At 71.8% G+C, this 56,621-nt stretch carries 49 protein-coding genes and 4 pseudogenes (1 of these 53 running past the window's edge); 31 read left to right on the forward strand and 22 right to left on the reverse strand.

Going from position 1 to position 56,621, the window contains the following annotated elements; genetic code table 11:
• From JMJ55_RS23645 to JMJ55_RS23675, 7 genes and pseudogenes are all read right to left on the reverse strand, one after another.
• A partial coding sequence (locus JMJ55_RS23645; protein WP_236033989.1) for a hypothetical protein occupies positions 1 to 877 on the reverse strand: 877 nt, incomplete at its 3' end.
• A gap of 36 nt (positions 878 to 913) precedes the next feature.
• Positions 914 to 1,327 (reverse strand): DUF350 domain-containing protein, encoded by a 414-nt coding sequence (locus JMJ55_RS23650; protein ID WP_202828084.1) that lies wholly within the window; start codon positions 1,325 to 1,327, stop codon positions 914 to 916.
• An 18-nt stretch (positions 1,328 to 1,345) separates the two neighbouring features.
• Positions 1,346 to 2,986 (reverse strand): DUF2491 family protein, encoded by a 1,641-nt coding sequence (locus JMJ55_RS23655; protein ID WP_236033990.1) that lies wholly within the window; start codon positions 2,984 to 2,986, stop codon positions 1,346 to 1,348.
• A gap of 240 nt (positions 2,987 to 3,226) precedes the next feature.
• Positions 3,227 to 3,751 carry a peptidoglycan-associated lipoprotein Pal gene (gene pal, locus JMJ55_RS23660; protein WP_202828085.1) on the reverse strand — a complete coding sequence of 175 codons (525 nt, stop codon included), beginning with the start codon at positions 3,749 to 3,751 and terminating at the stop codon, positions 3,227 to 3,229.
• 63 nt (positions 3,752 to 3,814) lie between these two features.
• Positions 3,815 to 4,222: pseudogene (locus JMJ55_RS32115) on the reverse strand (transposase); the annotation flags it as partial.
• A complete protein-coding gene (locus JMJ55_RS23670) occupies positions 4,177 to 5,559 on the reverse strand; it encodes an amidohydrolase family protein (RefSeq protein WP_202828086.1) in 1,383 nt (460 codons plus the stop codon). The gene JMJ55_RS23670 and the pseudogene JMJ55_RS32115, both read right to left, overlap by 46 nt.
• Before the next feature lie 4 nt (positions 5,560 to 5,563).
• Complete coding sequence (locus JMJ55_RS23675; RefSeq protein WP_202828087.1) at positions 5,564 to 6,505, reverse strand: N-carbamoyl-D-amino-acid hydrolase; 942 nt, start codon at positions 6,503 to 6,505, stop codon at positions 5,564 to 5,566.
• Positions 6,506 to 6,791: 286 nt separating this feature from the next.
• On the opposite strand from JMJ55_RS23675, the gene JMJ55_RS23680 reads away from it, so the two are divergent.
• The 5 genes from JMJ55_RS23680 to JMJ55_RS23700 are packed head-to-tail and all read left to right on the forward strand — an operon-like array spanning position 6,792 to position 11,891.
• Positions 6,792 to 7,751 carry a glycosyltransferase gene (locus JMJ55_RS23680; RefSeq protein WP_202828088.1) on the forward strand — a complete coding sequence of 320 codons (960 nt, stop codon included), beginning with the start codon at positions 6,792 to 6,794 and terminating at the stop codon, positions 7,749 to 7,751.
• The gene (locus JMJ55_RS23685; protein WP_202828089.1) at positions 7,748 to 9,631 is read left to right on the forward strand and encodes a glycosyltransferase; all 1,884 of its coding nucleotides are present in this window, start codon (positions 7,748 to 7,750) and stop codon (positions 9,629 to 9,631) included. Before JMJ55_RS23680 ends, JMJ55_RS23685 begins: the two co-directional genes overlap by 4 nt.
• 58 nt (positions 9,632 to 9,689) lie before the next feature.
• A complete protein-coding gene (locus JMJ55_RS23690) occupies positions 9,690 to 10,355 on the forward strand; it encodes an alpha/beta hydrolase (RefSeq protein ID WP_202828090.1) in 666 nt (221 codons plus the stop codon).
• Between the two features lie 13 nt (positions 10,356 to 10,368).
• Positions 10,369 to 11,049, forward strand: a complete 681-nt coding sequence (locus JMJ55_RS23695) for an NnrU family protein (protein ID WP_202828091.1) — start codon at positions 10,369 to 10,371, stop codon at positions 11,047 to 11,049.
• 32 nt (positions 11,050 to 11,081) lie between these two features.
• Positions 11,082 to 11,891, forward strand: coding sequence for an SDR family NAD(P)-dependent oxidoreductase (locus JMJ55_RS23700; RefSeq protein ID WP_236033991.1), 810 nt, complete (start codon positions 11,082 to 11,084; stop codon positions 11,889 to 11,891).
• A gap of 3 nt (positions 11,892 to 11,894) precedes the next feature.
• On the opposite strand, the gene JMJ55_RS23705 is transcribed toward JMJ55_RS23700, so the two are convergent.
• Both JMJ55_RS23705 and JMJ55_RS23710 read right to left on the reverse strand, forming a co-directional pair.
• Positions 11,895 to 12,185, reverse strand: coding sequence for a hypothetical protein (locus JMJ55_RS23705; protein WP_202828092.1), 291 nt, complete (start codon positions 12,183 to 12,185; stop codon positions 11,895 to 11,897).
• 104 nt (positions 12,186 to 12,289) lie between these two features.
• Positions 12,290 to 12,991: a 2OG-Fe(II) oxygenase gene (locus JMJ55_RS23710; protein WP_202828093.1), complete on the reverse strand. Its 702-nt coding sequence runs from the start codon at positions 12,989 to 12,991 to the stop codon at positions 12,290 to 12,292.
• A 112-nt stretch (positions 12,992 to 13,103) separates the two neighbouring features.
• Between JMJ55_RS23710 and gpmI the strand changes: the two genes are divergently transcribed.
• The 9 genes from gpmI to JMJ55_RS31720 all read left to right on the forward strand — a co-directional run bounded on the left by gpmI (position 13,104) and on the right by JMJ55_RS31720 (position 24,846).
• Complete coding sequence (gpmI, locus tag JMJ55_RS23715; protein ID WP_236033992.1) at positions 13,104 to 14,633, forward strand: 2,3-bisphosphoglycerate-independent phosphoglycerate mutase; 1,530 nt, start codon at positions 13,104 to 13,106, stop codon at positions 14,631 to 14,633.
• Positions 14,633 to 15,892: a murein hydrolase activator EnvC family protein gene (locus JMJ55_RS23720; RefSeq protein ID WP_202828094.1), complete on the forward strand. Its 1,260-nt coding sequence runs from the start codon at positions 14,633 to 14,635 to the stop codon at positions 15,890 to 15,892. The genes gpmI and JMJ55_RS23720 overlap by 1 nt, the downstream gene beginning before the upstream one ends.
• 89 nt (positions 15,893 to 15,981) lie before the next feature.
• Complete coding sequence (locus tag JMJ55_RS23725) at positions 15,982 to 17,373, forward strand: S41 family peptidase (RefSeq protein ID WP_202828095.1); 1,392 nt, start codon at positions 15,982 to 15,984, stop codon at positions 17,371 to 17,373.
• Positions 17,374 to 17,383: 10 nt separating this feature from the next.
• On the forward strand, positions 17,384 to 18,442 hold the full coding sequence (locus tag JMJ55_RS23730; protein WP_202828096.1) for a divergent polysaccharide deacetylase family protein: 1,059 nt from the start codon (positions 17,384 to 17,386) through the stop codon (positions 18,440 to 18,442).
• An 11-nt stretch (positions 18,443 to 18,453) separates the two neighbouring features.
• Positions 18,454 to 18,933, forward strand: coding sequence for an RNA pyrophosphohydrolase (locus JMJ55_RS23735; protein ID WP_202828097.1), 480 nt, complete (start codon positions 18,454 to 18,456; stop codon positions 18,931 to 18,933).
• A gap of 18 nt (positions 18,934 to 18,951) precedes the next feature.
• Entirely contained in the window at positions 18,952 to 19,512 is a 561-nt protein-coding gene (locus JMJ55_RS23740) for a LemA family protein (RefSeq protein WP_202828098.1), read from the forward strand.
• 7 nt (positions 19,513 to 19,519) lie between these two features.
• Positions 19,520 to 20,614, forward strand: a complete 1,095-nt coding sequence (locus JMJ55_RS23745) for a M48 family metalloprotease (protein ID WP_202828099.1) — start codon at positions 19,520 to 19,522, stop codon at positions 20,612 to 20,614.
• 47 nt (positions 20,615 to 20,661) lie between these two features.
• Entirely contained in the window at positions 20,662 to 21,810 is a 1,149-nt protein-coding gene (locus JMJ55_RS23750) for an exonuclease SbcCD subunit D (RefSeq protein ID WP_202828100.1), read from the forward strand.
• Positions 21,811 to 21,813: 3 nt separating this feature from the next.
• Entirely contained in the window at positions 21,814 to 24,846 is a 3,033-nt protein-coding gene (locus tag JMJ55_RS31720; protein ID WP_202828101.1) for an AAA family ATPase, read from the forward strand.
• Between the two features lie 73 nt (positions 24,847 to 24,919).
• On the opposite strand, the gene JMJ55_RS23760 is transcribed toward JMJ55_RS31720, so the two are convergent.
• Together JMJ55_RS23760 and JMJ55_RS23765 are read right to left on the reverse strand one after the other, a co-directional pair.
• The gene (locus JMJ55_RS23760; RefSeq protein ID WP_202828102.1) at positions 24,920 to 26,503 is read right to left on the reverse strand and encodes an ABC transporter substrate-binding protein; all 1,584 of its coding nucleotides are present in this window, start codon (positions 26,501 to 26,503) and stop codon (positions 24,920 to 24,922) included.
• Between the two features lie 52 nt (positions 26,504 to 26,555).
• The gene (locus tag JMJ55_RS23765; RefSeq protein ID WP_202828103.1) at positions 26,556 to 28,961 is read right to left on the reverse strand and encodes a xanthine dehydrogenase family protein molybdopterin-binding subunit; all 2,406 of its coding nucleotides are present in this window, start codon (positions 28,959 to 28,961) and stop codon (positions 26,556 to 26,558) included.
• 381 nt (positions 28,962 to 29,342) lie between these two features.
• On the opposite strand from JMJ55_RS23765, the gene JMJ55_RS23770 reads away from it, so the two are divergent.
• Positions 29,343 to 30,299: a hypothetical protein gene (locus tag JMJ55_RS23770; protein WP_202828104.1), complete on the forward strand. Its 957-nt coding sequence runs from the start codon at positions 29,343 to 29,345 to the stop codon at positions 30,297 to 30,299.
• Between the two features lie 35 nt (positions 30,300 to 30,334).
• Positions 30,335 to 31,726: a hypothetical protein gene (locus tag JMJ55_RS23775; RefSeq protein ID WP_202828105.1), complete on the forward strand. Its 1,392-nt coding sequence runs from the start codon at positions 30,335 to 30,337 to the stop codon at positions 31,724 to 31,726.
• A 27-nt stretch (positions 31,727 to 31,753) separates the two neighbouring features.
• Here JMJ55_RS23775 and JMJ55_RS23780 read toward each other — a convergent pair whose 3' ends face one another.
• From JMJ55_RS23780 to JMJ55_RS23795, 4 genes are read right to left on the reverse strand one after another with little or no spacing between them, the layout of a single operon-like run.
• Entirely contained in the window at positions 31,754 to 33,031 is a 1,278-nt protein-coding gene (locus JMJ55_RS23780; RefSeq protein ID WP_202828106.1) for an MFS transporter, read from the reverse strand.
• Between the two features lie 55 nt (positions 33,032 to 33,086).
• Entirely contained in the window at positions 33,087 to 35,408 is a 2,322-nt protein-coding gene (locus JMJ55_RS23785; protein WP_202828107.1) for a xanthine dehydrogenase family protein molybdopterin-binding subunit, read from the reverse strand.
• A gap of 38 nt (positions 35,409 to 35,446) precedes the next feature.
• On the reverse strand, positions 35,447 to 36,316 hold the full coding sequence (locus JMJ55_RS23790; protein ID WP_202828108.1) for a polysaccharide deacetylase family protein: 870 nt from the start codon (positions 36,314 to 36,316) through the stop codon (positions 35,447 to 35,449).
• 16 nt (positions 36,317 to 36,332) lie between these two features.
• The gene (locus tag JMJ55_RS23795; protein WP_202828109.1) at positions 36,333 to 37,169 is read right to left on the reverse strand and encodes a fumarylacetoacetate hydrolase family protein; all 837 of its coding nucleotides are present in this window, start codon (positions 37,167 to 37,169) and stop codon (positions 36,333 to 36,335) included.
• Positions 37,170 to 37,238: 69 nt separating this feature from the next.
• On the opposite strand from JMJ55_RS23795, the gene JMJ55_RS23800 reads away from it, so the two are divergent.
• Positions 37,239 to 37,973 carry a GntR family transcriptional regulator gene (locus tag JMJ55_RS23800; RefSeq protein WP_202828110.1) on the forward strand — a complete coding sequence of 245 codons (735 nt, stop codon included), beginning with the start codon at positions 37,239 to 37,241 and terminating at the stop codon, positions 37,971 to 37,973.
• A 28-nt stretch (positions 37,974 to 38,001) separates the two neighbouring features.
• On the opposite strand, the gene JMJ55_RS23805 is transcribed toward JMJ55_RS23800, so the two are convergent.
• Positions 38,002 to 38,691, reverse strand: a complete 690-nt coding sequence (locus JMJ55_RS23805) for a DapH/DapD/GlmU-related protein (protein WP_236033994.1) — start codon at positions 38,689 to 38,691, stop codon at positions 38,002 to 38,004.
• 193 nt (positions 38,692 to 38,884) lie between these two features.
• Positions 38,885 to 39,652: a DUF3891 family protein gene (locus JMJ55_RS23810; protein ID WP_202828112.1), complete on the reverse strand. Its 768-nt coding sequence runs from the start codon at positions 39,650 to 39,652 to the stop codon at positions 38,885 to 38,887.
• A gap of 272 nt (positions 39,653 to 39,924) precedes the next feature.
• On the opposite strand from JMJ55_RS23810, the gene kdpF reads away from it, so the two are divergent.
• From kdpF to JMJ55_RS23865, 11 genes are all read left to right on the forward strand, one after another.
• Positions 39,925 to 40,020, forward strand: coding sequence for a K(+)-transporting ATPase subunit F (kdpF, locus tag JMJ55_RS23815; RefSeq protein WP_202828113.1), 96 nt, complete (start codon positions 39,925 to 39,927; stop codon positions 40,018 to 40,020).
• A gap of 4 nt (positions 40,021 to 40,024) precedes the next feature.
• A complete protein-coding gene (kdpA, locus tag JMJ55_RS23820; protein ID WP_202828114.1) occupies positions 40,025 to 41,722 on the forward strand; it encodes a potassium-transporting ATPase subunit KdpA in 1,698 nt (565 codons plus the stop codon).
• An 11-nt stretch (positions 41,723 to 41,733) separates the two neighbouring features.
• Entirely contained in the window at positions 41,734 to 43,803 is a 2,070-nt protein-coding gene (kdpB, locus tag JMJ55_RS23825) for a potassium-transporting ATPase subunit KdpB (RefSeq protein WP_202828115.1), read from the forward strand.
• Positions 43,804 to 43,805: 2 nt separating this feature from the next.
• Entirely contained in the window at positions 43,806 to 44,393 is a 588-nt protein-coding gene (gene kdpC / locus JMJ55_RS23830; protein WP_202828116.1) for a potassium-transporting ATPase subunit KdpC, read from the forward strand.
• 105 nt (positions 44,394 to 44,498) lie between these two features.
• Entirely contained in the window at positions 44,499 to 47,159 is a 2,661-nt protein-coding gene (locus tag JMJ55_RS23835) for a sensor histidine kinase (protein ID WP_202828117.1), read from the forward strand.
• Between the two features lie 5 nt (positions 47,160 to 47,164).
• The gene (locus JMJ55_RS23840) at positions 47,165 to 47,857 is read left to right on the forward strand and encodes a response regulator (protein ID WP_407927556.1); all 693 of its coding nucleotides are present in this window, start codon (positions 47,165 to 47,167) and stop codon (positions 47,855 to 47,857) included.
• Between the two features lie 248 nt (positions 47,858 to 48,105).
• Complete coding sequence (locus JMJ55_RS23845) at positions 48,106 to 50,274, forward strand: TonB-dependent siderophore receptor (protein ID WP_202828119.1); 2,169 nt, start codon at positions 48,106 to 48,108, stop codon at positions 50,272 to 50,274.
• Positions 50,271 to 50,567 (forward strand): DUF3649 domain-containing protein, encoded by a 297-nt coding sequence (locus JMJ55_RS23850; protein WP_328702768.1) that lies wholly within the window; start codon positions 50,271 to 50,273, stop codon positions 50,565 to 50,567. The genes JMJ55_RS23845 and JMJ55_RS23850 overlap by 4 nt, the downstream gene beginning before the upstream one ends.
• Complete coding sequence (locus JMJ55_RS23855; protein ID WP_202828120.1) at positions 50,564 to 52,111, forward strand: PepSY-associated TM helix domain-containing protein; 1,548 nt, start codon at positions 50,564 to 50,566, stop codon at positions 52,109 to 52,111. Before JMJ55_RS23850 ends, JMJ55_RS23855 begins: the two co-directional genes overlap by 4 nt.
• On the forward strand, positions 52,111 to 52,440 hold the full coding sequence (locus JMJ55_RS23860) for a DUF3325 domain-containing protein (RefSeq protein WP_202828121.1): 330 nt from the start codon (positions 52,111 to 52,113) through the stop codon (positions 52,438 to 52,440). Before JMJ55_RS23855 ends, JMJ55_RS23860 begins: the two co-directional genes overlap by 1 nt.
• 13 nt (positions 52,441 to 52,453) lie before the next feature.
• Positions 52,454 to 53,113, forward strand: coding sequence for a DUF4198 domain-containing protein (locus JMJ55_RS23865; protein ID WP_202828122.1), 660 nt, complete (start codon positions 52,454 to 52,456; stop codon positions 53,111 to 53,113).
• 20 nt (positions 53,114 to 53,133) lie between these two features.
• On the opposite strand, the gene JMJ55_RS23870 is transcribed toward JMJ55_RS23865, so the two are convergent.
• On the reverse strand, positions 53,134 to 54,072 hold the full coding sequence (locus tag JMJ55_RS23870) for a 2-hydroxyacid dehydrogenase (protein WP_202828123.1): 939 nt from the start codon (positions 54,070 to 54,072) through the stop codon (positions 53,134 to 53,136).
• 40 nt (positions 54,073 to 54,112) lie between these two features.
• Here JMJ55_RS23870 and JMJ55_RS31175 point away from each other — a divergent pair, with 40 nt between their 5' ends.
• Positions 54,113 to 54,397: a hypothetical protein gene (locus JMJ55_RS31175; RefSeq protein ID WP_236033995.1), complete on the forward strand. Its 285-nt coding sequence runs from the start codon at positions 54,113 to 54,115 to the stop codon at positions 54,395 to 54,397.
• A 62-nt stretch (positions 54,398 to 54,459) separates the two neighbouring features.
• Here the strand turns inward: JMJ55_RS31175 and JMJ55_RS31180 are convergent.
• From JMJ55_RS31180 to JMJ55_RS23890, 4 genes and pseudogenes are all read right to left on the reverse strand, one after another.
• Positions 54,460 to 54,537, reverse strand: a pseudogene (locus JMJ55_RS31180) (hypothetical protein); the annotation flags it as partial.
• 2 nt (positions 54,538 to 54,539) lie between these two features.
• Positions 54,540 to 54,764, reverse strand: a pseudogene (locus tag JMJ55_RS23880) (hypothetical protein); the annotation flags it as partial.
• Between the two features lie 94 nt (positions 54,765 to 54,858).
• Positions 54,859 to 55,062, reverse strand: a pseudogene (locus tag JMJ55_RS23885) (ATP-binding cassette domain-containing protein); the annotation flags it as partial.
• A 20-nt stretch (positions 55,063 to 55,082) separates the two neighbouring features.
• Positions 55,083 to 55,835 (reverse strand): SDR family NAD(P)-dependent oxidoreductase, encoded by a 753-nt coding sequence (locus JMJ55_RS23890; RefSeq protein WP_202828124.1) that lies wholly within the window; start codon positions 55,833 to 55,835, stop codon positions 55,083 to 55,085.
• Positions 55,836 to 55,932: 97 nt separating this feature from the next.
• On the opposite strand from JMJ55_RS23890, the gene JMJ55_RS23895 reads away from it, so the two are divergent.
• Both JMJ55_RS23895 and JMJ55_RS23900 read left to right on the forward strand, forming a co-directional pair.
• Entirely contained in the window at positions 55,933 to 56,154 is a 222-nt protein-coding gene (locus JMJ55_RS23895) for a hypothetical protein (RefSeq protein WP_202828125.1), read from the forward strand.
• 10 nt (positions 56,155 to 56,164) lie between these two features.
• On the forward strand, positions 56,165 to 56,621 hold the 5' end (the start) of the coding sequence (locus tag JMJ55_RS23900; protein WP_202828126.1) for an NAD(P)/FAD-dependent oxidoreductase. Its footprint extends 821 nt past the window's final position; only the first 457 of its 1,278 coding nucleotides appear in the window; its start codon is at positions 56,165 to 56,167; its stop codon lies off the right edge, out of view.

The following is a 56,621-nucleotide window of genomic DNA, read 5'->3' on the forward strand; positions in this document are numbered from 1 at the left end:
GCGCAGGCCCAAGACAAAGGCGGCAGCGCCGGATTCGCAGCGATGCCGAAACGCCTCCCGCCTCTAAGGCCCGTTCGGGTCCCTGGATCTGCCGGGGCAGGCCTGCGGGCTGGCGCTGCCGTAGCGCTGCGAGGCGGTCCGAAAGGCTGGTCGGCGCCGGCCCCTTGCCCGAGACGGCGTCCATGGCGGCTGCGATATTCGGGTCGTCCTGCTCGGGCTTTGAGGGCTGCAGCAGCTTCGCCTTGGCATTGGCGGCCTCCGCTGCGGCAAGGTTGCGTGCGGCATTGTCCTGCATCGCCTTCAGCGCCACCGTCAGGCCGCTGGTTGCGCCGGACAGGCCCGCCGCCTGGCGTGCCGCCTCGGCGCGGCGCTCCGCCGTCTCCCGCTGCTGTTCGGCCCGGCCCATGTCCCGCTGGGCGCGGTTCAGCGCATCGCGGGCGGATTTCAGCTTCTGCCCGGCTTGATTGTAGGTGTCCTCCAGCATCTGCAGGAAGCTGCCGGCGTCCCGCGCATCCTGCGTCTCCCGATCGATATCGGGGGCCATCTGCTCCAGCATGTTGACCAGCGTGGCGAGGCTGCGCTCGAGCCCGGCCTTCTGCGCCGGGTCGGTCTCGCCCTGCAGGCGCTGCTGCAGCTGCTCGGCTGCCGCCATGCGCTGCTGCGAGAGGCGGGTGATCGTCTCCGCCTCCCGCTGCTCGCGGTCATAGGCCTGCCGGGCCTCAGCGACCTGGCGGCCGAGCTGGTCGAGATGCTGTTCCATGGTGCGCAGCTCCGCTTCGGTGGCGGCCCGCGGGTCCCAGCGCACCAGCGCCTCGACCGCGCCCTGCACGGCCTGGTCTGTCTTTACGCCGACAAGGTTGCGGATGAATCCGATCATGATGGTCTCTCCTCCTGATTGATTGTGAGATGGCGGTCAGCCAGCCATGGCGCCGGCATTGATCAGCGCGACGGCGAGCTGGATGCCGGCCACCACGCAGGCGACAGCGACGTTGCCGGCCTCGATCATCCCGCGCAGGCCGCGGAACAGGCTGGCGGTCAACAGGAAGGCCAGCAGCTGGAACACCACGGCCACCAGGCCCCAAAGCAGGACATCCAGCGTGAAGGCGCTGGTCGCCAGGGTCACCGCCAACGGGATGGCCAGCGCCACCAGCGCGGCCATCAGGATGATGCCTGCAGCGACATTACCCTCCCGCGCCAGCCGCGCCTCATGGAAGGGCGTGATAGCCATGTAGCAGCCGACCCCGAGCCCCAGCAACGCCAGAGCCACGCCGAGCTGGGCGAGCAGAACGGGAAGTCCGGTCCATAACGTGTCGAGGATGCTGTGCAAGGCGGGCGTCCTTCGGCTTCAAACGAGGGAGAGGGAGGCTGGGTTGATGTCGATGCCCGCGCGGATCTCGACCCAGGCACGGCCGCCTTCCTCCTGCGCCGAAACCAGGATGTACTCGGTCTCGGGCCCCGGGGCGGCGATGCCGGTGGGGGCAGCGTAGAGCATGGCGCGGCTCTGCACCTGGCGAATGCCCTCCAGGCTCTCGATACGCTCGGTCATCAGCCGGGGCGGCACGGGGCCTTCGCCCGGCGCCCAGAGCCGGGCATAGAGCTTGCCATTCTTGGTCTGGAATTCCGGCCAGCCGATCATGCCCTGCTGCGGGTCGAGCCAGGCCGCCCATTCCGCCTCATCGGCCGGAACCACCTCGTCGAGCAGCCCGAAATAGCGGCATTCCTCGATCTGGCCCCGCGCATCGGCATGGAGCTGGAACAGGCCGCGGCCATCCGGCAGGTAGAGCCGCGCCAGTTCCTCGCTGCCTTCGCGGATGCGGCCCACGGCCTGGATGCTCACCTGCGGGTTGCTTTCGGCAAAGGCCGGCACCGGAACCTGCAGGGCGCCGGCGCCGAGCAGGAAGGGCGTCGGGTCGCAGGTGATGGTCATGCCAACCCGGAAGCGCGGCGCGGCGGAATGGATATCGGGCATGGGCCGTCCAGTGGCAGGGGAGCCGGAAGGTGCAGCGGCCTGCCCCGCCGTAGCGGCCTGCCGTCTGCGCCGCGCCAACAGGAACAAGGCGCCGCCACCGCCGAGAAGCACCAGCAGGGTCAACGGCGACAGGCCACCGGCGTCGGAAACAGCCTCGGGCGGCGATGCCGCAGGGGGCGGGGCTGCCGTGCTCGGGGTTCGGGCATCCGGGCGGGGCGCCATGGCGACATCGGCAGGCACATCGGGCGGCAGATAATTCGGGTCGCGCGGCTGGCCCTGGCGCTCCGCCAGCCGCCGGTCGAGCTCGTCGAGCCGGGCACGGGTCTCGGCATCCGTCTGGGCGCGACGCTCTGCCTCCTGCCGCCATTCGCGGTAGCCGGGGTCGTCCTGGTGGTTGTGGAAGAAGTCGGTCGAGCCGGCGCGGGCGAGATTGCTCAGCAGGAACCAGAGGAAGACGCCGTCCCAGACGCCGAAGCTGCGCTGGCCGAGGCCGCCGCCCCAGCCGCCACCCATGCCGCCGCCCCAGCCACCGCCGCTCGGCACGCCACGCGGCGCGGACCAGCCGCCCCCCATGGTGCCGCCGCGCCGCCACCAACCGGGATCGGCCTGACCGGAGGACTGGTCATAGGGGGCGGGCCGGACCGGTGGCTGTTGGGGCCGCGGCTGGACCGGCTGGTTCTGCCGCCGCATGCGATCCAGCGCCTCGGATGACCGTTCCCGCGAATAGGACCGGTCCCAGGCCGAGCCGCCGCCGACCGAGGGCCGGCGATAGCTGCCGCCCCCCGGGGGGCTGGGCCGGCTGTAGCCGCCACTGGCGGAAGGGGTGCGCGGCACGGCCCTCGCGCCGCCGAAGGATGGCGTCCGGCCATAGCCGGAACCTGGGCGCGCATACCCGCCGCTCGAGCGGGATTGCGCCATGGCACCCGTACTCGCCGCCAGGACGGCACCGAACGTCCAGGTGAAACCCAGATGCAGAAGCAGCAGGCTGAGACACCAGGCGCGGAGGCGGGCCGGCATCGCATCTCCTCGGCAGAGCATGGCCGGCCGAACTGCCGGGTCCGGCGCTCAACGGCTCGCCGAGGGTGACGTTCCGCACGCGCTTGGGCATGTCGCATCAGGCGGTCGTGCTGACAGGCACCGCTCAACCATGCGGTGCATGCATCAGGCGGAGGCCATTGGTAGCGGGCTGACGTCAGCCCGGGACAAACTCGAAGGCCGCTACCATTCATTCTTTCGGCGGGGTGCCCAGCACTTGGCTCAGCGAACTGTCGTGACGGCTCGGCGGTTCTGGGCCCAGGCCTGCTCGTCGGAGCCAAGTGCGGTGGGGCGGTCCTTACCGTAGCTTATCGTCTGAATGCGGCTCCCGGCGACTCCTTGCGAGACCAGGATGTCGCGGGCCGAGTTGGCTCGGCGCTGCCCGAGAGCGAGGTTGTATTCCCTCGTGCCGCGCTCGTCGGCGTGGCCCTCCAGCGTTACCCTGACCTGGCGGTATTGCTGCAGCCATCCGGCCTGCCGGTCCAGCACGGGACGCTGATCCGCCCCGACGCTCGCGCTGTCGGTGGCGAAGAAGACCCGGTCACCGATAGTGCTGGCGAGGTGCTCCTGGCTCCCAGGCTGCCCTGTCGCGCCGCCTGTACCCGGCCCACCGAGCTGGCCCGTTTGCCCGGCCATGCCGAGGCTGGAACCGGCACCCTGGCCGGTCGCGGCGGCGTTCGTGTCTGAGTCGGAGGAGCATGCGGCAAGCAGTATTGCAGCCACGACGGGAAGAGCTCGGAACAGCATGCCTTTTGAAAATCCTCATGAGACAACCACCGGGCGAGAATGGCACGGCGGGGTAGCATGCGTTCATTCGGCTAACGGCCCGGCGAACGCAAGACTAAGTTGAATTGCGGCTCCGCCTGCGGTGGCGAGACGGTTGGTGGCCAGCCTGTCATAGCGTGTGGCGATGCGGCGGAAGTCCTTCAGGCGACCGAAGCTGCGCTCGATGGCGTTGCGGCCGCGGTAGGGGACGGGCTGACGCAGTGCTTCCACCGGCGGGTGCGCTTGACGGGGTATTCGGCCCGGCGACCTGAGCCTGGATCTGGCCGCGGACGGCTTCGGTACCCTGGGCCCGATCTGTCATGACCAGTACGTCCGACGGCAGGCGCCGCGGCAGTCCGCTGCCTGGCCCGGCGTCAGCAGGAAGGCAGCGGGGCCCTCTCGACCCATCAACCCGCGAAGGCCGCCTGCGCCTCCGGCAGGTCCCAGATGCGCTGGATGGCCGCCGCGCCGGCCGCGGTGATCGCCGCCTCGTCGCCCCCGACCAGCCGGCCGCCCTGCACCAGCAGCCGGCCATCCACCATGACCGCATCCAGGTTGCCGCGATTGGCCAGCCAGACCAGCGCCCGGCACGGGTCGTGCAGCGGCTGGAGATGCGGATGGGTCAGGTCCACCACGGTCAGGTCCGCCGCCGCCCCCGGCGCGATGCGGCCGAGATCGGGCCGCCCGATGGCATCCGCCGCCTGCCGCGTCACCGCATCGATGATCGCCGGCGCCGCCGCCACCCGCGCATCCCCCGCCGCGATCTTCGAGATCATCGCTGCGGCATTCATCTCGCCCAGCAGGTCCATGTTGTAGCCATCGGTGCCGATCAGCGTCCGCACGCCATGCCCGGCGAAGCGGCCGAAGGCGGCGACGGCACCGGTTCGGGCGAAGACGCGCGGGCAGTTCAAAAGGCTCGCCCCGCGCGCCGCCATCAGCCGGAGGTCGTCATCGGTGCAGGCGATGCCATGCGCCGCCAGCAGGTCGGGCGCCAGCAGGCCCAGCCGGTCGAGATATTCCGCCGGGGTGCAGCCATGGCGGGCCTCGATCGTCGCCACCTCCTGCCGGCTCTGCGCCAGATGGGTGGTGATCGGCACGCCGAGCGCGCGGGCCCGCGCGGCGCAGGCGCGCAGCAGGTCGGGGCCGCAGGTATCCGTCGCATGCGGACTCATGGCGAGGCGGATGCGGCCCGCGTCATGCCCCTCCCAGCGCGCATGCAGCGCGTCCCAGGCGGCGAGGTCGGCGGCGCCGTCATCCCCGGCATAGACCACCCGCCCATCCGCCCCGGCCCGCGCATCGGCGGTCGAGAACAGGTAGGGCGCGCCGTAGAAGCGCAGCCCCATCTCGGCCGCCGCCTCGAACATCTCCGGGATGCCGGCGCGGAAGGGCTCCATCACCGTCGCGACGCCGCCCTTCAGCAGCTGCAGGATGCCCAGTCGGGCGATCGCCAGCCGTTCCTCCGCCGAGAGGATGTCGATGCCGCGCCGGGTCAGCGGCATCAGCACGGTATAGACGATGCTCTCGTTGTTCCGCCGCCCGCCACCATCCTCGGTATGGGTGCGCGCCACCGCCTCACTGAAGCAGTGGTTGTGCAGGTTCAGCAGCCCGGGCAGGACGAAGCGGCCGGGTGCATCCAGCACCAGATCAGCGCCACCCGGCCGCTGGCGCGTGACGGCGGCGATGCGCCGTCCCTCGACCAGCACCCATTGGTCGCGCAGCACCGCCGGCGCGCCCTCGCGCTCGATCAGCAACCAGGAGGCGAAGACGGCGGTGGTGCCGGGGGCCTGCATCGGCTCAGGCCGGCGGCTCGGCGCCGACCTGGTCGACCAAGCGGCGGTAATGCTCCGGCCGGCGATGGGCGGCGAAGTTGAACATCTTCTCCTTGCCCTGGCGGCAGAGATCGAGGTCGCAATCGGCCACCAGCACCTCATCGCCCAGACTCTTGGCCTGGGCCACGATCAGCCCGTTCGGATCGACGATGACCGAGCCGCCGATGAGGCCGGAGCCGTCCTCATCCCCCGCCTTGGCGGTGCTGACCGCCCAGGTCGCGTTCATATAGGCATTGGCCTGGGCCGCCAGGGTTGAGTGGAAGGTGCGGAGCCCGGCATCCTCGGTGCGGCCGCCATTCGGGTCATAGGCTGCGGAATTGTAGCCCATCACCATCAGCTCGACGCCCTGCAGCCCATAGGCGCGCCAGGCTTCCGGCCAGCGGCGATCGTTGCAGATCAGCATGCCCATCACCGGCGAACCCCAGGCGGCCGGGCCGCGGAAGGCGGGGAAGCCGAGATCGCCATACTCGAAATACCGCTTCTCCAGCTGCTGGAAGCGGTCGCTGGCGCGGGGCTCGACCGAGCCGGGCAGATGGACCTTGCGGTATTTGCCGAGGATCGCGCCATCCGGCCCGGTGATGATGGCGCTGTTGAAATGCTGGCCTTCCGGCGTCCGCTCGGCATAGCCGACATAGAAGCCGATGCCGAGCGCGCGGGCCCGGTCGAAGAGAGGCTGCACCGCCGGGTTCGGCATGGCAGCCTCGAAATAGCCGTCCAGCTCCGCCCCTTCCAGCAGCCAGCGCGGGAAGAAGGTGGTGAAGGCGAGTTCGGGGAAGACGACCAGTTGCGCGCCTTGCTGCGCCGCGCCCTCCAGCAGGGCGATCATGCGGGCGAGGATGGCTTCGCGGCTATCGGCACGCTGGTTGGGACCCATCTGGGCGGCGGCGAGGCGGAGGATACGGGGCAAGGCAGGGCGCTCCTGGATGACCGGGCTCGGCTGCCTCTTTCATGCCGGGGGGCGCCCGGCAAGGCAACCGCGCGGCCTGGCGGGGGCGTCCGGCAGACTGGCCCGGACCGATGAATAATCGGCACGAAACCTGATAGTATTGTGCAATATTCATTGTGAGACCAAAAATAAAGTAGGTTTCACGCCGTACTTCACCGTACACGCATTCAATCGAAACCGGATGCACCGCTCCTCCGTTCTTTTTCGGGAAAACGAATACGGCCTTCGGCCGCAGGAGGAATTGCCGGTGCTCCAGAGTCTTGTCGCGCCGCAGCCGGCCCCGTCCGCCCCCGTCGCCGAATCCGCCGCCATGACGGTCACGGCGGTGATCGTCACCCGCGACCGGCCGGCCCTCCTCGCCCGCTGCCTCGGCGCCATCCGTGCCCAGACCATGCTGCCCGGCCAAGTCCTCGTCATCGACAATGCCAGCGAGGATGAGTCCGCCACGGCTGAGGCGGTGGCCACCGCCCCGGGCGCCCGCCTGGTGCGGATGGAGGAAAATCTCGGCGGCGCCGGCGGCTACCGCGCCGGCATCGCGCTGGCGCTGGAGGAGGGCGCGGAATTCGTCTGGCTGATGGATGACGATGGCTATGCGCGGGATGCCGACTGCCTCGGCCATCTGCTCGCCGCCATGGCCTCGGGCGTCGCCCTCGCCGCGCCGCTCGTTCTCGATGCCGAGGAACCGGAGCGGCTCGCCTTTCCCATCCGCATCGCCGGCCGCACCCGCTTCCTGCCCGAGGATCTCGACGGCCGGCGCCGCATCGAGGGCTTCGCGCATCTGTTCAACGGGGCACTCATCGCCGCCTCGGCCTTTCGCCAGGTCGGCCTGCCCGATCCGCGCTTCTACATTCGCGGCGACGAGGTCGAGTTCATGCACCGCCTGCGGCGCGCCGGCCTGCCGATCGGCGTGGAGGTCGCGGCGGAATTCCTCCACCCCGGTTCCCGGGCGGAAACCCACCCGATTATGTTCGGCCTGTTCTATGCCCCTGAGCCACCGACGGAGCTGAAGCGCTATTTCCAGTTCCGCAACCGCGGCTACATCTTCCGCGCCTATGGCATGTGGGACTTCCTGCTGGCCGATATCATCCGCTACGGCTGGTTCTACGGCATCAGTCGGCGCGGCGATGTCGCGGGCTTCGCCCGCTGGCTGCGCGCCACCGCCACCGGCTGGCGCGGCGCCTTCCTCCCGGGCGGACCGGGCGCATGAGCGGCGTGATCACCCCCGCCGAAGCGCGCGCCGAGCCCCGGCCCGGCCGCCCCGCCGCGCCCCCCGGCCTGGTCCTGCAACGCCTCCTGCTCGACCGTCCGGCGCCTTTGCGCGACCTCTACTGGCAGGCCAGCGGCCGGCGCGGCGCGGCGCCGGTCACGGTGGAGGCCGGCGCGTTGCGGCTGCCGGCCGGCACCACCCTCTCCTTCGACACCTATTTCAACGCGCTGTTCGAGGGTGCCTGGCAGGCCGCGGCGCAGCCCGGGCGGCTGAGCCTCGAGCTCGACGCCTCCGGCAGCCTCGCACTGCGCGTGGCCCGGCGGGTGCCGGAGGTCGGCACCGTCACCCTGGCCGAATGCTGCCTGGAGGCGATGGACGGCCCCGTCACCCTCGACCTGCCGCCGCCGCCCGCCCATCCCCGCGCCGCCGGGCGGGTCTTCCTCGAGGTCACGGCGCTTGCCCCCGGCGCCACCCTGCGCGCCGCCCGCTGGCGCTGCCCGGATGCGGTGCCGGCGCCGGTCGGCCTCGCCCTGGTCTTCTGCACCTTCAACCGCGAGGCCGATCTCGCTCGGGTCCTCGCCAGCATCGCCGCCGATGCCGAGGCGCTGGCCGCCGTGGCCCGGATCTTCGTCGTCAACCAGGGCCGGCCCGGCCTCGCCGCGCATCCGGCCATGGCCGGCCTGCCGGCGCGGCTGCGCCAGCGGCTGGAGGTGATCGAGCAGGGGAATTTCGGCGGCGTCGGCGGCTTCACCCGCGGCATGCTGGCAGCGCGGGAGATGCCAGGCGCCACCCATGTGCTGCTGATGGATGACGATGTGGTGCTGGAGCCCGAGAGCCTGCGCCGCGCCGCCGCCTTCTTCGCCATCGCCCGGCCCGATACGGCACTCGGCGGGCATATGCTCGACCTGCTGCAGCCGACCCGGCTCTATGAGGCGGGGGCACGCATCAATCCCGGCAACTGGGCGCTGGAGCCGCTGCGCTTCCACCTGGCCATCGCCCGCCGCGGCGGGCTCGATGCGCTGCACCAGCCGGAGCCGATGCATTACAATGGCTGGTGGATGTTCGGCCTGCCGCTGGCGATGCTGGACAGGGCCGGGCTGCCGCTGCCCTGCTTCATCCGCGGGGACGATGTGGAATTCGGCCGGCGCCTGCATGATGCCGGCATCCACACTGCCTCGCTGCCCGGCATCGCGGTCTGGCACGAGCCCTTCTACATGCGGCTCGGCGGCTGGCAGCTCTATTACGAGACGCGCAACATGCTGATCGCCGCGGCGCTGCACTTCCCGCGCTCCGGCCGTGGCCTTGCCGTGCTGCTGCTGAAGCGGCTGCTCGGCCAGCTCCTCACCTATCGCTACTACAGCGCGGCGCTGATCCTGCGCGGAGCGGAGGACTATCTGCGCGGCCCCGCGGTGCTGGAGGAGGCGCCCTGGGCGCTGCATGCCTCGCTGGAGCGGGAGAAGGAGCGTTTCCCGCCGGTGACCGTGGCAGCGGAACAAGTGGCGCCGCCGCTGCGGCCGGGGCCGGATCCGCGCGGCCGGGCGCGCTACTTCGCCCGCCTCGCCCGCGCCATGCTGCGCAACACCCTGCGCCCTGCCCCGGCCGCGCCCGCGGCCGTGCGAGTCCCGATCGGGGACCTGGTCTGGTTCCGCCTGATGCGGCACGACCTGGTCGTCGCCGATACCGGCTGGGAGACGCGGCTGCCGGCCTTCCGCCGCGACCGGGCCGCCTTCCGCAGCCTGCTGGCGGAGGGCCTGCGGCTCGCGCTGCGGCTGGCGCGTGAGGCAGCGCCGGTCGGCGCGGCCTGGCAGGCGGCGCGGCCCCGCCTCACCTCGCCGGCCTTCTGGCGCTCCTATCTCGGCATCGACCCGGCCGGGGACTGATCCCGCGAGGAGTGGACATGCCCGCCGCCTGCCGCGACAGTCGCCGGCGGAGGCTCCCATGGAAGAAGGCCAGATCGCCGCCCGCCCTCGTCCGCTCGCGGATCGTGCCGCCTGGCCGCTGGCGCCCGGTCTCTACCCGCTCGCCCTCGGCGGCGCGCGGGATGGGCTGCTGCGCGTGCCGGAAGGTGCCGGCGAGGGCCCGCTGCCGCTGATCCTGATGCTGCACGGCGCCGGCGGCAGCCCGGGCGGAACGCTCGCCCGCATCGCCCCCATTGCCGATGCCGCCCTGGTCGTGCTTCCGGCCAGCACCGGCACCAGCTGGGACGTGCTGGAGGAGGGCTACGGCCCCGATATCGCGCGGATCGACGCCGCGTTGGCGGACGTCTTCGCCACCTGGCCCATCGACCCGCAGCGGGTGGCCGCTGCTGGCTTTTCTGACGGCGCTTCCTATGCGCTCTCGATCGCCATGATGAATGGCGCGCTTTTCACCCATGCGCTGGCCTTCTCGCCCGGCTTCGCCGCGCCGGTGCGGATCGAGGGCAAGCCGCGCCTCTTCCTCAGCCACGGCACCGCGGACCGGGTGCTGTCCATCGACCATTGCAGCCGCCGCTTGGCGCCGAAGCTGAAGCGCGCCGGCTATCCGCTGGCCTATCTCGAATTCGAGGGCGGGCACGAAGTGCCGGAGGCGATCGCGCACCGCGCACTGGACTGGCTGCTGGCCTGACAGGGGGAGAACGATGCTGGCCGTCGCGGCACTGGTCTGGATCGGCGTCCATGTCGGCATCGCCGGCACGCGGCTGCGCGGGGTGATCGCCGCCCGCCTCGGCGAGGGCGGGTTCCGCATCGCCTTCTCCCTCGCCTCCGTCGCCGCGATCCTCGTCCTCATCCGTGCCTGGCGGGCGGCGGAGACGACGCCGCTCTGGTTTGCGCCCGGCTGGCTGCGCTGGGTGCTGGCGCTGGCGATGCTGCCGGCCTTCATCCTCTTCGTCGCCTCGGTGGCGAAGCCCAACCCCACCGCGGTCGGCGGCGAGGCCCGGCTCGGCGACGAGGTGCGGGGGATCCAGCGCGTGACCCGCCACCCGATGCTCTGGTCCTTCGCGCTCTGGGCGGCGCTCCACATGATCGGCAATGGCGATACGGCGGCGCTGGTCTTCTTCGGTGCCTTCCTCGTTACCGCCATCGCCGGCATGCCGAGCATCGATACCAAGCTGGCGCGGCGCGCGCCGGCGCAATGGGCGCGGCTGGCGGCGGAGACCTCGATCCTCCCCTTCGGCGCCATCCTCGCCGGGCGGAACCGGCTGGTGCTGCGTGAGATCGGCTGGGTGCCGCCGGTGCTCGGCACGCTGGCCTGGGCGGCGATGCTGCATTTCCACGGCCGGATCATTGGCGTATCGCCCCTGCTGATGGGCGCGCCGTGACGCCCGCCTGACCACCAAGGGGAGGACATACAATGCCCGAGATCGCCGAGAACCTGGCCGGCAAGGTCGCCATCGTCACCGGCGCCGGCTCCCGCCCAGGCGAGGGGGTTGGGAATGGCCGCGCCACCGCCATCCTGCTCGCCCGCGCCGGGGCCCGGCTGGTGCTGGCCGATGCGATGGCGGACTGGGCCGAGGAGACGCGGCGGCTGATCGAGGCCGAGGGCGGCGAGGCCATCACCTGCGCCGCGGACGTGACCCGGCCCGAGCAATGCCGCGGCATCGTCGCGGCGGCGACGGATCGCTGGGGTCGGCTCGACGTGCTGGTGAACAATGTCGGCATCGGCGGGCCGAAGGGCACGGCCGAGGATGTGGACCCGGAGGCCTGGGCGCAGGGTCTGCTGGTGAACGTCACCTCCATGATGCTGATGGCGAAATACGCGGTGCCGGCGATGCGCGCGGCGGGCGGCGGCTCCATTGTCAATATCGGCTCGGTCGCCGGGCTGCGCGGCGGCCATCCCAACCTGCTCTATCCCACCAGCAAGGGCGCGGTGGTGAACATGACCCGCGCCATGGCGGTGCACCACGCGGCGGACGGCATCCGCGTCAACTGCATCTGCCCCGGCATGGTCTACACGCCGATGGTCCAGGCTGGCGGCATGACGCCGGCGAAGCGCGATGCGCGGCGCCGGCGCAGCGTGCTGCAGACCGAGGGCACCGGCTGGGATGTCGGCGCGGCGGTGGTGTTCCTGTGCGGCGGCAATGCCCGCTGGATGACGGGGGCGATCGTCCCGGTCGATGCCGGCGCGACCGCGATCGCGGCGCTGCCGGATGAGATGGTGTAGGGCCTAGATCACCATCTCCCGCAGCCAGCGCCCGGCCCGGAGCACGGCCCGCAGCGCGGCGAGGAGGAAGACCAGGGCGAAGACCAGCAGGCCCAGCTTCGCCAGCACGTCCCAGGGCGCCGGCAGCCCGTTGGTCGCGGCCAGCAGGCTCCCGGCGCTGTAGCTGGCGGGATGGAGCCAGTGCTCGACCTGCGGCTCGCTCAGCCCGAGCGCCTCATGATGGCCGAGAAGCCAGGGGCGCAGGGGTTCCAGCGCGCCATGCTGGGCGGCCAGGATCACGGCCAGCACGGCCAAGCACAGAACAAACATGAGCCCACTCGGAATTCGTCAGCCGCAATGATCTAAGCAACAGAAACTATTCAGAAATCGTGTCACGCCGATGCGGTGCAGCATAGTCCTTATTGGGCATCATGGAAGATGATCCCGAGCGTATGCCGCGTCCCGCTGCGGATGCGGCTCACCCCATGGCGCATTGCCACCCGGTAGTCGCCCCGCGTGCCGCGCATCGGCCGCTGCGCCACGGCAAAGACCGCCGCCTCGCCCAGCGCGAGCGGCACCACCTCGGCACGGGACTGCATGCGTGGCCGCTGCTCGGTCAGGACGAATTCGCCGCCCGTGAAATCCTCCCCGGGCGCCGAGAGCAGGACCACCACCTGCAGGGGAAAGACATGCTCGCCATAGAGGTCCTGGTGCAGGCAATTATAGTCCTCTGGCCCGTAGCGCAGCAGCAGCGGCGTCGGCCGCGCCTGGCCGGCGGCATGGCAGCGGGCGAGGAATTCGGCATGCGTCGCCGGATAGCGCACCGGCAGCCCCATCCTTTCGTTCCAGCGGTTCGCCACCGGCGCCAGGCGCGGGTAGAGCGCCTCCCGCAGGGCCTGCACCCGCTCCGGCAGGGGATAGGCGAAATACTGGTATTCGCCCCGCCCATAGCCGTGGCGCGCCATCACCACCCGGCTGCGGAAGCGGCCGCCATCCTCATAGAGCGCGGCCAGCGCCCGGCATTCCTCCGGCGCCAGCAGCGGGCCGAGCCGCGCCACCCCCGCCGCATCCAGCGCCGCCTCCGCCGCCGCCCAGTCGATCCCCTGCATTGCTTGGTGCATCCCTCTGGCCTCCTCCCCGCGCTTCTGGACGTGATCGCCCGCCCCCGCCTGCCGCCCGTTGCGCCGGCATGGCGCCGGGTCTAGGTCGGGTGGCGCCAGAGAGGAGCCTGCCATGCCCGCACCCCGCCCCGTGATGCTCACCATCCTCGATGGCTGGGGCTGGCGCGAGGAAGAGGCGGATAATGCCGTGCGCCTGGCCAACACGCCGGTTTTCGACGCGCTCTGGGCCACCGGGCCGCATGCCTTCCTCCGCACCTCCGGTCGCGATGTCGGTCTGCCGGATGGGCAGATGGGCAATTCCGAGGTCGGGCACCTCAATCTCGGCGCCGGCCGGGTGGTGATGCAGGACCTGCCGCGGATCGATGCCGCCGTCGCCGATGGCTCGCTCGGCAAACTGCCGTCGCTGACGGACCTGATCGCGGCGCTGCGCGGAACGGGAGGCACCTGCCACCTGCTCGGCCTGCTCTCCCCGGGCGGCGTCCATAGCCACCAGGCCCATGCCGCGGCTCTGGCCCGGGTGCTGAGCGAGGCCGGCATCCCGACCGCCTTCCACGGCTTCACCGATGGCCGCGACACCCCGCCCGAGGCCTCGCCCGGCTATCTCGCCACCCTGCGCCAGGCGACGGGCAGCCTGCCCGGTTTCCGCATCGCCACCCTCACCGGCCGCTACTTCGCCATGGACCGCGACCATCGCTGGGAACGCGTCGGCCAGGCCTGGCGCGCGCTGGTCCTGGCCGAGGGCGAGCATGCCCCCGATGCCGAGGCCGCCATCGCCGCCGCCCATGCGAAGAAGGTCACGGACGAGTTCATCCCCGCCACCGTGATCGGCGACTATGCCAGCATGCGCGACGGCGACGGGCTGCTCTGCTTCAATTTCCGCGCCGACCGGGTGCGGGAGATCCTGGATGCCCTGCTGGAGCCCGATTTCACCGGCTTCGAGCGTCCGCGCGTGCCGCGCTTCGCCGCCGCGGTCGGCATGACGGAGTATTCCGAGGGCCTCAGCCACCGCCTCGCCACCCTCTTCCCGCCGCAGCCGATGCAGGATCTGCTGGCCGAGGTCGTCTCCCGCGCCGGGCTGCGCCAGCTCCATGCCGCCGAGACGGAGAAGTATCCGCACGTCACCTTCTTCCTGAATGGCGGGCAGGAGCCGCCCTATCCCGGCGAGGACCGGATCATGGTCCCCTCCCCCAAGGTCGCCACCTACGACCTCCAGCCGGAGATGTCGGCGCCGGAGCTCTGCGAGAAGGTCGTCGCCGCGATCAACACCGGCACCTATGACCTGGTGGTGCTGAACTTCGCCAATCCGGACATGGTCGGCCATACCGGCAGCCTGCCAGCGGCGATCAAGGCGGTGGAGACGGTGGATGCGGCGCTCGGCCGCATCGTCGAGGCGGTGAAGGCCGGGGGCGGCGCCCTGCTGGTCACCGCCGACCACGGCAATTGCGAGCTGATGAAGGACCCCGTGACCGGCGGCCCGCATACCGCCCATACCACCAACCCGGTGCCGGTCCTGCTGGTGAACGGCCCGCCCGGTGCCACGCTGGCGGATGGGCGGCTGGCCGATGTGGCGCCGACCCTGCTGGAGCTGATGGGCCAGCCCCAGCCGGCGGCGATGACCGGGGTCTCGCTGCTCCGCCGCTGATGCGCCTCCGCACGGCCGGACTGCTCGCGCTGGTGCTGCTGCCGCCCCTCGCGGTCAGCGCCCAGCCAACGCCCGGGGCCGTGCACGAGGCCCAGCGCGCCGCCCAGGCCGCGCGCGAGGCGGCCGAGGCCGCCGCCCGCGCCAGCCGCGCCGCCGCCGCCGAGGAGCGGCGCCTGGCCGAGCGCCGGGTCGAGGCCGCCCGCCGTGCCCAGGCCGCCGATGCCCGGCTGGAGGAGGCCGAGGGGCGCAGCGCCGCCGCCGAGGCCGCCGCCCGCGAGGCCCGCGCCGGCAGCCGCGCCCAGGCCGAGGCCCTGGCGCCGCTGCTGCCGCTGATGCTCCGCCTCGGCCTCTGGCCGGCGGAATCCCTGCTCGCCGTGCCCGGCCCGCCGGAGGACCGGCTGCGCGGCCTGCTCGTGCTCCAGGCCCTGTCGCATCAGCTCGCCACCGAGGCCGGCAATCTCCGCGCCGCCGAGGCCGAGGCCGCCCGCCGTGCCGCCGCCGCGGCGCGCGAGGCCGCCGCCCTGCGCGAGGCCGAGGCCAATGCCCGCACCGCCTCCGCCGCGCTGGAGGCCGAGCTGCGGGCGGCGCGGGAGCGCCGGGCCGGCGCCGAGGATGCCGAGGCCGAGGCGGCCCGGCGCGCCGCCACCATCGCCGCCCGGGCCGGCGACCTCGAAAGCGCCCTCGCCCGGCTGCGCCAGGAACAGGCGCGGGCGGCAGCCCGGGAAGCGGCCGAGGCCCGCGCCCGGGAGCGTGCGGCGCGCGAGGCGGCAGCCAGGGACGCGGCGCGGGAAGCCGCGGCCCGCGACGCAGCCTCGCGAGAGGCAGCGCGCGAGGCCGCCCGCGCCCGCCAGGCGGAGGCCGCCGCCGCCCGGGTGCCGGAGCCGGCGGCCCCCACCCCCTCGGGCGGTCGCGCCATGCCGGTCGCGGGCCATGTGGTGCGCGAATTCGGTGCCGCCGGGGAAGGCGGGCCGGCACGCGGGATCACCATCCAGGCCGCCGCCGGCGCGCGGGTGGTCAGCCCCTGCGGCGGCCGAGCCGTCTTCGCCGCACCCTTCCGCAGCTTCGGCCAATTGGTGATTGTCGATTGCGGCGAAGGCACCCATGTCGTGCTGGCAGGGCTCGATCGGCTGGATACGGGCCCGGGCGAGCGCCTGCTGGCAGGCGAGCCGGTCGGGGCCCTTGGCGCCGCGCCGCTCTATCTGGAATTGCGGCGCAACGGCCGGCCGGTCGATCCGCGGGCGTGGCTATCCCCGCGTTAAGGTTACTGGCGCTGACATGGCGCCTGGCTTCGCGTTAGGATGCCAAATCGCGGTGGCGCACCGCAGCGGAAGAAGGATACGGGTGCCGCATGAAGGGCAGGGTTCGGACGGTTGCGACGGTGACGGCGGCTTTCGCGGCCGGGATCGTGCTCGGCCCCATGGTCACCTCTCCCATGGTCAAGGCCTGGGCGCAGGAAGGCGGCCGGGCCGAGACCTATCGGCTGCTTAACCTGTTCGGCGACGTCTTCGAACGTGTCCGCGCCGAATATGTCGAACCGATCAACGACCGCGATGCGGTCGAGAATGCCATCAACGGCATGCTCACGGGGCTCGACCCGCACAGCTCCTACCTGAACCAGCGCTCCTACCGCGACATGCAGGTGCAGACGCGCGGCGAGTTCGGGGGCTTAGGCATCGAGGTCACGCAGGAGAACGGCTACATCAAGGTGATCTCGCCGATTGACGAGACGCCCGCTGCCCGCGCCGGCGTGAAGGCCGGCGACCTCATCACGCATCTCAACGGCAATTCCGTGCAGGGCCTCACGCTCCAGGAAGCCGTGGAGCAGATGCGCGGCGAGCGCGGCACCGCGATCAAGATCACCATCCGGCGCGAGGGCGCCGACCGGCCGATCGAGCTTTCGCTGACGCGCGAGGTGATCCGCCCGCAGGTCGTGCGCTTCCGGCTGGAAGGCAACGACATCGCCTATGTCCGCCTCACCTCCTTCAACGAGCAGACGGATGTCGGCCTGCGCCGCGCCCTGCAGACCATGCGCCAGCAGGCCGGCAATACGCTGAAGGGCATCGTGCTCGACCTGCGCAACAATCCGGGTGGGCTGCTCGATCAGGCGGTGCAGGTCACGGATGATTTCCTCGAACAGGGCGAGATCGTCTCGACCCGCGCCCGCCGGTCCGAGGATGCGCAGCGCTGGAACGCCAAGGGCGGCGACATCGCCGGCGGCCTGCCGGTGGTGGTGCTGATCAATGGCGGCAGCGCCTCGGCCAGCGAGATCGTGGCCGGCGCCCTGCAGGACCACAGGCGCGCCATCGTCCTCGGCACCAAATCCTTCGGCAAAGGCAGCGTGCAGACCGTGATGCCCATCCCGGGCAACGGCGCCATCCGGCTGACCACCGCGCGCTACTACACGCCCTCCGGCCGGTCCATCCAGGGCACCGGCATCGAGCCCGATATCGAGGTGCTGGCGCAGCGGCAGGAAGCCACGGCGAATATCCCGCGCGAGCGGGAAGCGGATCTGCGCCGCGCCCTCAGGAACGAGGGCGGCGTGCAGCAGCCCGCCGGCGCCGCCATCCCGCCGCTGCAACTGCCCGCCGGCCTGGCCGAGAAGGTGACGCGGCTGCCGCCCGAGGGCACCCCGGCCTTCGACCCGACCAAGCCGGAGACCGACTTCCAGCTCCAGCAGGCCACGCAGCTCCTGCGGAACCTGGCCACGGCGCAAGCCCCGGGTCGGCGCGCCGCGCGCTGACCGGCGGCCCATGGCGCCGCCCATCCTGGCCTGGCGCCGGCTGGCCGCCGGCTGGCGGGCGCTGATCGGCGCCTGGGCGGCGCTCCTGCTGGTCTTCGGCGGGGTCGTCGGGGTCCTCGCCTGGCTCGGGCCGCTCCCCGCCCCGGCCGAGGCGGCGGCCGAGATGCCCGCCCCCCTCCCCGTCGCGGCGGAGCCCTCGCCGCCGCCGGCGGTCACGGAAGCCGCCTTCCGCCCCGCCCCCACTCCGGCCGCCCCACCGCGCGGCATCGCCGGCGCCGATCCCGCCCTGCTGGAAGCCGGGGCGCATGGACCGCTGCCCCGCATCGGCGCCGATGGCCGGACCTCCATTCGCGCCTATGGCCGCCCCTTCGACCGGCAGGAGGCCCGGCCGCGGGTCGGCCTCGTCATCGGCGGGCTCGGCATGAATGCCGCCCTGACCGAGGAGGCGATCCGCCGCCTGCCCGGTGCCGTCACCCTGGCCTTCAGCCCCTATTCCCCCTACCCCGCCCTGCTGCTGGACCAAGCCCGCGCCCGGGGGATGGAGGTGCTGCTGGCCCTGCCGCTGGAGCCCGCCGGCTATCCGCTGACCAATCCCGGCAACCGTGCCCTGCTCACCGGCCTGCCACCCACCGAGAATGACGACCGCTTCGCCTGGCTGCTCTCCCGCTTCACCGGCTATGTCGGGGCGATCGGTGCCATCGGCCCGATGCGGGGCGAGCGGTTCGCGGCGCTGGGCGAGCAGCTCGGCGCCTTGCAGGACGGGTTGCGCAGCCGCGGCCTTCTCTATGTCGATCCACGCCCCGGCGCCCGCGGCCCGGATCGCGCCTGGGGCCGCACCATCGACCTCGTGGTCGATGAGCCGGCGACGCGCGGCGAGATCGAGATCAAGCTGGCGGAGCTCGAGCGGTTGGCGCGCGAGACGGGCTCCGCCCTCGGCTATGCCGGGGAGGCCTCACCGGTGCTGATCGACCGCGCCGCCGCCTGGGCCGCCAGCGTCGAGAGCCGCGGCCTGGTCCTCGCCCCGGTCACCGCGCTGATGCGCCGGCCGGACTCCGCCCGCGCCAACTGAAAGACCACCCCATGGACCTGCCCTATCGCGACAATGTCGGCGCCGTGCTGTTCAACCGCGCCGGCTTGGTTCTGGTCGCCCGCCGCGCCGACCTGCCGAATGCCGAGGGCGCGCCGGGGGGCTGGCAGCTCCCCCAGGGCGGGATGGACCCCGGCGAGGACCCGGCCGTCGCCGTCCTCCGCGAGGTGGAAGAGGAGATCGGCACGCGGAACGCGGAGATCATCGCCGAGCATCCGGACTGGCTGGCCTATGACCTGCCGCCGCATCTGCTGGGCCGGGCACTCGGCGGCAAATATCGCGGCCAGCGGCAGAAGTGGTTCGCGCTCCGTTTCCTCGGCGAGGATGCCGAGATCCGCCTCGACCTCGACCCGCATCCGGAATTCGATGCCTGGCGCTGGGCGGCGCTGGCGGAGCTGCCGGCACTGGCCGTTTCGTTCAAGCGTGAAATTTATGATAGGCTCGCCCGCGATTTCGCCCGCTTCGCCGGGTGATGCGGAGGGGAAAGCGGCATGACCGGTTGGATCGTCCTCGGCGTCGTCGTCCTGCTGCTGCTCTGGCTGGTTGTCACCTACAACCGGCTGGTCGCGCTGCGGCAGACGACCGGGCAGGCTTGGTCGGATGTCGATGTCCAGCTCAAGCAGCGGCACGACCTGATCCCCAACCTGGTCGAGACGGTGAAGGGCTATGCCGGGCATGAGCGCGGCACGCTGGAAGGCGTGGTGCAGGCCCGCAACGCCGCGCTCGGCGCCCAGGGGCCGGAACAGGCGGCGGCGGCCGAAGGCGCGCTGGGCGCCGCGCTCGGCCGGCTGCTGGCGCTGTCCGAGGCCTATCCGGACCTCAAGGCCAACCAGAATTTCCTCCAGCTCCAGTCGGAGCTCGGCGATATCGAGAACAAGATCGCCGCCGCCCGGCGCTTCTTCAACAATGCCGTCGCCGAGTACAACAGCGCCATCCAGCAGATTCCGGCGGTGCTCTTCTCGGGCGCGCTCGGCTTCCTGCCGCGCGGCTTCTTCGAGGTGCCGGAGGCGGAGCGTGCCGCCATCGCTGCCCCGCCGCAGGTGAAGTTCTAAGCGTGTTATGCGCGCCTTCGGGCTGAATACCTGGATCTGGAACAATGGCTGGAAGACCGGCCTGCTGCTGGCCGGCTTTCCCTTCCTGCTGCTGCTGATCAGCTTCGCCTTCGGCCTGCTGGTGGTGGCCGAAGAAGCGCATTCCTTCCGCGCCGGGCTGCACGACGCTGCCCGCATCATCCCCGCCGTCCTGCCCGCGGTGCTGGCGGTGACGGCGATCTGGTTCGCCATCGCCTGGTTCTGGAACCAGCGCATCCTCGACCTGCTCTCCGGCGCCCATCCGGTGACGCGGAAGGAGGAGCCGCGGCTCTGGAACATGGTCGAGACGCTCTGCATCAGCCGCGGCCTCGGCATGCCGCGCCTCGCCGTCATCGAGCAGCCGGCGCGCAACGCCTTCGCCTCCGGCCTCTCGCGCCAGACCGGCGCGGTGACGGTGACGCGCGGCCTGCTGGAGGCGCTGGATGACCGCGAGCTTGCGGCCGTGCTGGCGCATGAGCTGACGCATATCCGCAATGGCGATGCGCGGCTGGCGGTGGTGGCGGCGGTCTTCGCCGGCGTCGTCTCCCTGCCGGGGGAGCTGCTGGTGCGCACCGGCCGGGCCTTCGGCAATGGGGGATACAGCTTCGGCTCCGGCCGTTCCTCCTCGCGGTCGTCCTCGAAGGATGACAACAAGGGCGGCGGCGCGGCGATCCTGCTGGTGCTGCTGGCGCTGGCCATCATGCTGCTCACCTGGGCGCTGGCGCTGGCGCTGCGCTTCGCCCTGTCGCGCAACCGGGAATTCCTCGCCGATGCCGGGGCGGTGGAGCTGACCCAGGACCCGGATGCGCTGATCACGGCGCTGCGCAAGGTCGCCACCCGGGCGGAGCTGCCGCGCCTGCCCTCCCAGATCCAGGCCATGCTGCTGGAAAGCCCGGGCGAGACGATGGGCCGGCGCTGGCTGGCGACCCATCCGCCGCTGGAGGAGCGCATCGCCGCCCTGGTCCGCTATGCCGGCGGGCGCGATCCCGGCCCGGTCTCGGTGCTGGAGCCGGCGGCACCGGCCGAGGCGCCCCAGCCGGTGGCGCCGCCGCCGCCTGGCTCGCCCTGGTGGCGGCAGGGGTAACGGCGCCGCTTGCGCCCGTCCGCCCCGCCTGCGCATGGTGCGCCGGCATGCGACTCCTCCATACCGCCGACTGGCATCTCGGCCGCAGCCTCGGCGGGCATTCGCTCCATGAGGACCAGGCGGAGCTGCTGGCGATGCAGCTCCCGGCCATCATCCGCGACACCGCGCCCGACGCGGTGCTGCTCGCCGGCGATGTCTTCGACCGCGCCGTCCCGCCGGCCGAATCCGTCCGCCTGCTCGACGAGGTGCTGAGCGAGATCGTCCTGCGCCACGGCATCCCCGTCATCGTCATCCCCGGCAACCATGACGAGGCGCGCCGGGTCGGCTTCGGCGCCCGGCTGCTCGCCGCCGCGCGGCTGCATATCGTGCAGTCCCCCTGCGGCGAGGCGATCCCGCTGCAGGGCCGCGACGGCAGCAGCGCCACCATCCTGGCCTGCGGCTATGCCACGCCGCTGGCCCTGTCGCGGGAGCCGAGCCTGGCCGGCGCGCAATTCGCCGACCATGACGGCGCCTTCGCCGCCCTGGCGCCGCTGCTGCACGCCCTCTGCCCCGCATCCGGCCCGCGCGTGCTGGTGGCGCATGCCTTCGTCGCCGGCGGCGCCGAGAGCCCGATGAGCGAGCGGGCGCTGTCGGTCGGCGGCACCGGTGCCATCGGCGCCGACCGCTTCACCGGCTTCGACTATGTCGCGCTCGGCCATCTGCACCGGCCGCAGAACCTGCTGGGCGGGCGGCTGCGCTACAGCGGTTCCCTCTTCCCCTACAGCGTTGAGGAAGCCGACCACGCCAAATCGGTCACGCTGGTCGACCTCGCCGCCGACGGCACGCGGCAGATCGAGGAAATCCCGCTCAGCCCGCGCCGTGGCCTCCGCGTGCTGACCGGCAGCTTCGCCGCGCTGCGCGAGACCGAGGGTCCGGCGCGAGAGGACTATGTCGCCCTGGTCCTGACCGACCCGACGCCGGTGCCCGAGGCGCAGCGGAGACTCGCAGAGATCTTCCCGCGCATCGTCGGCCTCCGCTACGCGGCGGAGCGTGCCGGCAGCGGCGCCTTCGCCCCGGCCGGCGCGGCGGCGCGGGTGGCCCGGCCGCTCGACCTCTTCGGCCGCTTCCATGCCGAGATGCGCGGCGCCCCGCTGCCCGGGGAAGCCCGCCCCGTCCTCATCGCCGCCATCGAGGCGGCCGAGGCTGCCGGCCACTAGCCCATGCGCCCGCTCCGCCTGACGGTCACCCATTTCGGCCCCTATGCCGCGCGGCAGGAGATCGACTTCGCCGCGCTCGGCCCGCATCGCCTCTTCCTCATCGCCGGGCCGACCGGGGCGGGGAAGACCAGCCTGCTGGACGCGCTCTGCTTCGCCCTGTTCGGCGAGAGTAGCGGCGAGGAACGCCTGCCCGGCCATCTTCGCAGCCGCCACGCCCCGCCCGATGCGCCGACCGAGGTGGCGCTGGAATTCGCCCAAGGGCAGCGCCGCTGGCGGATTGCCCGCAGCCCGGAATGGGACCGCCCCAAGCGCCGAGGCGAGGGCACCACCAAGGAGCGGATGAAGGTCTCGCTCCAGGCGCTCGATTCGGAGGAGCCGCCGATCGAACGCGAGGCGGAGGTGCAGGCCCGCATCCTCGCCCTGCTCGGGCTGACCGCGGCGGAATTCCGTCAGACCGTGCTGCTGCCCCAGGGCCGCTTCCGCGAGCTGCTGGTGGCCAAGCCCGCCGACCGTCAGGCGATCCTGCAGACGCTGTTCCGCACCGCCCTGCATGCCCGGATCCAGAAGGAGCTCTCGGCCGCCGCCAATGCGGCCAAGGGCGCGCTGCGGGAATCGATCGGCGCCCGCGCTGCGCTGCTGCGCCGGGCCGGGGCGGAGACGCCCGAGGCCGCGCTCGCCGCCCGCGCCGCGCTGCTGACGGCGCGCGAGGAGGCCGAGGCGGCGAGTGCCGTCGCCGCCACCGCCGCCGCCACCTCCCGCGTCGCCGAGGCCAGCGGGCAGGACGCCGCCCGCCGGCTCGCTGCCGCCGAACAGGCCGCCCGGGCGCTGGCAGTGCTCGATGCCCGCGCCGGGGCCATGCAGGCAGACCGGGTCCGGCTGGAGGCCGCCCGCCGCGCCGACCGGCTCGGCCAGGCGCTCGCCGAGGCGGAGGCCGCAGCCGCCACCGCCGCCACCGCCCGCGCCGAGGCAGGCGCCGCCGCCACCCGCGCCGAGGAGGCCCAGGCGCGCCTCGCCCGCGCTGAGGCCGCCCTGGCCGAAGCCCCGGCACAGGAGGCCGCCGCGCGCGAGGCTCAGGCCGAGGCGGAGCGGCTGGAAGGCCTCATCGCCCTGGTCGCCGAGGCGGAGGAGGCGAGCCGCGCCGCCGCCACCGCCCGCACGGCGCTGCGCGAGGCCGAGGCGGCACAGACCGGTGCCGCCGCGGCACTGGATTCCGCCCGCACCGCTGCCGGCGCGGCCGAGGCGGCCCGCGCCACCGCCCAGGCCACCGCCGACCAGCGCGAACGCCACCGTCTGGCCCGCGACGCCGCCGCCGGCCGGCGCGACGCCGCCCGCGCGCTGGAGACGGCCGAGGCCGCGCTTCGTCGCGCCCGCGCCGAGGCCGAGCGCGCCGGCGCCGCCGAGGCCGAGGCCGCCAGCCGCGCCCGCGCCGCCCGCGAGGCGCGCGATTCCGCCGCCGCCCGCATCGCCGCCGACCATGCCGCGCGCTTCGCCGCCCTGCTCGCGGCCGGCGAGCCCTGCCCGGTCTGTGGCAGTCCGCACCATCCTGCCCCGGCCTGCCCGCCGGGGGATGCGGCGCTGCTGGATCTCCCTGCCCTCGATGCCGCTGCCGCCCGGGCCGAGGCGGCGCTGGACGCCGCCCGCGGCGCCGCCGCCCGTGCCGCCACCGCGCTCGCCATCGCCGGCGAGCAGGGGGCTGCCGCCCTCGCCCGGCTCGGCGAGGCGCCGCGCGAGGGGCTGGAGGCCGCGCTCCGCGCCGAGGACGCGGCCCTCGCCGCCGCCGAGGCCGCCGCCGCCCGCCTGCCCGCCCTGGCCCGTGCCGCCGCCGAGACCCTGGCCGCCGCCGGCGCCGCCGAGACCCGCCTTGCCACCGCGCGGGAGGCCGCGACCGCCGCCGCCGGCAGCCTCGCCGCGGCCGAGGCCCGGCGCGAGGAGCGTGCCCGCCGCCTGCCGCCGGACAGTCCGGATGCCGCCACCCTGCGCGCCCAGGCCGCCGCCGCCGCCGCCCGCGCCACCCGCCTCGCCGCCGCCCTGCGCGCGGCGCGGGAGGAAGCGGCCGCCGCCGCGGAGGCCGCCCGCGCCCGCGCCGACCGCGCCGCCGAGGCCGGCCACGCCGCCACCGGGGCAGAGGCCGCTGCCATGGCCGCCACCGCCCGCCTGTCGGCCGCCTGCGCCGCCGAAGGCTTCGCCGATCCCGCCGCCGCCCGGGCCGCGCGCCTTGCCCCGGCCGCGCAGGAAGCCCTGGCCGGTGCCATCGCCAGCTTCGATCAGGCCCGTGCCGCCGCCGCCAGCGCGGCCGCCGCCGCCGCCGAGGCCGCCGCCGGCCTCGCCCCGCCCGACCTCCCCGACCTCGCCGCCGCCCGCGCCGCGGCCGAGGCCGCCGCGACCGAGGCGGTGCAGCGCGCCACTCTCGCCGCCCGGGCGCTGGCCGATCACGACCGGCTGCTGGAGGAGATCGCCGCCGCCGATCGCGGCCTGGCCGAGGCCGAAGCCGCTGCCACCCTCCGCCAGGAGCTGGCCGATCTCGCCGAGGGCCGCAACGGCCATGGCCTCGACTTCGAAGGCTATGTCCTCTCCGGCCTGCTGGACGAGGCGCTGGCGGCCGCCAATCTCCGCCTCGCCGGCATGCTGGACGGCCGCTACCGCCTGCGCCGGCGGGAGGAGCCGGAACGGGCGCGCGCCAAGGCCGGTCTCGATATCGAGGTGGTGGATGGCTGGAATGCCGAGGCGCGGCCGGCCGCGACCCTCTCGGGCGGCGAGGGGTTCTGCGCCTCGCTGGCGATGGCGCTGGGCCTCGCGGATACCGTCGCCGCCCATGCCGGCGGGCACCAGCTCGATGCGTTGTTCATCGACGAAGGCTTCGGCACGCTGGATGCCGAGACGCTGGACACCGCCATCCGCGTGCTGGAGGGGCTGCAGGCCGGCGACCGGCTGGTCGGCGTCATCAGCCATGTGGCGGAGCTGCGCGAACGCATCCCCGCCCGGCTTGAGGTGACGCCCGGCCGCCGCGGCACCACGGCGGCCTTCCGGCTGGGCTGACGCGCTCCTCCGTCATGGCCGGCCCGAGCCGGCGATCGTGGCGGGGATGCGCATCCCGCGCCATTGGTGCCGATCAGCGCTTCTCGATATTCCAATAGGCGATGAAGGGCGCATCGAGCATGCCCTGGACATTGCGGCGGAATGCGCTGGTCACGTCGAACTGCCCGGTCGGGATATAGGGCAGGAACTCCCACATCCGCCGATGGAAGGCCGTATAGGCGCTGCTGCGCGCGGCATCGTCGGGGGCGGCGAAGAAGGCCTGCCGCAGCCTCTCGCCCTCCGGGTCGCACGGGAAGCCGGCCCAGGGCGCGGCCGGGCAGGAGACATCGACCGAGAGGTTGGTCAGCGGGTGAAACCAGTAGGCTCCGGCGCCATAATAGGTGAAGAGGTGATAGCCGCCCTGGCCGATCGGCTTGTTCTGCACCTGGATGCGCGGGAACATCGCCGCGAAATCCATCATCTCCACATCGACATCGACACCGATCTGCCGCAGCCGCTGCTCGACGACCTGGGCCATCTGACCGATGACCGGCAGCTGCGGCGTCGCCACGAGGACCAGCTTCTCGCCGCGGTATCCGGCCTCCCGCATCAGGGCGCGCGCACGGGCCAGGTCGGGCTGGCGATAGGGCTCCGACCCCACTTCGGTCGAGAACGGGCCGCCGCAGACGGTGAAGGACCAGCAGGGCTGCGACGGCACCTTGTCGCCCGCCACCGCGTCGAGCATCTCGCGCTGGTCGAAGAGCAGGGCCAGCGCCTGGCGGGCCCGGATGTCGTTGAAGGGCGGCAGCTGGAAATTCGGCCGCACGAAGGTGACTGAAGGCAGGGAGGAGAGGCGTCGGACGGCGATGCGGCGCTGCGCGAGGAAGGGAGCGAGGTCGGGCGTCACCTGTTCCCAGATATCGGCTTCCCCCGTCACCAGCGCATTGGCGGCGGTCACCGCATCCGGCATCACGATCCACTCGACCCGATCCACCTTGACGATGCGCGCGCCGGCGAGGCCATCCGGGGGCTCGGCGCGCGGCTGGTAGTCGGGGTTGCGCTCGAAGACGGCGCGGTGGCCGATGACCCGCTCCTGCGGCAGGTAGCGGAAGGGGCCGGAGCCGATGGGATTGGGCAGCGGGCTGCCGATCGGCCGCGTGGCATCGGCTTCCGGCATGATGGCGGCGATCGGCGCGCCGGGTCCGGCGAGGATGTATTCGACAAGGCCGAAGGGCTCCTTCAGCCGGAGCACCATCTGCCGGCCATCGGCCGCTTCGAGCGAGGCCAGCCGGGCCTTGAGCTGGCCACCGATGGATGTGCTGCCCATCCAGCGCTGCAGCGAGGCGACGACATCCCGGGAGGTCACCGGCTGGCCATTGTGGAAGCGCAGCCCCGGGCGGAGGGTCAGCGTCCATTGCAACCCGTCCGCGCTGGCCTGGCTGCTCTCCAGCATCAGCGGCCTGGGGCGCAGCTGGCTGTCGAGCGCGAAGAGCGTGTCGAACACCATCTGCGAGTAGAGGCGCGAGACCAGGTTGGCGCCCCGGGTCGGATCGAGCTCCGTGAGGTCGGCGCTCGGAACCACCCGGAGGACCGAACCTTGGGTCTGGGCGAGGGCGACGCCTTGGAGGGATCCGCTCAGGGCGATGGCAGCCAGGCCTGCCAGCAACCAACGTCGCATCACCGCCCCCATTCCCTGCCGATGCGAAGGGTATCAGCCGGTTCTCCCCGCCTCAATGCCGGCCGCCCTCCGCAGGTTTCGCCTGCTGCAAGGCGGTCCAGATGCGGGCTGGCGTGGCGGGTTGGGCATCGAGCCGCGCGCCGACCTGCGCCAGCGCGTCGTTCACCGCATTCATCAGCGCGCCGATGCCCCCCATGGTGCCGCCCTCGGACATGCCCTTGATGCCGGCCGGATTGCTCGGGCTCGGCATGTCGTGGTGCAGCAGCTCGAAGGCGGGCAGGTCGTCGGCGCGGGCGATGGCGTAGTCCATGAAGCTGCCCGCCAGCGCCTGACCGTCGGCGCCATAGGCCGCATGCTCCAGCATGGCGCCCGAGAGGCCCATGGCGGTCGCGCCATGCGTCTGCCCCTCGACGATCATGGGGTTGATGCGGGTGCCGCAATCCTCGGCGGCGACGTAGCGGAGGATGCGGATGGCGCCGGTCGCCCGCTCGATCTCGACGGCACAGGCATGGGTGCTGTTGGTATAGGTGGTCGCCGCCGGATCATAGGCGAGGATCTGGTGCAATCCGGGCTCCATGCCGGGCGGCAGCCGCAGCGGGTCGAGATGGGCGGTCCGGGCGATCTGCGGCAGCGTCAGCCCGCTCTCCTGCCAGGCCCCGGCGACCTGGCGCAGGACCATGCCATCCCGCAGCTCAAGCGCGTCCGGGCTGTTCAGGTCGAGCATGGCGGCCGCGATGGCCAGCAGCTTCGCCTTGAGCTTCAGCCCGGCCATGTAGAGTGCACCACCGCCGGCGCTGGCCCCGCGCGCGCCGCGGCTGCCCATGCCGTAGGGCGCGGTGTCGCTATTGCCGATCTGGACCTGGATATCCTCGACGGCGCCGCCGAGGCCAGCGGCCGCCGCCTGCGCCAGGGTGGTCTGGTAGCCCTGGCCGGAACCCATCAGGCCGCAGGAGGCGATGATGGCGCCGGACGGTTCGATGCGGATGCTGGCCATCTCGTGGCCCGATCCGGGGATCCCGGCATCCCGGTAGAAGGCCGAGCTGTAGGTGTTGCTCTCGACCACCGTGCAGAGGCCGATGCCGAGCAGGGTCGCGGAGGATTCCCGGCCCGCCTGCTCCGACCGCAGCGCGGCATAGCCGAGATGCCCCGCAGCGGCCTCCAGCGTCGCCAGCGGCGTCAGGCTGTCATAGCGCTCGCCGGTGGCGGTGACCCAGGGGAGGTCGTCAGGCATGAGGGAGTTGCGCCGCCGCACCTCCAGCGCATCGAGGCCGAGAGCCTGGGCGATGGCGTCCATCGTGCCCTCCATGACCCAGGAGGTGATGGCCATCGGCGCCCGCATCGGGCCCGAGGGGCATTTGTTGGTCAGCCAGACCGCGACGTCGTAGCCGTATTCGCGGATGCGGTAGGGGCCGGGCAGGATCATGGCGATGACCCGCGCCATGTAGTTGGCCGGAAAGAAGGACCAGGCACCGAAATCGGCATCGATGGCGCAGGTGAGGCCGAGGATGCGGCCGTCGGCGGCGACCGCGGCGCGCGTGGTCACGACCTCCTCCCGCGCCTGCAGCCCGGCGGTCAGGTTCTCCCCGCGGGTCTCGCGCCAGCGCACCGGGCGGCGCAGCAGCCGGGCGGCGGCGGCCAGGCAGAGATCCTCGCGAAGGGGGATGATCTTCTGCCCGAAGCCGCCGCCCATCTCGGGGCTGTCCACGGTGACCTGCCATTCCTTCAGGCCGAGCCGGGCCGCGATGGCAGTGCGATAGGGGTGCGGCGCCTGGGTGCCGAACCGCATAGTCAGGTGCTGGCGGCCATTGTCCCAGATGGCTAGGCCGGAGCGCGGCTCGATCGGCACATGGGTCTGCCGCTGCTGGCCGAAGCGAGCCTCGACGACCCGTTCGGCCCGGGCGAAGGCGGCCTCGAGCCCCGGGGTGGCGAAGGACTGGAAGGATACCCGGTTGCCGGGGACGGCCGGGTCCACCAGGACCGCCTGCGGCGCCGCGGCGTCGGCGACCGAGCTGATGGCGGGCAAGGCCTCCCAGGTCACCTCCACCAGCTCCGCCGCATCCGTCGCCGCCGTCACTGTCTCGGCCAGGACGACGGCGACCGGGTCGCCCACGAAGCGGGCTGCGTCCAGCGGCAGGACGGGCATCTCCATCGGCTGCAAGCCGTCGATGGGGGGCGCCATGCGCTGGGTGGAGACATGGGCGGCCAGATCGCGCCCGGTCAGCACGGCGGCCACGCCCGGCAGGGCCAGGGCGGCGGTCGGGTCGATCGCCCGGATCCGGGCATGGGCATGGGGGCTGCGGAGGAAGACGGCATGCAGGCAGCCGGGCGGGGATGGGATGTCGTCCGCGAACAAGCCCTCTCCCGTGACCAGGCGCCCATCCTCGCGGCGCCGCAGCTTCTGGCCGATGGGGCCGCCAGCGGGTGGCGGCGGCGGAATGGGCAAGGAGCTGTTGGTCACGCCCGCCTCCATGCTGCGCCATCCGGATGCGGTGGCGCCTGAGGGTCGGGGCAAATCCTCCGCGCGGCAAGCGTCGGGGGCCACCCGGCCGCCTCATGTCACAGGCGGCACGGCGTTGCAGGAACCCCACGCTCCACGCGGCTATGTGACCGCCGGCGAAGTTTGCCCTGGCCAAGTTCCCCGATACCCCCTGTGTTCCGCGGAGACTTGGGGGCGGTTGGAATGGAGACTGAGGCAGTCCGACGGGAGGCAGAACCCGGCAGGCCAGGGAATGGCACGGAGGGAAGCGCTCCCGAGCGCCTCCCGGAAGGATGGCTCTGCGCCCGGGACTGCGAGATCGGCGGCCCATCGGGCCGGCCGGTCCGCGTCGGCCTGGTGCTGATGCATCCAGAGCTCGGCCTGGCGCTCATCGACACCGAGGACCGGACCGAGCTGCCCGAGGACAGGGTAGCCGTCTTGCAGGAGAGGCTCGAGCAGGCCCGGTTCGGCACGATCTTCGGCGGCCACCTGCCCATCCTGCAGATGGGCGTCGCGCCGGAGGATCTCCCCTCCCTGCCGGGCATTCTCGCCAAGGCATTCGGGGAGTTGCCGCCGCTGACCGTGGGCGGAGGGACAGGGTGGGTCAAGACCATGGCCCGCCTCGTGGTGCCGGCCGACCGTCTCTGGACCGACAACCTCGGTGGCGCCCCGCCCAGCCTCAAGGAGGACGAGGACAAGGAAGGCAGCGGGCTGCTGCGGCGGCCCGCCGCGCTGGTGCCGATGCGGAGGACCAACCCGGCGGAGGACAGGAGGGCCGAGTTCGAACGGTGGTCGCGCCCCGAGACCCACCCCAGCTCCGTCCGCGGCCTGGCCTTGGGCGGGGCAGCCTTCGGTCTCGTCGCCCTGGCCGGCGCCCTGGCCTGGTTCGCCATGCTGCCGGCCAGCCGCGGGACTCCGGCCACTGTCACCCCCCCGCCGGCCTCCAGGGCCGCCCCCGATCCCGGCAGCGTCGCGACGCCGCCGGCCCCGCCCGCGGCCAGGCCCGCCGCGGTGATGCAGCCTCCCGCCCCACCCGCGGCCAGTCCGGCCCCGGTTCCGGCGATGGCCGTACCGGTGGCCCTGCCGCCCGCGCGGGACACCCCGCCCCTGGCGGAGAGCCTGCCCCTCCCGCCGCCGGTTCCGCCGCTGCCTGCTGCGCAGGTGGCACCGGCCCCCCAGCGGCCGAGGCCAGACGGGACAACGCCCGCCGGGCGGAGCGCGACGCCGGGCAGGACCGAGGCCCGGTCGGTCGCGCCCCCGACCCGCCCCCGCCCGGGTTCGGCATCGCCCCAGAGGGCGGAGCCCAGGCGGGGCGGATAAGCCCTTCCGTCGGCGACCAGACCGTTGAGGCGGGCATGAACCGGGCCCATAAGCGGCGCCGCAAGACAGGGAGCGGGCGGGCCATGGGGGATGTGGAGGACGACCGGGTCGATGCAGCCGCGGAACTCGCCCGCGAGGTCGCGCCCGACCTCGACGGCATCCTCGTCACGCTCTACCCCGATGCCGATACCCTGGACACGATCCGCCCCGGCGACGCCGATCTGTCGACCGCCAACGCCATCGCCAGGGTGGTCGCCGAGGTGATGGCCGAAGAAGGCGTCGAGATCTTCGTCCAGCGCGCCGACCGCGGCGCCTTCCGGCGCTGGCTTGCCGAGCGCGAGGATACGCTGGTGGCTCGCCGGAGCTGGGTCGATCGCGGCCGCCTCCTGCGCGGGGCCGACGCGTTCCGCGCGCTGGGCCTGACGGCTCCGCCGGCCGAACCGCCGCCCCGCTTCCCCTCCGCGCCTGGCGCGACCGCGGACCGGTTGCTCGCGGCCTATGAGGACCGCGACAGCGGCGATTTCGATGCCCTTCTCGGCGAACTGATCGAAGCGGGCCGGGGCGATGTCCTCGACCTCGCCGTCCGGAAGGTCCGCGAGGCGCAGAGCGACGAGAACGCCGCCGAATTGCGCGCCGAGATGCAGGCCATCGCCGGGGGCGCCGCCGTCGGACCCTCGGGCTGGGCCGAACTGGTCGCGCTGCCGGTCGCCCTGCTGCCCGGTGCGGTTCCGGACGCCGTCGCCCTGGCGGATGGCCTGATCGGTTCCGGCGGCCTTGGGCCGGAGGAGGAGTTGCGGTTCCTGCCGGGCTGGCGATCACCGGGCGCGATCGAGGAACTGTCGCCCCTGGCCATGCGCCGCGTCCTGCTCGACCTCGTGGCCGACCGCGAGCCAGCCGATCTGCTGCCGGGCGATACCGACGACCTGGCGCGGCATGGGTTTGGGGTGCTGGTCGGCCTCCGGGTCGATTGGAGCATTCCGACCTGGGACACCATCGAGGCGGAAGGCGGGCTCCCCGAGGAGCCGCCCGAGGAAGAGACCCCGGAGGAGCTTAGCCGGGCCAGGGCCCTCGATGCCTGGCGCGGCCGGGTCGCCACGGAAACCGAGGGCTGCGTGCCGCTCGACCTGGTCCCGCTCTCCGAGGTCAGCCTGGCGATCGCCGGGTTCCTGGACGAGGCGGGCCTTCACCTCGGCGGCCTCGACGAGATCCGGGAGTTCATCGAGGTCGCCCGCCAAGAGGCGGGCGGCGAGGAGATCGTCTGTCGCCCCAGGAGCATCGACGAAGCCCTGGAGCTGACGCTGTACACGGCCAGGGGGCGCTTCCTGGACCGCCTGACCCTGCCGCCCGAGCGGTTGCCCGCGAGCGCGGAGGGGATGCTGGGCCTCCTCGGCGCCTTCGTCCGCCTCGTGCGGGATCCGCCGCATTGAGCGATGCCGATCCCGCGCGAGCCGAAGCTATGACGCCTGCAACACGCGTCCCCGGGTTTCGGGCAGGACGCAGATGCTGATGAAGACCAGCGCATAGGCCGAGGCGGTGAACAGGCCGATCGCCGTGGCGAGCGACATGTCCGCGCTGAGCACACCCACCAGGGTCGGGAAGGTGGCACCGACCGCCCGGCCGAAATTATAGGCGAAGCCCATGCCGGAGCCGCGAACCCGTGTCGGGAAGAGCTCGGTGAAATAGGCGCCGAGGCCGCTATAGGTGCCCGAGGCGAAGAAGCCGAGCGGGAAGCCGAGCACCAGCATCATGCCGTTGCTGACCGGGATCATCGTGTAGATCAGCACGGTGATGATCGAGCAGATGGAGAAGAGCGCGAAGCAGCGCCGCCGCCCGATGGCATCGGTCAGATAGGCGCCCGCCACATAGCCGAACCAGGCGGCCACGATCACCACCGCCAGGTAGCCGCCCGAATTCAGCACCGTCAGGCCCCGGACCGTGCGGAGGAAGGTCGGCAGCCAGGTCATCACCGCGTAGTAGCCGCCCTGGACGCCGATCGCGAGAAGCGCGGCAAACAGCGTCGTGCGCAGCAGGGCCGGCGAGAAGATCTCGACGAAGCGCCCGGTATCGCCGGTCTTCTGCTGGGCCTCGAGCAGGCTGCTCTCCGGCACGTAGCGGCGCAGGTAGAAGACGAAGAGCGCCGGCAGGAGACCAATGAAGAACAGGATGCGCCAGGCGATGCTCTCGGGCAGCAGGGCATAAGTGGCGGTGTAGATCAGCGCAGCAGCCCCCCAGCCGATCGCCCAGGCGCTCTGGACGAAGCCCAGCGCCTTGCCGCGGTGCTGCGGCTGGACCATCTCGCCGAGCAACGCCGCACCCACCGCCCATTCGGCGCCGAAGCCGAGGCCCTGCAGGCCGCGCACCACCAGCAACTGCTCGAAGGAGTTGGTCAGCCCGCTCAGGCCGGTGAAGAAGGAGAACCAGAGGATGGTGATCTGCAGCGTCCGCACCCGGCCGAAGCGGTCAGACAGGATGCCGCCGAGCCAGCCGCCGGCCGCCGAGACGAGGAGGGCGGTGGTGGCGATGATGCCGGCATCGGCCCGCGTCATCGACCAGGCCACGATCAGGGTCGGGATGACGAAGCTGTAGAGCAGGATGTCCATGCCATCCAGGGCGAAGCCGCCGAAGGAGGCCCAGAAGGTCCGCCGCTCCGGGACGCTCAGCTGGCCATACCAGTTGAGACTCTTGTCACCCGCCCCGGATGCGGTGCCGCTGCCTCTGCCGATCTCTGACATCTTGGTTTCTCTCCCCTTCCGCTCCGGCGGCGCCGGATGGACGTCCTGTTGCGCCCTAGCTCGCCCCTGCCTTCCGTCGCAGGGCGAGCCACACCTTCTCCGGCGTGGCGGGCATATCGATTTCCGGCACCGCGCCGGCGCGGGCGAGCGCGTCGGCGACCGCATTCATGACCGCGGCGAGGGAGCCGCTGACGCCGGACTCGCCCGCGCCCTTGACGCCGAGGGGATTGCTGCGCGCCGGCACCTCGACCAAGCCCACCTCCAGCGCGGGCACATCGGTCGCGCGCGGGATCGCGTAATCCATGAAGGAGGCGGAGAGCAGCTGGCCCTCCGCGTCATAGACGATGTGCTCCATCAGGGCCTGGCCGAGGCCCTGCGCCACGCCGCCCTGGACTTGGCCATGCACGATCATCGGATTGATGGCGACGCCGACATCATCGACCGCGGTGTAGCGATCCACCCGGACCTCGCCTGTCGTCGGGTCGATCTCGACCTCGCAGACATGGCACCCATTCGGGAAGTTCAGCTCCTCCGTATCGAAATCGCCGGTGGAATCGAGGCTGGCCGGCACGCCCTCAGGCAGGCTGCCCTCCAGGCGCAGGCGCCGCGCCAATTCCAGCAGCGCGATCCCGCGATCGGTGCCGGCGATGCGGAATTCCCCATCCGCGAATTCGAGATCCGCCTCGGCGGCCTCGAGCAGATGCGCGGCCGCGCGCCGGCCCTTCTCGATGACGGCGTCGCAGGCGAGCGAGATGGCCGAACCCGCCATCAGCATCGAGCGCGAGGCGATCGAGGCGAGGCCGCGCGGCACGTCGCGGCTATCGCCCTGCCGCAGCCGCACCGCCGCTTCCGGCACGCCGAACCGATGCGCGACGAGCTGGGCGAAGCTGGTCTCATGGCCCTGGCCGCTGGACTGGGTGGCGACCACCATGTCCACGCCGCCCGCCTCGTTGAAGCGGATATCGGCGCTTTCGTAGAGCAGGCCGCCGACGCATTCGAGGAAGCTGCAGAGGCCGCGGCCGCGGATCAGCCCGGCCGCCGCCGAGGCGCGTTCCCGGGCAGCGAAGCCATCCCAGTCCGCCAGTTCCAGGGCGTGGTCGAGCACGCGGGCGAAGTCGCCGCTGTCATAGAGCCGCCCCGAGGGCGACTGGTAGGGCATCGCCTCCGCCGGGATCAGGTTCTGCCGGCGCAGCGCGATCGGGTCCCTCCCCGTCTCCCGTGCCGCCTGGTCGACCAGCCGCTCCATCACATAGGCGGCCGCTTCCCGCCCGGCGCCGCGATAGGGGCCGGTGGAGGCAGTGTTGCTCAGGACCAGCTTCACCGTCACGTCGATGGCCGGCGTGCGATAGACCAGCGGCAGCCCGTTGGTGGTGTTGCGGATGGTCACGAAGGGGCCATGCACCGAGTAATAGGCGCCCATCGCGTTCAGCACCTCGAGCCGCACGGCGAGGAAATGCCCCTCGGCATCCAGCGCCAGGGCGGCGTCGAGCACCGAGTCCCGCGCATGGTTGTCAGAAAGCAGGTGCTCGGTGCGCGTGCCGCGCCACTTCACCGGCCGGCCAAGCACCCGCGCCGCATGGAGGATGGCGATATCCTCGGGATAGGGCTGCTCCTTCACCCCGAAGGCGCCGCCCACGTCATGGGTGAAGACGAGCATGCGCTCGCGCGGCGCCCGGAGGGTGTGCTCGCAGAGCACCCGCAGCATGTACTGCACGCCCTGGGAGGCGGCGATCAGCTGCCAGCTCTCGCTGGCGGCCTCGTAGGAGGCGATGCAGGTCCGCGGCTCGATCGGGTTGGCGACGACCCGGTTGTTGACCAGCCGCAGGCGGGTGACATGCGCCGCGTGGGCAAAGGCGGCCTCGGCCGCCGCCCGGTCGCCGCCATGCCAGGTGAGCCCGATATTGTCCGGCGCTTCGTCCCAGACGGCGGGCGCGCCGGGCTGGACCGCCGCAGCGGTATTGGTGACGGCCGGAAGCGCGTCGATATCGAGCGCGACGAGCTCCGCCGCATCCTCGGCCTCGGCGAGGCTCTCGGCCACCACCAGCACCACCGGCTCGCCGACATGGCGCACCCGGCCGCTGGCCAGCACCGGCCGCGGCGCGTCGATCTGGGTGGCGAGGGGAAATTTCGGCATCGGCAGATAGGGGATCGGGCCGATGCCCGCCGCCTCCAGATCCGCCGCCACATAGAGGCCGAGGACGCCCGGCGCCGCACGGGCGGCATCGAGCTCGATCCCGCGGATCACCCCATGCGCATAGGGGCTGCGGACGAAGACGGCGCAGGCCTGGCCGGGCAGGTCGATATCGTCGGCATAGCGTCCCCCGCCGGTCAGGAAACGGTGGTCCTCCCGCCTGCGGGTGGGTTTGGCGATGCTCATCGCTGCCTACTCCAGGATGACGCCGGCCGAGCGCCGGGTCACGAGCCGACCAGGGTCCCGCGATGCGCCAGCAGATGCTCCGCCGCTTCGAGGCGGGTGCCGGTCCAGACATCCGGGGCCGCTTTGACCCGCCGCATGATCTCATCGAAGACCCAGGCGCCGGCGGGGCGGCCATAGACATGGGTATGGATCGTGACGTCGAGCATGAGCGGCCCCGTCTCGCGCTCGCGCATCGCGGCGAAGGCGTCCTCGAATTGCTCCAGCATGGCGCGGGCGTTGTTGCCGTAGCGGATGGCGCTGGGCAGGTCGTTGACATCCATGATCAGCGGGATGCGGACGATGTCGCGGCCGCCCCTGGTGATCTCGAGATAGGGCAGGTCATCGTCGTTGCAGTCGCCGTCATGCCGGTAGCCGGCCTCGGCGAGCAGATCCGTATGGCCCGGGCTGCCGGTGCCGCGCGGGCTGATCCAGCCCCGCGGCGCCGCACCGGTGAGATCGGCGATGAGGCCGGTGGTGCGGCGGATGTTCTCCCGCTGCCCGGCCTCGTCCAGATACACGGGGATCACGTCCATGCCGTAGGAATGGGCGACGATCTCATGCCCGGCCTGGTGGATGGCGCGCACCGTCTCCGGCCATTTCTCCGCCAGGACGCCGTTGGTCATGACGCTGGTGCGGATGCCGTTGCGGGCCGCGATCTCGAGCGCGCGCCAGATGCCGCGTGTCGGACCATAGAGGCCCCAGGAGGCGGCATTGGCATCGAAGACGCCGGGCTTCAGCGGGTTGCCCATCGGCCCGATGCCCGGCACCTGCCCTTCCGACCAGCCCTCATAGGCGATGTTGAAGACGATGCCGACGCGGTGGCCGCCCGGGAAGCGGAAGCTGTCGGGAGCACGGCGGATGCTGGTCATCTTGGGATTCCCTGGTTCAGGCCGCGACGGGCGATTCGGCGACGGGATTGGAGAGGACACCGATGCCCTCGATCTCGATCTCGCAGGTGTCGCCGGGCTGCATGAAGACCGGCGGCTTGCGCGGGTAGCCGACGCCGGCCGGCGTGCCGGTGATGATCACGTCGCCAGGCTCCAGCGTCATGACCTCGGAGAGGATGGCGATGGTCCGGGCAACGCTGAAGATCATGTCGCCGGTGTTGCCGTCCTGCAGCGTGCGGCCGTTGAGGCGGGTCGCGATCCGCAGGCCATGCGCGCCCTCGGGCAATTCGTCGGGGGTGACGATCTCCGGCCCGAAGGCGCCGGTCGCGTCGAAATTCTTGCCCATGGTCCATTGCGTGGACTTGCGCTGGTAGTCGCGCAGCGAGCCGTCGTTGAAACAGGAATAGCCGGCGACATGGCGAAGCGCCTCGGCCTCCTTAACCCGGAGGGCCGGCTTGCCGATGATGATGGCCAGCTCCGCCTCGTAGTCGAGCTTCTCGGAGGCCGGCGGGCGGAGGATCGGCTGCCCCGGCCCCACCAGGGAGGTCGCGGCGCGGAGGAAGACGGCCGGGTAGTCCGGGATCGGGTTCCCGCCCTCCTTGGCATGATCGACATAGTTCAGGCCGATGCAGATGACCTTGCCGGGGCGGAGGACCGGCTGGAGCAGGGTCGCCTCGGATACGGGGATGGCGGGCCCGGTCGGCCTGCGGGCGGCGCCGGCGAGATCCTGGAGGATGGCGGTCTCGGTCGCGGCCGCGATGGGGCGGATCTGGTCGCCCTCCCGAATCCCGAATTGGGCGGAGGAGGAGCCTTGGCGGAATGTGACGAGGCGCATGACGTTTCCAGCTTGGTTGGCGGTAGTTTTGTCGATAAAAACTCTCCCTGCAACCCCTTCGGCGTTAAAATGGCGGCACTGGACGGAAACAGCGTTGAAGCAGCGGCGATCGATCCGATCCCCACCCTGGCCCGGCAAGTGATGGAGCAGCTCCGGCGGGACATCCTCGAGGGGGCGCATCCGCCGGGCGGCCGCCTCCGCATCGAGAGCCTGCGGGAGCGGTATGGCGCCGGCGCATCTCCCATCCGGGAGGCGCTCAGTCAGCTTGCGGCCGAGGGGCTGGTGCTGCGGGTGGACCAGCGGGGCTTCCGGGTCGCCCTCGCGGATTCAGCGATGCTGCGGGACCTGATCGAGACCCGCTGCCTGGTCGAGACCGCGGCGCTCCGGGCCTCCATCGCGCGGGGCGATGCGGCATGGGAGGAACAGGTGCTCGTCTCGCACCACCGGCTGGCGCGGACGCCGCGATCGGCTGACCCCGGCCGCTTCCTCCCCAATCCCGAATGGGAGGCGCATCACCGCGCCTTCCACCTGGCGCTGCTTGACGGGTGCGGCGCCCGGGCGCTGCTGGCCTTCTGTGCCGATCTGCAGGATCGCGCCCTGCGGTTCCGCTACCTGTCCAACCAGGTCGCCTGGCCGCAGCGCGATGTCGGCGCCGAGCACAAGGCGATCTGCGAAGCCGCGATCGGCCGGCAGGCGGACGAGGCCTGCGCCCTCCTCGAAGCCCATTACCGGCGCACGGGGCATTTCCTGTCCGCCGCCGCTCCGCGGGAAGACTTACCGACCGGGCAGGGGCCAAGCACCTGATCCAAGCCTCCTTGGCAGCACCAGGGACTCAAGCCTGGCCTGTCTTACAGTCCGCAACGCTTGGTTCGTGCGACGGATCTGCCCCTGCAGCTGCCTCCCACCGATCGCAGAACGCCTCGATTTCGGTGGATTGGAAGTCGGCCAGGCGCTGCATGATCAGCGCAAATGGCCAGTCCCACCAGGCGATGCGGTTGAGCCGCTCGGCGATGGATGGCGGAAAACGGTCCCGGATGGGCCGGGCCGGCACGCCGCCGACCACGGTGTAGGGTGCCACATCCCGGGTGACCACGGCACCGGCCGCCAGCACCGCGCCATTCCCCACGCAAACCCCCGGCAGCACCGTGACCCCGTGCCCGATCCAGACATCATGGCCGATCTGGACCCGGTCGGCCCGGCGGTCCTGAAAGAAGCCGTGGTCACGTTCCGCGCCGGCATCGTAGTATTCCGGGCAGTAGGTGAAGCGGTGCAGCGAAGGACGGTCCATCGGATGGTTCGGCGCACCGATGCGGACATTGGCGGCGATGGCGCAGAACCTGCCGATCGTCGCGTCCGCCACGGTGCAACCCCGCCCGATATAGGAGTAGTCCCCGAGTTCGGCATACTCCATGGCTGTCCCACCCAGGATCTCGCAGCATCGGCCGATGACGGTGTCGCGCAGCGACACGTCCGGGTCGATCCGTGTTTCCGCGATTTTCGGCCCTTGCCGTGCTTGGCTCATGGATGCCCTGCCCCGATCCTCCTGGATGGCTACATCCGGTGTGCTGATCCGGAAAGAGGCGCAGCAGGATGTCAGAAAAACTTCAGACATGGCCGCTGCCGGGCCTGAGACCCGGCCACCCGGACAGATCGGGTGCCGCAAGCCGCGGGGCTGGAGGAAGCGCGACCGGCTGTAACGCCAGCCACCTGGTTCATCAGGCCGGAACCAGGGTTTCGGCCAGCCTGCTCCAGGAGGCCTCGCGGAGGTCGCGGCGCATCGCCTCCTCATCGGTCCAGCGCTTTTCGGCAGGGAGGCGGATCGTCTCGCACTGCACCGTCAGCCTGCTGTCGCGGAAGGGCCACGGGTCCAGCGACCAGCGGGATGGTCCCAGCCGCACGAGATTCATCTTGCGTTTGCTGCCATCCTCCATCGGCGCCTCCCCGGCCTTGTCCGGCTCCGCGAAGCAGAGGGCGAGGGACAGGGCATCGGTCACCCCGACGAGGTCATGGTTCCGCCTGACCTGCACGGGGTCCGCGCCGAGCCGCGCCATCCAGTCCGCCTGCAGGGCGGCCTCCTTCGCGGCATTCCGGTCGATCGCGGCATGGTCCTCCGGCGGCAGGCGCTCCGGGTCCATGTACTCGGTATAGACCCGCGTGCCGTGGAGCGAGATGAGCAGGGCGGGCCAGAGGCCCCAGGCGGCACGGGCGATCTCCACGCCCCGGGCCCACATCGGCGCATGGACGGCGGGGCCGAGGCTGGTGAAGGGATGGGGCAGGCCCGTCTCCGGGTCGAGGGTCGGAGCGGTTTCCCAATCCAGCCAGGCGAGGTCGTGCTGCTCGGCGGCGAGGATGACCTCGGGCGCCGGGTCCGGCCGGGCGAAGCCGTGGGCGCCCCAGGCGGCCATCATCTGGCCGGACAGCAGGGCATGGGAGGGCTGGGAGATGAGAAGGCGGGTGCCGTTCTCTGGGCTACGGAGGATCATCTCCTGTCAACGCGCGAACAGGCCGCTCGGATACGGCAATTCCTGAGGCCCGGCGGCGGTGCGCGGTCGCGTCTTTATGGGTTTTTTACGCGGTGCCCCCGGATCTCACATCGATCCTTTGCACGCTGTCCCGCTACGTCCTCTGTCCGGACCTGCGACATCCGCATCCGCATATCGGCACCAGGGCGCATCATGATCGACATCCTTCTGCTGGCGCTCGGCGTCGGCCTGTTCGGCCTCATGGCCGCCTACGCCTCCGGCTGCGAGCGGGTGTGACCGCCGTGGCCGAGCTCATCCTCGGCGGCGCCGTGGCCGCCGGCCTCCTCCTCTATCTGCTATGGGCGCTGCTGCGGCCCGAGGATCTCTGATCCCATGACCCTCATCGGCTGGGCGCAGATCGCGCTCGTGCTGGCCGCCATCGTGGCGGCCGCCATTCCGCTCGCGCGCTACATCGCCGCCGTCGCGGCGGGGCGCGTGACCTTCCTCGCGCCGCTCGAGCGTGCGATCTACGCGGCGGGCGGGATCGATCCGGCGCGCGGAATGGGCTGGAAGGCCTATACGCTCGCGATGCTCGCGGCCAACCTCGCGGGCTTCCTGGTCCTCTACGCCATCCTGCGGCTGCAGGGCGTGCTGCCCTTCAACCCGCAGGGCTTCGATGGCGTCTCCCCCTGGCTCGCCTTCAACACCGCGATCAGCTTCGTCACCAACACGAACTGGCAGGCCTATAGCGGCGAGGCGACGATGAGCTATCTGAGCCAGATGGCCGGCCTTTCGGTCCAGAACTTCCTCTCGGCCGCGACCGGTATCGCGCTCGCCCTCGCGCTCTGCCGCGCCTTCGCGGCCGGGGGGCTGAAGGATCTCGGCAATTTCTGGGCCGACTTCGTGCGCATGGCCCTCTACCTCCTGCTGCCGCTCTCGGTGGTGGTCGGCCTCGCCTTCGTGGCGATGGGCATGCCGCAGACGCTCGCCGCCTATGCCGAGGCGACGACGCTGGAGGGCGCGACCCGGACGATCCCGCTCGGTCCGGCAGCCTTCCAGATCGCGATCAAGCATCTCGGCACCAATGGGGGCGGCTTCTTCGGGGCGAACTCGGCGCATCCCTTCGAGGGGCCGTCGGCGCTGGCGGCAAGCCTGCAGATCTGGTCGCAGCAGGTCATCCCCTTCGCGCTGGCGCTGACCTTCGGGCGCATCGTGCGCGACATCCGCCAGGGCTGGGCGCTGCTGGCCGTGATGCTCGTCGTCGTGGTCGCAGGCACCTGGATCGTCTACGCAGCGGAGGCCGGCGGGAACCCGCTGCACCTCGCCGCCGGCGTCGATCCCGCCATGGGCAATATGGAGGGCAAGGAGGTCCGCTTCGGCCTCGCGCTCGACGCGCTGTTCGTGGCAACCACCACGGGTGCTTCCTGCGGCGCCGTCAACCTGATGCATGACAGCCTGATGCCGCTCGGCGGCCTGGTGCCGCTGTTCCTGATCCAACTCGGCGAGGTGCTTCCGGGCGGCGTGGGCTCCGGCCTCTACGGCATGATCGTCTTCGTGCTGCTGGCAGTCTTCGTTGCCGGGCTGATGGTCGGCCGCACCCCCGAATATCTCGGCAAGAAGGTGCAGGCGCGCGAGATCAAGCTGGCGATGCTGGCGGTGCTGGTGCTGCCGGCGGCGATCCTCGGCTTCACGGCGGTCTCGGTGGTGCTGCCCGTGGCGATGTCGTCCATCCAGGAGAAAGGCCCGCACGGGCTGACCGAGATGCTCTACGCCTACACCTCGGCGGCGGGAAACAACGGCTCGGCCTTCGGCGGGCTCGCGGCAGACACGCCCTGGATGAACACGACGCTCGGCATCGCCATGGCGCTCGGCCGCTTCGCCTATATCGTTCCGATGATGGCGATCGCCGGCTCGATCGCCGCCAAGCCGAAGCTCGCAGCCTCCACCGGCACCTTCCCGACGCATGGGCCCCTCTTCGTCGGGCTGCTGGCCGGCGTGATCCTGATCCTCGGCGGATTGCAATTCATGCCCGCCCTCGCCCTCGGCCCGGTCGCCGAACACTTCGTGCTTGCCGCCGGCAAGACCTTCTGAGGCTCAGAGCCATGGACATGACACCCGCCATTCCTGCCGGGGAGGCCCGCCGCGCGAGGCTGGGCGCTGCCCTCCTCTCCGGCCCGATCCTCCGGCGCGCCACGCTGGACGCCTTCGCCAAGCTCGACCCGCGCCGCCTGGTGCGGAACCCCGTGATCTTCGTCACCGAGGTCGTGGCGATCCTGGTGACGGTCCTGACCATCCGCGCCCTGGTGCTTGGGCAGCCCTGGACCTTCCAGGCCGGCATCGCGCTCTGGCTCTGGCTGACCGTGCTCTTCGCCACCTTCGCCGAGGCGGTGGCCGAAGGGCGCGGCCGGGCCCAGGCCGAGAGCCTGCGCCGGGCCCGGACCGAGACCCGGGCCAAGCTGCTGCTGCGCGGCGATGACCGGAGCCTGTGGCAGCCCCGCGCCGCCACGGCGCTCCGCATCGGCGACCTGGTGCTGGTGGAAGCCGGCGACCTTGTCCCATCCGATGGCGAGGTCGTGGAGGGCATCGCCAGCGTGAACGAGGCGGCCGTCACCGGCGAGAGCGCGCCGGTGATCCGGGAGAGCGGCGGCGACCGGAGCGCGGTGACCGGCGGCACGCTCGTCGTCTCCGACTGGATCGTGGTGCGCATCACCGCCGCCCCTGGCTCGACCTTCCTCGACCGGATGATCTCGCTCGTGGAAGGCGCCGCCCGGCAGAAGACGCCGAACGAGATTGCGCTCGACATCCTCCTCGCCGGCATGACGATCATCTTCCTGATCGCGGTGGCCTCGCTGGTGGGGCTGGCGAGCTGGAATGGCCAGCCGCCCTCGGTCGCCGTGCTCGCGGCTCTGCTCGTCACGCTGATCCCGACAACCATCGGCGGCCTGCTCTCGGCCATCGGCATCGCGGGCATGGACCGGCTGGTGCGCTTCAACGTGCTGGCGACAAGCGGCCGCGCGGTGGAGGCAGCCGGCGACGTGGACGTGCTGCTGCTGGACAAGACCGGCACCATCACCCTCGGCAACCGCCAGGCGGCGGGCTTCATTCCCATCCCCGGCGTGACGGAGCGGGAAGTGGCGGAGGCGGCCGTCCTTTCCAGCCTCGCGGACGAGACGCCGGAGGGGCGCTCGATCCTGGCCTTCGCACGGGAGCGCCAGGGCATCGCGGCGCCGGTGATTCCGGAGGGGTCGTGCGTCATACCCTTCACGGCGCAGACCCGCATCTCCGGCCTCGATCTGTCCGGCGGCTCCTACCGGAAGGGCGCGGTGGACGCGCTCCTCCGCAGCCTCGGGGGCGAGGCGCCTCCGGCGCTGCGGGAAGCGGTGGACCGCATCGCGCGAGCCGGCGGCACGCCATTGGCGGTGGCGAAGGACGGCCGCCTGCTCGGCGCGATCGAGCTGAAGGACATCGTCAAGACCGGCATGCGCGCCCGCTTCGACGCGCTGCGCCGCATGGGCATCCGCACGGTGATGGTGACCGGCGACAACCGCCTGACCGCGGCGGCCATCGCCGCCGAGGCCGGTGTGGCCGACTTCATCGCCGAGGCGACGCCGGAGGACAAGCTCGCCTATATCCGCCACGCCCAGGCGGAAGGCCGCCTGGTGGCGATGGCCGGCGATGGCACCAACGATGCGCCGGCGCTCGCCCAGGCCGATGTCGGGCTGGCGATGCAGACCGGCACCCAGGCCGCGCGCGAGGCCGGCAACATGGTCGATCTCGACAGCGACCCGACGAAGCTGATCGAGGTGGTGGAGATCGGCAAGCAGCTGCTGATCACGCGCGGCGCGCTGACCACCTTCTCCATCGCCAATGATGTGGCGAAGTACTTCGCCATCCTGCCGGCGATCTTTGTGGCCTCCTACCCTGAGCTCGGGGCGCTGAACGTGATGGCGCTCGCTTCGCCGGAAAGCGCGATCCTCTCGGCCGTCATCTTCAACGCGCTGATCATCGTGGCCCTCGTGCCGCTCGCGCTGCGCGGCGTGCGCTACGTCCCGGCCGGCGCGGCCGCGCTGCTGCGGCGCAACCTGCTGATCTACGGGATCGGAGGCATCGTCGCCCCCTTCATCGGCATCAAGATCATCGACGTCGCCCTTCAGATCCTGGGGATTGCCTGACCATGACCACCATCCTCCGGCCCGCCATTGGCGTGGTCCTCCTGCTGACCCTGTTCCTCGGGCTCGCCGTTCCGCTCGCCTTCACCGGCATCGCCGGCGTGGTCTTCCCGGCGCAGGCCTCGGGGCGCCTGATCGAGCGGGACGGCAAGGTGATCGGCTCGGCCCTGCTCGGACAGAATTTCACGCTCGATCGCTACTTCCACCCGCGCCCCTCGGCGACCACGGAGGCCGATCCGGACAAGGCCGGCAGCACGCGTGCCGCGCCCTACAACGCGGCGGCTTCGGCGGCCTCCCAGCTCGGCCCGAGCTCCGAGGCGCTTCTGGACGCGGTGAAGGACCGCGTGGCCGCGTTCGGCGGGGGCAGCGTGCCGGCCGATGCCGCCACGGCGTCCGGCTCCGGTCTCGATCCGCATATCAGTCCGGAGAATGCGGCCGGGCAGGTCGCGCGCGTCGCACGCGCCCGCGGCCTCCCGGCGGCACGCGTCGCGGCACTCGTGACCGAGCACATGCAGGCCCGGGAATTCGGCCTGCTCGGCGAACCGCGCGTGAATGTGCTGCGGCTCAACCTAGCCCTGGACGCGATCCGTTGAGCGCGGCGTCCGATCGATGCGTCCTCGGTCTGCCCATGGGACCCTGGCTGGCGGCGCGCTGATGGGAGGCGCCATCTTGCCGCCCTGCTGGTAGCCTCGTTGCCGATGGCCGACGAGCCCGCCCGCCCCGACCCCGATGCCCTGCTCGCCCTCGCGCGGCGGGAGGGGCGTGGCCGTCTGAAGGTCTTCCTCGGGGCCGCCCCCGGTGTCGGCAAGACGATGGAGATGCTGGCCGAGGCGCATCGCCGGAGGGCCGGCGGCGCCGACGTGCTGGTCGGCATCGTCGAGACGCATGGCCGCGCCGAGACACAGGCGGCGGTCGGCGACCTGCCGATGCTGCCGCGCGCCCGCAACCCCTATCGGGGACAGGAGCTCGAGGATTTCGACCTGGACGGCGCGCTCGCCCGTCATCCGCAGATCCTGCTGCTCGACGAGCTCGCCCACACCAACATGCCCGGCAGCCGGCACCCGAAGCGCTGGCAGGACGTCGAGGATCTGCGCGAGGCCGGGATCGAGGTCTGGACCACGATGAACGTCCAGCACCTGGAGAGCCTGTCCGAGGCAGTCGCCCGCATCACCGGCGTGCGTGTGGCCGAGACGGTGCCGGACCGCGTGCTGGCGGAGGCGGACGCGGTCGAGCTGATCGACATTCCGCCCGCCGAGCTGATCGAGCGGATGCGGCAGGGCCGCATCTACCGGCCCGACCAGGCGAACCGCGCCCTGCAGGGCTTCTTCAAGGAGGGCAACCTCGCCGCGCTGCGCGAGATGGCGCTGCGCCGCACGGCGGAGCGGGTGGATGCCGACGTCACCAGCTACATGCGCGCCAACGCCATCGCCGGCCCCTGGCCCGCCGGCGACCGCGTGATGGCCTTGATCGGCGCCGACCCCTCGGCCGAGACCGTGGTGCGGGAGGCAAGGCGGGTCGCGGACACGCTGAAGGCGCCGCTGCTCGCACTGCATGTCGAGCAGCCGACGGCCGACCCGGACGCCGATCCCGGTCCGGCGCTGCGGCTGGCCGAACGCCTGGGCGCCGAGGCAGAGACCCTGGTCGCGGCCGACCTGCCTTCGGCCATCCTGAGGGAGGCGCGGGCACGCAACGTCACCCATCTGGTGATCGGCCGCGGCCGCCCTGGACGGTGGCGGCGCCTGACCGGGCGAACGCTCTCGGGCGTGCTGCTACGGCAGGCGGCCGACTTCACGCTGCACCTCGTCCCCGAGCCCGCCGGCCAGCCGCGGCGCAGCGCGCCGGAGCGCCGCGCCCTGCCGGCCTGGCTGGGCTGGGCCGCGCCCCCGGCCCTGGTCACGCTGGCGACGCTGGTCGGGCTCGCCTCCGACGAGATCGTGCCGGAAGGCGCGCTCGGCATGGTCTACCTCGTCCCGATCGTGGCGGCCGCGGTGGGCTTCGGGCCGGTGCACGGGGGCGTCGCGGCCATCCTGTCCTTCCTGTGCTGGAATTTCCTGTTCCTGCCGCCGCGCTACACGCTGACCATCGCCGGGCCGCAGGATGTGGTCGGCGTCGTGGTCTTCTCCCTCGTCGCTTTGCTATTGGCCGGCACGACGGGAGGCCTGGGCCGGTCCGTCCGCGCGGCGCGCGCACGCATGCTCAGCCTGCGGCGCCTCGTCGAGTTCAGCCGGCGGCTTGGGGCGGCGGGCGACAAGGGCGATCTCGTGCAGGCGATCGCGGAGGAGGCGTCGCGCATCGCCGGCGGCCCGGCCTGTGTGCTGCTCCTGCTGCCCCCGCTGCCGGGCGAGGCCGTGCCGGAGCCGGTGGTGCGGGCCAGCCTGCCCCTGGACGCCGAGCCGGACGATGCCAGCATGGCCGCGGCGCGCTGGGCGGTCGCCAACCGCCGGCCGGCCGGGCGCGGCACCGACACCCTGCCCTCCGCCGCCTGGCAATTCCGCCCCATGCGCACGGCAAGCGGCCTGGCCGGCCTTGTCGGGTTGCGCCCGCCGGAGGGAGGCCGCCCGCTCGACGGCGAGGCGGACCGCGCCCTGGACGCGCTGCTCGACCAGGCCGCCGTCGCGCTCGAACGCGCCGACCTGATGGAGGAACGCGCCCGCAGCGAGGCGCGGGCCGAGACCGAGGCGCTGCGCACGGCGCTCCTCACCTCGCTCGGGCACGACCTGAAGACGCCGCTGACCTCCATCCGCGGCGCGGTGGCGACGCTGCGGACCTCCGGCCCCGCCCTTTCGGAGGCTGTACGGGCCGACCTGCTGGCCACCGCCGAGGAGGAGACCGAGCGGCTCTCCCGCTGGATCGCCAACATCCTCGACATCGTCCGCATCGAGAGCCGCCAGATCGAGCCCCGTCGGGAGATGGTGGACCTGGCCGAGGCCGCGGAAACCGCGGCGGCCCGCGCCGCCCGGGCGCATGCGCGGACGATCTCCCTCGACCTCGGATCGCGTCCGAGCGCGCCGCGCCTCGACCCCGTCCTGCTCGACCAGGTGCTGGCGAACCTGCTCGACAACGCGCTGAAATTCTCGGCGCCGGACGGGCAGGTCGCGCTGCGGCTGGCGCGCGAGGGGCCGGAGGTCGGGATCGCCGTCGAGGATGACGGACCCGGCATCCCGCGCGAGGATCTGCACCGGGTCTTCGACCCGTTCTTCCGCGCAACCCGCACGGACCGGGTGGCGGCCGGCAGCGGGCTGGGGCTGGCGATCTGCCGCGGCCTGGTGGCCGCCATGGGTGGCCGGATCGCGGCGGAAAGCCCAACCCAGCCGGATGGGCGGGGGACGCGGATGATCGTGAGGTTCCCAGGCGGATGAACGACGTGAGCAGGCCCCGCATCCTCGTGGTGGATGACGAGCCGCAGATCCACCGCTTTCTGACCCCGGCGCTCGAGGCTGCGGGCTATGAGCCGCTGCGCGCCGAGACCGCGGCCGAGGGGCTGCGCCTCGCCGCCGAGCGCTCACCGGCGCTGGTGCTGCTCGATCTCGGCCTGCCCGACGGCGACGGAAAGGCGGCCATCCCGAAGCTGCGCGGATTCAGCGAGGCGCCGATCGTCATCCTCTCCGCGCGCGACCAGGAGGCCGAGAAGGTCGCCGCACTCGATGCAGGGGCTGACGACTATGTGGAAAAGCCTTTCGCACTCGGTGAGCTGCTGGCGCGCCTGCGCGTGGCGCTCCGCCGGGCCGGCCGGCAGGCGCCGGGGGCGCCCGAGGCGGTTATCCGCGCCGGCGGCCTGGAGGTGGACTTCTCGCGCCGGACCGCGCGCATCGAAGGGGCCGAGCCGCTGAAGCTCACGCCCCGCGAGTGGGACCTGCTGGCCGTCCTCGTGCGCGGTGGGGAGGGGCGGGTGATGACCCATCGTCAGCTCCTCACGGCCGTCTGGGGCCCCGCACAGGCCGAGGAGGCGCAGTATCTCCGCGTCTATATCGGCCATCTCCGGCAGAAGCTCGGGCCCCTCGGGCGCCTGATCCGCACCGAACCGGGCGTGGGCTACCGCTTCGGGGAGGCCGATTAGCCGGCCTCCGCGCCCCGGCCCGGGAGCGCGCTTCCGCCACGACGTCCGGATGGACGACCCGCTGATCCGGGGTCGTTACCTTAGTGCAACTCTTCGGCCTTCGCTGTGAACCCTTCGAGCGGTCGCTACCAGCGCGGAGGTCACCCATAGCGGTTACAGCACCCCTTGCTGATAATGCGAATCAATTGCAATTGGGAGGGCAGGGCACCCGCCGGGGGTGACCCGGAGTGCCTTCGTCGGAACCGTCCATGACCCTTGCGCCTCTGCCTGATCGCACCAGGCTGGTCTCCCTCCTCGCAACCGGCCTGGCCCTCGCGGCCCCTGCGGCTCAGGCCCAGGCGCCCCAGCCGGTGCAGGACGGTGCGCTGCAGATGCCGGAATTGCGCATCGAGGGCGTGCGGGAGACTGCAACCGGCCCGGTCCAGGGCATCGCCGCCGAGCGCAGTGCCAGCGGCACCAAGACCGACACCCCGCTGATCCTGACGCCGCAGAATGTCACGGTCGTCACCCGCCAGCAGATGGATCTGCAGAACTCGCGCAACCTCGGCGAGGTGCTGGGCTACACCGCGAGCGGCCAGGGCATTCTCTCCGACTTCCGCGGCGAATACGGCACGGTGCGCGGCTTCACCCCGGATATCTATCTAGACGGGCTGCGCGTGCCGGTGCCCGTCACCGCCCACAGCTTCCGCATCGAGCCCTGGGGGATGGAGCGGGTCGAGCTGCTGCGCGGCGCCAATTCCGGCCTCTACGGACAGGGTAATCTCGGCGGCATCATCAATGCCATCAGCAAGGCCCCCTATCCTGGCCAGACCAATGAGGTCGCCCTCCAGGGCGGCAGCTTCGGCCGCATCCAGGGCATGTTCGATCTCGGTGGTGCCATCGGCAGTGGTGATTCCCTGCTCTGGCGCTTCAACGGCCTGGTCCGCGATTCCGACACCTATGTCGATGGCGGCCGCGACAATCGCATCTACCTCGCCCCGTCACTCACCTGGCGGCCGACCGGCGACACCACCATCACCCTCCTCGCCAGCTATATGCGGGATGATGCCGGCATCACCGGCCAGTGGCTGCCGGCCTTCGGCACGGCGTTGTACAATCGCAACGGCACCATCCCGCGCGGCCGCGCGACGGGCGAGCCCGGCTGGGATCGCTACCACCGCTCGCAATACGGTGCCGGCGCGCGCATCGAACATCGGCTGAACGAGAATTGGACGCTGCGGTCCAACCTCCGCGGCACCTATCACGAGATGGACTATGCCTCCATCTACGCGAGCGGCTTCAGCCCGGCCAACCAGCAGCGCATGCTGGCGCGCGTCGCCTCCTACCAAAACCCGAGCTATCGCAGCTTCGCCATCGACAACCAGGCGGAGGGCCGTGTGACCACCGGCCCGCTGGAACACACGCTGCTGTTCGGCCTGGACTACCGCGTGCAGGGCCTGCATGCACGCACCTTCTCGGCGGCGGCCGGCGCGCTCGATGTTTTCACCCCGAGCTACGGATACCGGCCGGGGGTGCTGCCGCTCACCGCCTCCAACAATCAGACCATCCAGCAGACCGGGCTCTACCTGCAGGATCAGGTCCGGTTGGACCGTTGGTATCTGACGCTGACCGGCCGGCAGGATTTTGCCGATACCAGCACCCACAACAACCGCACCAACATCGAATCCAGCCAGCGTGATGCGCATTTCACCGGTCGTGCCGCGCTGCTCTACGCCTTCGACTTTGGCCTTTCGCCCTATGTCAGCTACGCCACCTCCTTCCTGCCGAATATCGGCACCCTGGCGCCGACCCGCGGCGGTGGCGCCTTCGCCCCCACCACCGGAGAGCAGTTCGAGGCCGGCATCAAATACCAGCCGCCCGGCCAGGCGAGCCTCTACTCCGCCACGCTGTTCCAGCTGACCCAGCAGAATGTCCTGACCACCGATCCGACCAACACCACCTATTCGATCCAGACCGGCGAGGTCCGGGTGCGCGGGCTGGAGCTGGAAGCGCGGCTTGCCCTGACCCCGGCGCTCAACCTCCTTGCCTCCTGGACGGCCCAGGATCCGGAGGTGACGAAGACCAACACCGGCAATCTCGGCATGCGCCCCGCTGCCATACCGGCGCATACCGGCGCGCTCTGGGCAGACTATAGCTTCGCGGTGTTGGATGAGCTGCGCGTCACCCTCGGCGGCGGCATGCGCTACCTCGGCAATACCCTCGGCAATGGTGCCCCCAGCGCCAGCTCCCCGCAATTCCATGTGCCGAGCTTCACCCTGTTCGACGCGGTGGCGCGGGTGGATTGGCGGCAGTGGCGGCTGGCGGTCAACGCCACCAACCTCAGCAACGAGACCTATGTGAATGCCTGCTACACCTACAGCTCCTGCAGCTACGGTGTCGGCCGCGCGGCCTATGCGACGCTGAGCTACCGGTGGTGAGCGCGGCCTTCCGGGCACGGATGCGGGGCTGGCGCTGGCCGGGTCTCCTCTCCCGCATCGTCGCGGCGGTGCTGGGCGGCTATGCGATCGGCGCCCTGGTGTCCGTCGCCTGCGCCGTGCTGCTGCCGCTGCCACGGTCGGAAGCGGTGGTGATCGGCATGATGCTGAGCTTCCTCGCCTATGCGGGCGTCGTGCTCTGGGTCTTCGCCGCCCGCACCGCATGGCGCGCCTGGGCCGGCCTGCTGGCGCCCGGCCTGCTGCTGGCGGCGAGTTGGGCGGGACGGCCGGTATGAAACATGGCTTCCGGCAGTGCATGGCCTGGCTGCACACCTGGGCGGGGCTGATCCCGGGCTGGATCCTCTTCGCCGTCTTCCTGACCGGCACCGCGGCCTATTACCGGGGCGAGATCTCCGCCTGGACGCGTCCCGATCTCCGCATGGAGGATAATGGCCCGGAGGCCGCCATGCTCGGCCTGCGCGAGTTGCAGCGGATCGCGCCCGATGCCACCGGCTGGCTCATCGGCCTGCCAACCTCGAGCGACCCGCTGCTGCGTCTCTACTGGCGCCCGCCCGGGGAGCGCCGTTTCCGCGACGGCATCCTGGACCCGGCCACCGGCCGGGTCGCGGAAGCGGGCCGGACCATGGGCGGGGAGTTCTTCTACCGCTTCCATTTCGAGCTGCACATGCCGCCGATCTGGGGGCGGTGGCTGGTCGGCCTCTGCGCCATGTCGATGCTGGTGGCGATCATCAGCGGCATCATCACCCACCGCCGCATCTTCGCGGACTTCTTCACCTTCCGCCCCGGCAAGGCCGGCCATCGCTCCTGGCTGGATGCGCACAACCTGCTGGCCGTGCTGGCGCTGCCCTATCACCTGATGATCACCTATACCGGCCTGCTGACCTTGATGCTGATGTACATGCCCTGGGGCATGCAGCTCGCCTACAAGGGCGACCAGCAGGCCTTCATCGCCGAGGCGCTCTCCATTGCCCCGCCGCCGCGCCCCGCCCGGCAGGCCGCACCGCTGACGGATCTCGCCCCGCTGGTGGCCGAGGCGCTGCGGCGCTGGCCGGAGACGGGCGTGCGGCGGATCGGCATCTCCTTCCCGGGCGATGCCAATGCCACCATCGTGCTCGGCCGGGGCGACCGGCATGAGCTGGCGATCAGGCGGCGCGAGCTGGTCTTCTCCGGCACCACGGGCGAGCTGCGGCTCGCCACCGGCAATGACGCGCCGGCGGTGCAGACCGTGGGCGTTGCCTATGGCCTGCATTTCGCCCGCTTCGAGCTGCCCTTCCTGCACGTCCTCTTCTTTCTCTCCGGCCTCGCCGGCACGGCCATGGTCGGCACCGGCCTGGTGATGTGGGTGGCGAAACGGGCGCCGAAGGCCACCGAGCGGCGGCACTTCGGCCTGCGCCTCGTGGAGACGCTCAACCTCGGCACCATCTTCGGCCTGCCCATCGCCATGCTGGGCTTCTTCTGGGCCAACCGGCTGCTGCCGGGGATGCTGGACCACCGGCCGGACTGGGAGATCAGGATCTTCTTCGCGCTCTGGCTGGGCGCCTATCTGCACGCGGCGCTGCGCCCCGGACGGCGGGGCTGGGCGGAGCAGGCGGGCATCGCCGCGCTGCTCGGCCTGCTGCTGCCGGCCGTGAACGCCGCGACCACGCGGCATCATCTGGGCGTGGCCCTGCCGGCCGGGGATTGGCTGATGGCCGGGATGGATCTCGGCTTCCTGGGCTTCGGCCTCGCCTTCGCCCTGGCGGCGCGGAGGCTGTGGCAGGGGGCCGACAGGCCCGTGGCGACGAGGCAGGGCGGCCATCTGCGGGAACGGGGCATCTGATGGCGCCCCTTGCCTTCGGCCTGGCCTATGCGGGGTTCCTGGCCCTGGCGCTGGCCATGGACCGGCACCACCGCGACCTGCTGGGCGGGGTGCCAAGCCGGATGGGGCGGTTGCTGTTCCGCGGCGGCGGCTGGATGCTGCTCGGGCTGTCCATCGCGCCCTGCTGCGCCCTCTGGGGCCCCTCCTTCGGGGCTATCGCCTGGTGCGGCCTGCTGACCCTGGCGGCCTTCACCCTGGTGTCGCTGACAACCTACGCGCCGCGCGCGGCCCTGCTCGCGGCAGCGCTGTTGCCGGCGCTGGGCCTTGCCACCTGGTTCCGTCTTTCCTGAGGAGTAAACCCCAATGACCCGTTGGATGCCTGTCGTCGCCCTGCTGCTGGCCGCCGGTCCCACCACGGCCCATCAGATCTGGCTGGAACGGGATGGCCTGACGGCGCGTGCCTATTTCGGCGAGCCGGTGGAGAACCGACGCGAGCGGGCCGGCGGGTTGCTGGACCGCATCCCGGGCCCGCGCGCCTTCGCCGGAGACCCCGCCGCCTCCCTGCCCCTCACCCGCGCCGATGACCACTTCGGTGCGACGCTGACGCCCGGCACCGGCGATGTCCGGCTGGTGGAGGACGGCATCCCGCCCTTCGGACGCGAGGAGAAGACGAAGACGATCATGCTGGCGCGGGAGGGCCGCAGCGAGGCTCGCCACGGGCTGGACCTGGAACTGGTGCCGGTGACGTCGGGCGGAAATGAGTTCTCCGTCCTGCTGCGCGGCCAGCCCCTGCCGCGTGCGGAGGTGACGCTGGTGGCGCCACCGCGCTGGGAACGCCGGCTGCGCACCGATGCCGAAGGAAAGCTGCGGTTCGAGACACCCTGGGCCGGCCGCTATGTGGCGGAGGTCATCCACACCGAGGCCTCGCCCGGGGGCAGCGGCGATGGGGCATGGCAACGGCTGCGCTATGTCTCTACCCTGTCCTTCACGGTCGAGAGCGGGATTGCCTGGACGGGGAAGTAGGCCTGGCCCGCTGCGTCCGCCTAATAGCCCATCGCCTTGTCGACTTCCTGCAACAGACCGCCGCCGGCTTCGATGCTGCCGATATTCGCCACGATCTCGGTGACGAGCTGGCGGACCGTCGGCCGCCGCGCGACATGCGGCATGACGGTCACTTTCGGATGCAGCCAGAGCGGGCTGTCCGGCGGCAGGGGTTCGGGATAGAGCGCATCGAGCGCGGCGTGGGAGAGTTGGCCAGAATCGAGCGCGGCGACCAGGTCGGCATCGACGACATGCCTGCCGCGGCCGAGGTTGACGACCATCGCCCCCCGCGGCATCAGCGCGAAGGTGCGGGCGCAGAGGATGCCCTCGGTCTCGCGGGTCAGCGGCAACAGGCAGACCGCGATATCGGTCTGGCGCAGGAATGGCTCCAGCTGGTCCGAACCGTGGAAGATCGGGATCTCGGCCTCCGGCCTGGGGCTGCGCACCCAGGCCGAGACCGGGAAGCCAAGCGACGTCAGCACGAGGGCCGGCGCCCGCGCCATCAGCCCGAAGCCGAGAAAGCCGATGCGGCGCGCCTCGGGCCGCATGATGGGCCGGCGCAGCCATTCGCGCCTGGCCTGCGCCTGTTGGTAAAGCGGCATCTCGCGATGCAGGCGCAGCACATGCATGAGGACGTATTCCGTCATCATCGGATCGCCGCCTGAGGGCTCGATCTTGCCGAGCGGAACCTCGGGCATCTTCGGATGATGGACGAAGGACTCGACGCCGGCGGAGCGGCTGAACATCGCCTTGAGGTTCGGCAGCGGCGGGATCGCGTCGAAGTCGGGATGCATGAAGGCCAGGTAGGTGATCCCGGACGGATCGCCGATATCGGGGAAGATGCGGACTTCCAGCTCCGGCAGCAGCTCGGCCAGCGTATCGCGCCAGCCCTGCGCGCTGCCGACCTCGTCGATGTCCAATCCATAGATCAGCAGTGCCATGGCAGCTTCCTCCCCATGCCCAGCTCGTCGAGCAACCGGCATGACCGATGACGATGCAGGTCCCGACAGGTTCACCGATTGTCAGGCCAGCCTCAAGCTCCTGCCCCGGCTGCCGCTTCACCGAGGCGGGGAGGCCGAGTGGATGGCTCGCCAGATCTTCTCCGGGGTCGCCGGCATATCGATGCTGGCGATGCGAAGGGGGCTCAGCGCGTCCAAGGACGGCGTTGATGATGGCGAGCGGCAACCCGACCGAGCCGACCTCGGCACACCCCATGGCTCCGAAGGCATTCCGGGAGAGGGCGTCGGGCACATCACGACCGCATAGGACGGCAGGTCGCCGGCCCGCGGCAGTCCGTAATCCTGCAAGGAGGCGGCAAGCGGCTGCCCGGCCTCGTCATAGGGCAGCCCTTTCAGCAGGGCCTGGCCCGCGCCCTGGGCGAGCCCGCCATGAATCTGGCCGTCCACGATCAGGGGATTGATGACGTTCCCGACATCATCCGCCGCCGTGACCGCGACGAGCTCTGGGCGACGACCGAGAGGTCGTGCGAGATGGACAGGATGGCCACGCCCAGCTCATCCCGCAGATCGGATAGCAGGTTCACGATGGAGGCCTGGACCGAAACGTCGAGGGCCGAGACAGCCTCGTCGCAGAGCAGGACGCTCGGGCGGGTGGCGAGGGCGCGGGCGATGCCGACGCGCTGGCGCTCGCCGCCGCTGAGCTGGTGCGGATAGCGGCCCGCATAGGCGGCGGCAGGCGGACGAGCTCCAGCAGCTGCGCCACCCGGGGAGAATCTGCGCCTCGATCGTGACGTCCAGCGCCGTGGTCGGCTCGTCGAGCACGAGCAATTCGGGGTCGCAGGCCAGGGCGGTGGCGATCATCGCGCGCTGCCGCATGCCACCCGAGAGCTGGTGCGGGTAGGAGGCGGCGACCTCCATCGCACGTCCGATGCCGACGCTGTCCAGCAAGCGTGCCGCCTCGGCCATGGCGGCGGAGTGTCAGCGCTCGCGGCTCATGTCAGGAAGGCCCCGCCATTCACATGGATGGTCTGGCCGGTGACGTAGCCGCCCTCGGGGCCCACCAGCATCCGGACAATGGCGGCCACTTCCTCCACCGACCCCTTCCGCCCGAGCGGCACGCCGCTCTCGCCCAGCGTGGCGGGCATCGCGCCGGCCGATGCGCCGCGAAGCGTGTCGATCGGGCCCGGCGCAACGCAGTTGCACCGGATGTTGTGCGGCGCCAGTTCCACGGCAAGCGCGCGCATCAGCCCTTCCAACCCGGCCTTCGAGGCGGAGACATGGGCGCGGTTCGGCGTGCCGAGATGGGTCGAGATGCCGGACAGGCCCACCAGCGCGCCACCGCCACGGCGGATCATCCGCGGCACCACCGCCCGCGCCAGGATGAAGGCGCCATCGAGCGCGACCGCCATGATCTCCCGCCATTCCTCCAGGGTCATGGAGAGGAAAGGCGTCTGGCGCCGCAGGCCCGCATTGCTGATGGCGATGTCGATGCCGCCGAACGCCGCTTCCGCAGCCTCCAGCATCCCTGCCACCGCCTGCGGGTCGGAGATATCGGCGATGCAGGACAGCGCCTTCCCGCCCATGGCGGTGATCTCGCCCGCCACCGCCTCGACCGCCGCCCGATCGGTGCGGCCGTTGACCACCACCATCGCCCCGTCGCCTGCCAGGCGCAGCGCAATGGCGCGCCCGATATTCCGCCCCGCCCCCGTCACCAGCGCGACCTTGCCCTCGAGGCTTCCCGTCATCTCAGCTCCCCCGCCCTGTCCCGCCGCGCCGTGCGGATGATGCCCGCTGTGCCGTCCAGACTGCCGCGACTTTCGGCGAAGGCAGGCGGGGCTGGCAATGGCTCCCCCCTGCGGCTGGAGCCGCACGACCACGCTGCTCCCCGGCCTCGATCTCTGGAATCCGACCTCGCATCCCGGGCTCCGCGGCGGCAGCCTCCAGGCCGGGCCGACGAGCGAGGCGCTGGAAACGCTCCGCACGCCGTGGGTCACGGCCTATCGGCGCAATCCGACGGGGATGCTGACCGGCATGCCGCTCTTCTCCACCCGGAAAAAGCGCTAGGATCGGTCCGATGAAGCCCCTGCCGCCCAGCCTCTACGCCGCGACCGCCCGCCCGGCGCCGCCGACCCCACCGCTCGATGGCGACCGACAGGCCGATGTCGTGGTGGTGGGCGCCGGCTTCACCGGGCTCTCGACCGCGCTGCACCTGGCGGAGCGCGGCGCCGATGTGGTGGTGCTGGAGGCGAACGAGCCCGGCTGGGGTGCCTCCGGGCGCAATGGCGGACAGGTCAATCCCGGGCTCAAGCCCGACCCGGACGAGGTCGAGGCGGCGTTCGGGCCGGAGCTCGGCGGGCGCATGGTGCGCTTCGCCTGGGGCGCGCCGGAGACGACCTTCGCCCTGATCCGCCGCTGGCAGATCGCCTGCGACGCGCGCCAGGGCGGCACGCTGCGCGCCGCCTACCAGCCCGCCCATGCCGCTGCCGTGCGCCGCTCCGCCGAGCAGGGGATGCGCCGCGGTCTGCCGGTGA

This window comes from Belnapia mucosa, assembly GCF_016775475.1.
Lineage (GTDB): Bacteria > Pseudomonadota > Alphaproteobacteria > Acetobacterales > Acetobacteraceae > Belnapia > Belnapia mucosa.

Coding starts and splice junctions, on each gene's coding strand:
- JMJ55_RS23810 (WP_202828112.1), bottom strand. CDS start 39,652: ATGATCCTCCGTAGCCCAGAGAACGGCACCCGCCTTCTCATCTCCCAG.
- JMJ55_RS23860 (WP_202828121.1), top strand. CDS start 52,111: ATGGCGCCCCTTGCCTTCGGCCTGGCCTATGCGGGGTTCCTGGCCCTG.
- JMJ55_RS31175 (WP_236033995.1), top strand. CDS start 54,113: ATGACCGATGACGATGCAGGTCCCGACAGGTTCACCGATTGTCAGGCC.
- JMJ55_RS31720 (WP_202828101.1), top strand. CDS start 21,814: ATGCGCCCGCTCCGCCTGACGGTCACCCATTTCGGCCCCTATGCCGCG.
- JMJ55_RS23895 (WP_202828125.1), top strand. CDS start 55,933: ATGGCTCCCCCCTGCGGCTGGAGCCGCACGACCACGCTGCTCCCCGGC.
- JMJ55_RS23890 (WP_202828124.1), bottom strand. CDS start 55,835: ATGACGGGAAGCCTCGAGGGCAAGGTCGCGCTGGTGACGGGGGCGGGG.
- JMJ55_RS23750 (WP_202828100.1), top strand. CDS start 20,662: ATGCGACTCCTCCATACCGCCGACTGGCATCTCGGCCGCAGCCTCGGC.
- JMJ55_RS23700 (WP_236033991.1), top strand. CDS start 11,082: ATGCCCGAGATCGCCGAGAACCTGGCCGGCAAGGTCGCCATCGTCACC.
- JMJ55_RS23725 (WP_202828095.1), top strand. CDS start 15,982: ATGAAGGGCAGGGTTCGGACGGTTGCGACGGTGACGGCGGCTTTCGCG.
- JMJ55_RS23845 (WP_202828119.1), top strand. CDS start 48,106: ATGACCCTTGCGCCTCTGCCTGATCGCACCAGGCTGGTCTCCCTCCTC.
- JMJ55_RS23855 (WP_202828120.1), top strand. CDS start 50,564: ATGAAACATGGCTTCCGGCAGTGCATGGCCTGGCTGCACACCTGGGCG.
- JMJ55_RS23745 (WP_202828099.1), top strand. CDS start 19,520: ATGCGCGCCTTCGGGCTGAATACCTGGATCTGGAACAATGGCTGGAAG.
- JMJ55_RS23870 (WP_202828123.1), bottom strand. CDS start 54,072: ATGGCACTGCTGATCTATGGATTGGACATCGACGAGGTCGGCAGCGCG.
- JMJ55_RS23735 (WP_202828097.1), top strand. CDS start 18,454: ATGGACCTGCCCTATCGCGACAATGTCGGCGCCGTGCTGTTCAACCGC.
- JMJ55_RS23695 (WP_202828091.1), top strand. CDS start 10,369: ATGCTGGCCGTCGCGGCACTGGTCTGGATCGGCGTCCATGTCGGCATC.
- JMJ55_RS23865 (WP_202828122.1), top strand. CDS start 52,454: ATGACCCGTTGGATGCCTGTCGTCGCCCTGCTGCTGGCCGCCGGTCCC.
- JMJ55_RS23740 (WP_202828098.1), top strand. CDS start 18,952: ATGACCGGTTGGATCGTCCTCGGCGTCGTCGTCCTGCTGCTGCTCTGG.
- JMJ55_RS23685 (WP_202828089.1), top strand. CDS start 7,748: ATGAGCGGCGTGATCACCCCCGCCGAAGCGCGCGCCGAGCCCCGGCCC.
- kdpA (WP_202828114.1), top strand. CDS start 40,025: ATGACCCTCATCGGCTGGGCGCAGATCGCGCTCGTGCTGGCCGCCATC.
- JMJ55_RS23710 (WP_202828093.1), bottom strand. CDS start 12,991: ATGCACCAAGCAATGCAGGGGATCGACTGGGCGGCGGCGGAGGCGGCG.
- kdpB (WP_202828115.1), top strand. CDS start 41,734: ATGGACATGACACCCGCCATTCCTGCCGGGGAGGCCCGCCGCGCGAGG.
- gpmI (WP_236033992.1), top strand. CDS start 13,104: ATGCCCGCACCCCGCCCCGTGATGCTCACCATCCTCGATGGCTGGGGC.
- JMJ55_RS23785 (WP_202828107.1), bottom strand. CDS start 35,408: ATGAGCATCGCCAAACCCACCCGCAGGCGGGAGGACCACCGTTTCCTG.
- JMJ55_RS23780 (WP_202828106.1), bottom strand. CDS start 33,031: ATGTCAGAGATCGGCAGAGGCAGCGGCACCGCATCCGGGGCGGGTGAC.
- JMJ55_RS23730 (WP_202828096.1), top strand. CDS start 17,384: ATGGCGCCGCCCATCCTGGCCTGGCGCCGGCTGGCCGCCGGCTGGCGG.
- JMJ55_RS23800 (WP_202828110.1), top strand. CDS start 37,239: ATGGCGGCACTGGACGGAAACAGCGTTGAAGCAGCGGCGATCGATCCG.
- JMJ55_RS23720 (WP_202828094.1), top strand. CDS start 14,633: ATGCGCCTCCGCACGGCCGGACTGCTCGCGCTGGTGCTGCTGCCGCCC.
- JMJ55_RS23835 (WP_202828117.1), top strand. CDS start 44,499: ATGGCCGACGAGCCCGCCCGCCCCGACCCCGATGCCCTGCTCGCCCTC.
- pal (WP_202828085.1), bottom strand. CDS start 3,751: ATGCTGTTCCGAGCTCTTCCCGTCGTGGCTGCAATACTGCTTGCCGCA.
- JMJ55_RS23690 (WP_202828090.1), top strand. CDS start 9,690: ATGGAAGAAGGCCAGATCGCCGCCCGCCCTCGTCCGCTCGCGGATCGT.
- JMJ55_RS23790 (WP_202828108.1), bottom strand. CDS start 36,316: ATGACCAGCATCCGCCGTGCTCCCGACAGCTTCCGCTTCCCGGGCGGC.
- JMJ55_RS23805 (WP_236033994.1), bottom strand. CDS start 38,691: ATGAGCCAAGCACGGCAAGGGCCGAAAATCGCGGAAACACGGATCGAC.
- JMJ55_RS23795 (WP_202828109.1), bottom strand. CDS start 37,169: ATGCGCCTCGTCACATTCCGCCAAGGCTCCTCCTCCGCCCAATTCGGG.
- JMJ55_RS23775 (WP_202828105.1), top strand. CDS start 30,335: ATGAACCGGGCCCATAAGCGGCGCCGCAAGACAGGGAGCGGGCGGGCC.
- JMJ55_RS23670 (WP_202828086.1), bottom strand. CDS start 5,559: ATGCAGGCCCCCGGCACCACCGCCGTCTTCGCCTCCTGGTTGCTGATC.
- JMJ55_RS23760 (WP_202828102.1), bottom strand. CDS start 26,503: ATGCGACGTTGGTTGCTGGCAGGCCTGGCTGCCATCGCCCTGAGCGGA.
- JMJ55_RS23770 (WP_202828104.1), top strand. CDS start 29,343: ATGCATCCAGAGCTCGGCCTGGCGCTCATCGACACCGAGGACCGGACC.
- JMJ55_RS23655 (WP_236033990.1), bottom strand. CDS start 2,986: ATGCCGGCCCGCCTCCGCGCCTGGTGTCTCAGCCTGCTGCTTCTGCAT.
- kdpC (WP_202828116.1), top strand. CDS start 43,806: ATGACCACCATCCTCCGGCCCGCCATTGGCGTGGTCCTCCTGCTGACC.